At 39.9% G+C, this 42781-nt stretch carries 42 protein-coding genes, 7 tRNA genes and 1 pseudogene (1 of these 50 only partly in view); 11 read left to right on the top strand and 39 right to left on the bottom strand.

Translation table 11 applies throughout. From position 1 onward, the window contains the following. On the bottom strand, positions 1-2561 hold the 5' portion of the coding sequence (locus ACTJJQ_RS02690; protein ID WP_440599927.1) for a 5'-nucleotidase C-terminal domain-containing protein. It extends 346 nt beyond the left edge of the window; 2561 of the gene's 2907 nt are visible here — the first part of the coding sequence; it begins with the start codon at positions 2559-2561; its stop codon lies off the left edge, out of view. An 82-nt stretch (positions 2562-2643) separates the two neighbouring features. Then, positions 2644-6006 carry a CheR family methyltransferase gene (locus ACTJJQ_RS02695; protein WP_440599928.1) on the bottom strand — a complete coding sequence of 1121 codons (3363 nt, stop codon included), beginning with the start codon at positions 6004-6006 and terminating at the stop codon, positions 2644-2646. A 143-nt stretch (positions 6007-6149) separates the two neighbouring features. Here ACTJJQ_RS02695 and ACTJJQ_RS02700 point away from each other — a divergent pair, with 143 nt between their 5' ends. After that, a complete protein-coding gene (locus ACTJJQ_RS02700) occupies positions 6150-6794 on the top strand; it encodes a spore coat protein (protein WP_017366909.1) in 645 nt (214 codons plus the stop codon). Positions 6795-6823: 29 nt separating this feature from the next. Here ACTJJQ_RS02700 and ACTJJQ_RS02705 read toward each other — a convergent pair whose 3' ends face one another. Together ACTJJQ_RS02705 and ACTJJQ_RS02710 are read right to left on the bottom strand one after the other, a co-directional pair. Continuing rightward, entirely contained in the window at positions 6824-7699 is an 876-nt protein-coding gene (locus tag ACTJJQ_RS02705) for a hypothetical protein (protein ID WP_017366908.1), read from the bottom strand. Positions 7700-7855: 156 nt separating this feature from the next. Continuing rightward, complete coding sequence (locus tag ACTJJQ_RS02710) at positions 7856-8362, bottom strand: YhcN/YlaJ family sporulation lipoprotein (RefSeq protein ID WP_008349054.1); 507 nt, start codon at positions 8360-8362, stop codon at positions 7856-7858. A gap of 153 nt (positions 8363-8515) precedes the next feature. Here ACTJJQ_RS02710 and ACTJJQ_RS02715 point away from each other — a divergent pair, with 153 nt between their 5' ends. Then, the gene (locus ACTJJQ_RS02715; protein WP_440599929.1) at positions 8516-8932 is read left to right on the top strand and encodes a spore coat protein; all 417 of its coding nucleotides are present in this window, start codon (positions 8516-8518) and stop codon (positions 8930-8932) included. Positions 8933-8966: 34 nt separating this feature from the next. Here ACTJJQ_RS02715 and ACTJJQ_RS02720 read toward each other — a convergent pair. Continuing rightward, a pseudogene (locus ACTJJQ_RS02720) lies at positions 8967-9346 on the bottom strand (hypothetical protein). A gap of 94 nt (positions 9347-9440) precedes the next feature. Between ACTJJQ_RS02720 and ACTJJQ_RS02725 the strand changes: the two are divergent. Next, the gene (locus tag ACTJJQ_RS02725) at positions 9441-10532 is read left to right on the top strand and encodes a GGDEF domain-containing protein (protein WP_050827089.1); all 1092 of its coding nucleotides are present in this window, start codon (positions 9441-9443) and stop codon (positions 10530-10532) included. A 211-nt stretch (positions 10533-10743) separates the two neighbouring features. Beyond that, positions 10744-10944 (top strand): cold shock-like protein CspB, encoded by a 201-nt coding sequence (gene cspB, locus ACTJJQ_RS02730; RefSeq protein ID WP_008349061.1) that lies wholly within the window; start codon positions 10744-10746, stop codon positions 10942-10944. 115 nt (positions 10945-11059) lie between these two features. Here cspB and ACTJJQ_RS02735 read toward each other — a convergent pair whose 3' ends face one another. From ACTJJQ_RS02735 to queG, 9 genes are all read right to left on the bottom strand, one after another. Continuing rightward, positions 11060-11419: a hypothetical protein gene (locus ACTJJQ_RS02735; protein WP_050827088.1), complete on the bottom strand. Its 360-nt coding sequence runs from the start codon at positions 11417-11419 to the stop codon at positions 11060-11062. 13 nt (positions 11420-11432) lie between these two features. Then, on the bottom strand, positions 11433-11957 hold the full coding sequence (locus tag ACTJJQ_RS02740; RefSeq protein WP_008358701.1) for an NAD(P)H-dependent oxidoreductase: 525 nt from the start codon (positions 11955-11957) through the stop codon (positions 11433-11435). A 17-nt stretch (positions 11958-11974) separates the two neighbouring features. Then, positions 11975-13594: a DHA2 family efflux MFS transporter permease subunit gene (locus tag ACTJJQ_RS02745; RefSeq protein WP_440599930.1), complete on the bottom strand. Its 1620-nt coding sequence runs from the start codon at positions 13592-13594 to the stop codon at positions 11975-11977. A 39-nt stretch (positions 13595-13633) separates the two neighbouring features. Further along, positions 13634-14266 carry an HlyD family efflux transporter periplasmic adaptor subunit gene (locus ACTJJQ_RS02750; RefSeq protein WP_007497037.1) on the bottom strand — a complete coding sequence of 211 codons (633 nt, stop codon included), beginning with the start codon at positions 14264-14266 and terminating at the stop codon, positions 13634-13636. A 362-nt stretch (positions 14267-14628) separates the two neighbouring features. Then, positions 14629-15792 carry a sporulation protein YhbH gene (gene yhbH, locus ACTJJQ_RS02755; RefSeq protein WP_007497035.1) on the bottom strand — a complete coding sequence of 388 codons (1164 nt, stop codon included), beginning with the start codon at positions 15790-15792 and terminating at the stop codon, positions 14629-14631. A 140-nt stretch (positions 15793-15932) separates the two neighbouring features. Beyond that, positions 15933-17828 carry a PrkA family serine protein kinase gene (locus ACTJJQ_RS02760; RefSeq protein WP_017360374.1) on the bottom strand — a complete coding sequence of 632 codons (1896 nt, stop codon included), beginning with the start codon at positions 17826-17828 and terminating at the stop codon, positions 15933-15935. A gap of 442 nt (positions 17829-18270) precedes the next feature. Further along, positions 18271-18744, bottom strand: coding sequence for a tRNA (uridine(34)/cytosine(34)/5-carboxymethylaminomethyluridine(34)-2'-O)-methyltransferase TrmL (gene trmL, locus ACTJJQ_RS02765; RefSeq protein WP_003211950.1), 474 nt, complete (start codon positions 18742-18744; stop codon positions 18271-18273). A 43-nt stretch (positions 18745-18787) separates the two neighbouring features. Continuing rightward, positions 18788-19690, bottom strand: coding sequence for an amidase domain-containing protein (locus ACTJJQ_RS02770; RefSeq protein WP_017360376.1), 903 nt, complete (start codon positions 19688-19690; stop codon positions 18788-18790). A 61-nt stretch (positions 19691-19751) separates the two neighbouring features. Then, entirely contained in the window at positions 19752-20900 is a 1149-nt protein-coding gene (gene queG / locus ACTJJQ_RS02775; protein WP_041093435.1) for a tRNA epoxyqueuosine(34) reductase QueG, read from the bottom strand. Between the two features lie 83 nt (positions 20901-20983). On the opposite strand from queG, the gene ACTJJQ_RS02780 reads away from it, so the two are divergent. Further along, the gene (locus tag ACTJJQ_RS02780; RefSeq protein WP_017360378.1) at positions 20984-21580 is read left to right on the top strand and encodes a hypothetical protein; all 597 of its coding nucleotides are present in this window, start codon (positions 20984-20986) and stop codon (positions 21578-21580) included. A gap of 96 nt (positions 21581-21676) precedes the next feature. Here ACTJJQ_RS02780 and ACTJJQ_RS02785 read toward each other — a convergent pair. The 13 genes from ACTJJQ_RS02785 to ACTJJQ_RS02845 all read right to left on the bottom strand — a co-directional run bounded on the left by ACTJJQ_RS02785 (position 21677) and on the right by ACTJJQ_RS02845 (position 30921). Further along, a tRNA-Gly gene (locus tag ACTJJQ_RS02785) sits at positions 21677-21750 on the bottom strand. Positions 21751-21877: 127 nt separating this feature from the next. Further along, positions 21878-22534, bottom strand: coding sequence for a hypothetical protein (locus ACTJJQ_RS02790; protein WP_098681062.1), 657 nt, complete (start codon positions 22532-22534; stop codon positions 21878-21880). 78 nt (positions 22535-22612) lie between these two features. Continuing rightward, on the bottom strand, positions 22613-22894 hold the full coding sequence (locus tag ACTJJQ_RS02795) for a hypothetical protein (protein ID WP_008349089.1): 282 nt from the start codon (positions 22892-22894) through the stop codon (positions 22613-22615). Then, positions 22891-23796: a PqqD family protein gene (locus ACTJJQ_RS02800; protein WP_017366900.1), complete on the bottom strand. Its 906-nt coding sequence runs from the start codon at positions 23794-23796 to the stop codon at positions 22891-22893. The genes ACTJJQ_RS02795 and ACTJJQ_RS02800 overlap by 4 nt, the downstream gene beginning before the upstream one ends. Continuing rightward, positions 23780-25246 (bottom strand): hypothetical protein, encoded by a 1467-nt coding sequence (locus ACTJJQ_RS02805; protein ID WP_061418478.1) that lies wholly within the window; start codon positions 25244-25246, stop codon positions 23780-23782. Before ACTJJQ_RS02805 ends, ACTJJQ_RS02800 begins: the two co-directional genes overlap by 17 nt. After that, positions 25224-25970, bottom strand: coding sequence for an ABC transporter ATP-binding protein (locus ACTJJQ_RS02810; protein WP_008349096.1), 747 nt, complete (start codon positions 25968-25970; stop codon positions 25224-25226). Before ACTJJQ_RS02810 ends, ACTJJQ_RS02805 begins: the two co-directional genes overlap by 23 nt. Positions 25971-26085: 115 nt before the next feature. Next, positions 26086-26298 carry a hypothetical protein gene (locus ACTJJQ_RS02815; protein WP_003211695.1) on the bottom strand — a complete coding sequence of 71 codons (213 nt, stop codon included), beginning with the start codon at positions 26296-26298 and terminating at the stop codon, positions 26086-26088. A 17-nt stretch (positions 26299-26315) separates the two neighbouring features. Beyond that, the gene (locus tag ACTJJQ_RS02820; protein ID WP_046343034.1) at positions 26316-26537 is read right to left on the bottom strand and encodes a hypothetical protein; all 222 of its coding nucleotides are present in this window, start codon (positions 26535-26537) and stop codon (positions 26316-26318) included. A 304-nt stretch (positions 26538-26841) separates the two neighbouring features. Then, positions 26842-27984 carry an FMNH2-dependent alkanesulfonate monooxygenase gene (gene ssuD / locus ACTJJQ_RS02825; protein WP_017360383.1) on the bottom strand — a complete coding sequence of 381 codons (1143 nt, stop codon included), beginning with the start codon at positions 27982-27984 and terminating at the stop codon, positions 26842-26844. A gap of 14 nt (positions 27985-27998) precedes the next feature. Continuing rightward, entirely contained in the window at positions 27999-28787 is a 789-nt protein-coding gene (locus tag ACTJJQ_RS02830; RefSeq protein ID WP_224559741.1) for an ABC transporter permease, read from the bottom strand. 44 nt (positions 28788-28831) lie between these two features. Further along, positions 28832-29821: an aliphatic sulfonate ABC transporter substrate-binding protein gene (locus ACTJJQ_RS02835; protein WP_035392610.1), complete on the bottom strand. Its 990-nt coding sequence runs from the start codon at positions 29819-29821 to the stop codon at positions 28832-28834. Between the two features lie 14 nt (positions 29822-29835). Then, positions 29836-30603 carry an ABC transporter ATP-binding protein gene (locus ACTJJQ_RS02840; protein WP_224559676.1) on the bottom strand — a complete coding sequence of 256 codons (768 nt, stop codon included), beginning with the start codon at positions 30601-30603 and terminating at the stop codon, positions 29836-29838. 162 nt (positions 30604-30765) lie between these two features. Then, complete coding sequence (locus tag ACTJJQ_RS02845; protein WP_034647783.1) at positions 30766-30921, bottom strand: FbpB family small basic protein; 156 nt, start codon at positions 30919-30921, stop codon at positions 30766-30768. A gap of 265 nt (positions 30922-31186) precedes the next feature. Between ACTJJQ_RS02845 and ACTJJQ_RS02850 the strand changes: the two genes are divergently transcribed. Next, entirely contained in the window at positions 31187-32479 is a 1293-nt protein-coding gene (locus tag ACTJJQ_RS02850; RefSeq protein ID WP_019743963.1) for a homocysteine synthase, read from the top strand. A gap of 42 nt (positions 32480-32521) precedes the next feature. On the opposite strand, the gene lepB is transcribed toward ACTJJQ_RS02850, so the two are convergent. Continuing rightward, positions 32522-33088, bottom strand: coding sequence for a signal peptidase I (gene lepB, locus ACTJJQ_RS02855; protein ID WP_039170157.1), 567 nt, complete (start codon positions 33086-33088; stop codon positions 32522-32524). Positions 33089-33245: 157 nt separating this feature from the next. Continuing rightward, a complete protein-coding gene (locus tag ACTJJQ_RS02860) occupies positions 33246-35189 on the bottom strand; it encodes an LTA synthase family protein (RefSeq protein WP_007497007.1) in 1944 nt (647 codons plus the stop codon). Between the two features lie 534 nt (positions 35190-35723). On the opposite strand from ACTJJQ_RS02860, the gene ACTJJQ_RS02865 reads away from it, so the two are divergent. From ACTJJQ_RS02865 to ACTJJQ_RS02885, 5 genes are all read left to right on the top strand, one after another. After that, positions 35724-36527, top strand: a complete 804-nt coding sequence (locus tag ACTJJQ_RS02865) for a DUF2262 domain-containing protein (RefSeq protein ID WP_440599931.1) — start codon at positions 35724-35726, stop codon at positions 36525-36527. An 18-nt stretch (positions 36528-36545) separates the two neighbouring features. Next, entirely contained in the window at positions 36546-37235 is a 690-nt protein-coding gene (locus ACTJJQ_RS02870; RefSeq protein WP_440599932.1) for a DUF1963 domain-containing protein, read from the top strand. 63 nt (positions 37236-37298) lie between these two features. Further along, positions 37299-37568: a hypothetical protein gene (locus tag ACTJJQ_RS02875; protein WP_440599933.1), complete on the top strand. Its 270-nt coding sequence runs from the start codon at positions 37299-37301 to the stop codon at positions 37566-37568. Between the two features lie 141 nt (positions 37569-37709). Further along, complete coding sequence (locus ACTJJQ_RS02880) at positions 37710-37901, top strand: hypothetical protein (protein ID WP_008349128.1); 192 nt, start codon at positions 37710-37712, stop codon at positions 37899-37901. A gap of 71 nt (positions 37902-37972) precedes the next feature. Beyond that, positions 37973-38518, top strand: a complete 546-nt coding sequence (locus ACTJJQ_RS02885) for a histidine phosphatase family protein (RefSeq protein ID WP_039170147.1) — start codon at positions 37973-37975, stop codon at positions 38516-38518. A 42-nt stretch (positions 38519-38560) separates the two neighbouring features. Here ACTJJQ_RS02885 and ACTJJQ_RS02890 read toward each other — a convergent pair whose 3' ends face one another. The 10 genes from ACTJJQ_RS02890 to ACTJJQ_RS02935 form a co-directional block, all read right to left on the bottom strand. After that, on the bottom strand, positions 38561-39265 hold the full coding sequence (locus ACTJJQ_RS02890) for a hypothetical protein (protein WP_440599934.1): 705 nt from the start codon (positions 39263-39265) through the stop codon (positions 38561-38563). Between the two features lie 119 nt (positions 39266-39384). After that, entirely contained in the window at positions 39385-40179 is a 795-nt protein-coding gene (locus ACTJJQ_RS02895) for a phosphotransferase (RefSeq protein WP_440599935.1), read from the bottom strand. A 415-nt stretch (positions 40180-40594) separates the two neighbouring features. Next, the gene (locus ACTJJQ_RS02900) at positions 40595-41020 is read right to left on the bottom strand and encodes a hypothetical protein (RefSeq protein ID WP_440599936.1); all 426 of its coding nucleotides are present in this window, start codon (positions 41018-41020) and stop codon (positions 40595-40597) included. A 608-nt stretch (positions 41021-41628) separates the two neighbouring features. Continuing rightward, positions 41629-42099 (bottom strand): GNAT family N-acetyltransferase, encoded by a 471-nt coding sequence (locus tag ACTJJQ_RS02905; protein ID WP_108611608.1) that lies wholly within the window; start codon positions 42097-42099, stop codon positions 41629-41631. Positions 42100-42243: 144 nt separating this feature from the next. Beyond that, positions 42244-42325, bottom strand: a tRNA-Leu gene (locus ACTJJQ_RS02910). Positions 42326-42362: 37 nt separating this feature from the next. Continuing rightward, positions 42363-42451, bottom strand: a tRNA-Leu gene (locus ACTJJQ_RS02915). A gap of 14 nt (positions 42452-42465) precedes the next feature. Then, positions 42466-42536 (bottom strand) — tRNA-Cys (locus ACTJJQ_RS02920). Positions 42537-42541: 5 nt separating this feature from the next. Further along, positions 42542-42616, bottom strand: a tRNA-Gly gene (locus tag ACTJJQ_RS02925). 7 nt (positions 42617-42623) lie between these two features. Then, positions 42624-42695, bottom strand: a tRNA-Gln gene (locus tag ACTJJQ_RS02930). Positions 42696-42704: 9 nt separating this feature from the next. Continuing rightward, positions 42705-42780 (bottom strand) — tRNA-His (locus ACTJJQ_RS02935). Between the last annotated feature and the right edge of the window lies 1 nt (position 42781).

The following is a 42781-nucleotide window of genomic DNA, read 5'->3' on the forward strand; positions in this document are numbered from 1 at the left end:
ATATCAACTAAATCTTTCCCCTTGATGTCCAGCTTTACTAACACATTTCCAAATGGCTGAATATTAAAGAGGTCTCCCCAAGTAATGGGTCCTTTTTCGAGATTTTGTCTGATACCGCCGCCATTCATCATGGCAAAGTCACTTTTCATTGAATATCTCATGCCATCCGCAATGAGGTTGCCAAGTGGTGTATCACCATCATTGGAATAGCCACCTTCCATCTTGACGCCAGCTTCTCCAACCACCTCACTAATAATCGGCTCCACTTCTTTTCCGTAATGGGCTAAAATGTCCGCTGCTTCCTGATCCTTTTCAATACCAGCCTGGTCTACATACTGGATCTTTGCACTCTTTTTGACAATATCTTTTGTTTTCCGGTCAAGTGTGACATTGACTTCTCCAATTGCCTTTCCGTATTCAAAGGCTTGGACAATTAATTTTCCATTCACTTCTCCATTGACCACTTCGTGATTATGGCCAGCGAAAATGACATCAATTTCGTCATCGCCTTCTTTGGCAAGCCTTGCGCTTTCTCCAGTAATGGTATCACCATTTTGAGAGGCGGTCATATGAGCCAGAACTGCGATCGCTTTAATCCCTTTTTGCTTTAATTCCTTCGCTGCTTCATTGACAGCTTGGACTTCATCAGTAAATTGAATGTCTTTAATTCCTTCTGGCATGACCATACCTGCCGCTGATGTTGTCACAACCCCGATAAAAGCCACAGGAATTCCTTCGACATCCATAATTTCATAGGCCGGTAAAAGTAGTTTGCCAGTATCCTTGTATTCACAGTTTGCACAAACAAGCGGGAAGTTCTGCCCATCGTATCCTTTTGTGCCTTTCGGGTGATCTCCACCTTTTAAGATTCGTAATAGTTCGTCTACACCTTCATCAAACTCATGGTTGCCAACTGTCCCAACGTCAAAGCCGATGTTCTCCATTAGTTCAACCGTTGGTTCATCTTGTAAAAGAGACGATATTGGCGAGCTTCCGCCTATCATATCTCCTGCATGAACTGTCAGTGTATTTTTTTGCGCAGCTTGCTTTTGTTTTATATAAGCCGCCACATAATCCATCCGTCCATATGTTCCTTTACTGCCATCACCTTTTACATCCAGCTCATATTGCTGATCAATTTTCCCATGCAGATCATTCATGCTTAAAATGGTTAATGGGACTTCACCGGATGATGCTGACGCCTGATATCCAGCCTGCTCTGCTTCTTCTTTAGAAGCAAAAAAGACACGTTTATCTACATCGATCTCATTCCAGCTGTCAGGTGATACGTAGGTTTTTGCAGATGAATCCCCCACATAACGTGTGAGCCCTTTTTTCTGCTCGCGTGCTCTAAATTCAAACGGCTGTTCTAACAGAGGATCTTCTTCATTCCAAATACCCAGCCCTTTTTCCTTGGCATCTTTCACTGCTTGTTGGAACATCTGATACTCTTTTTCATCTCCAACAGGCCAGATGAAATAAGTAGGGGCATATCCTTTTTTCACAAGCTCTAGGTTCGTATTCAGCCCTTTTTTGGTTTTGACTTGAGCTAAAAGACGTCCATATCCATCCTTTGCTTCCGGGCCAATCTTTAATGTGACTCGATCACCACTTGAAAGAAGCGTTTTTAAATAATCCGTCGCTTTTTGTCCAAAGCGTAGCTGGTTTTGATCTAATTCATTTTTTGGCTTGTGGTAGGTTTCTGGTGTGTCCATATTCACGAAGCGTACCTTTGTTGTGCCGAGCACAGGCTTCTTCAAATGAATGGTATCTCCATCCACAACACGATCTACCGTTGCCTCATATTCTTTTTTGATTTTTGGCGGCTTTGGCTGGTGCTTCAGCAATTTGACATCGGTTTTGTGTCTTGGAAGTACTTGCAGCGTATCATATCTGCTTAAAACGCCAGTAAACTCATACCATTTTCCGGTCTTCACTTGATCAATGGCACCCGTATCAACCATGACTCTAAGGACTGTGCTATGATATTTTTTATCGATGATGACCACATTGTATCCACCGCCAGCTGGCTGATCTGGCGTCTGTTCTACATAGCCTTTTACCTTCACTAATCTTCCTTCATATTTGCTTGCCTGATCCGATTCCAATTGTTTAATGGAAACTTTCTTTGGCGAAGGCAATGGCTGATTCACAGCCTCTATCTTCAGACGATCTTGATCTGGCACAATTTCAACGAGCCCTTTATAAGTCGTCACCTTGCCAGTCACCGTGACCTTCATGCCTGCTTTCAGTTCTGGAAAATTCTTAGGCTGCGCAGAATAAATATTGAGACCAGCTGTTTTGTCTTGAATATATGTTGATAGTTTCCCATTCCCTATAGCGGATTGATCTGCTGTTACGATTCCGCTCACCGTTACCGTTTCTCCTATCAGTTTTCGGGCTTTTTTTATGTTCATCGGCTTTGTTTGTTTCCATAAAGTCTCCTTTTTCTCAGAAGAAGAAAACGCCTCAGCTGTCATCATACTAGGCAGTAAAGATTGCAGACTAAATATCACCAAAATCAAACAACAGACCATTCGAATAGATTGTATACGTTTCATTAGATTTCTCCCCTTTGAACTTCATCTCTTCTAGTGTACAAAGCAATTATTAAGACTGGATGGATTTCATGTAAAACTGATCTCAATTACTTGGAAACGTAATAATCACACGTGTCCCTTCAAAGCTTTTGCTCTCAAAACGAATGGTACCGCCATGGCTTTCAATAATCTTAATGGTCATCATTAATCCAAGACCCGTGCCTTTTTCTTTCGTTGTGTAAAAAGGTTCACCTAATTTCCCAATCTCCTCTTCTGGTATGCCCTTTCCTTGGTCTTCAAATATCAGCATCATTTGGTCGTTTTTCAATAATGAAGTCACTTGGATCACACCTATTACTCCATCCATCGCTTCAATTCCGTTTTTAAGAATGTTAAGGAACACTTGTTTTAGTTCATTTGGAATGCCTTGAATATGTGGCAGTGAGGGCGCCAGATTCTTTTGAATCGACACTCCTTTTAAGACCGCCTGAGATTCAACGACCATAATGACTTCTTCGAGCAGAAGATTCACATTCACCGGTTCAAATTTAACAGATTTACTTCTAGAGAGCACAAGGAATTCGTTAATAATAGACTCAAGCCGATTAAACTCTGACATCATCACATCGGCATAATCCTTCTGATACTTTTTACTTTGAATCATTAGCTGTAAAAAGCCTTTTAACGACGTAAGTGGGTTCCGTATCTCATGAGCAATACCAGCTGCAAGCTGTCCAACTGCTGACAGCATTTCAGACTTCATCAGCATTTTCTCAGACTGTTTTTGACTTGTAATATCCTCTGAAATCCGCATGACAGTAGACTGCATTTTGTCAGGGTCATCGATTCGGTGTAAAGAGACTCTTTCCCATCGCTCACGCCCTGATAAGTCCTGAAAATACAGCTCACCTGTCCAGCTGCCCTCTCTTAAACACACGTCCCATTGTTTCGCTAGATCATCACATTGACACAACGCATAATAGACAGAAAAAATATCTTTTCCGATCAAGTCATATTCATGCTGTTGTACAAACTGACAAAAGCGCTGGTTGACACACTGAATGACACCTTCTCCTGTTGCAACCACAATATGAATATGGCTGTTATCAAGTGCTGTCACCGCAAGATGAAGAGCCTGCTTCAATTTCGTCATTTCGGTCATTTTGATCCAGGTCATCACTGCTCCCTCGCGATCTTGATCATAGAAAGGCGTCAAATGAACTGTGAATTGTTCTCCTTCGTTCGTTTCAATTTCACGTTCGATCACGCGCCTATCTGAAATGACAGATTGAATATCATGATAGAGCATTTCCTTCGATAACTTCTTCACCATCGACTGAAACGTTTGCTGGTGCCGGGTTTGAGCTGAAGTGAATAAAGAGGTAGCTGTAGGAGTGTGATAGCGAATATTCATTTCCCGGTCCACAAACAACGTGGCAAGTTCTGGCTTCACAGACGGCCGGTACAGTTCTTCTCTTGTCACCTTTAAATTGTTTATAATATTAATAAAATGCTCGTTTGTTTTCTCGCGCACTTCTATTTGCTTGTTTTTTTCTTTTAATTGAGCCCTTGCTTCTTGCTCCTTTTGTTTGACCTCATTGAGCTCGTTTTCTAAATCGACAATTCGCTGTTGATAAACCGAATTCTGCTCTAACATCCCTTTGTCCCTGCCGTTCTTTTGATTTTTTCCTCTCTCACTCTTCCGAATGAGAATGACGTATACTCCTTTAAAACGGCGATCAAAATGTTTCACTGTAAAATCTGCATACTGCTTTCTTCCATTTTCCGAAATGAGGACATGTTGAAAAACAACCTCAGTCTCTTCAGTCCATACCTTTTGAAAGCTTTGACTTAGTATCTCTTTCATATAATCAGGGGTTACATATTCACATAATTCATCTGAGACTTCTGCATGCGCTAAGTAAGAATAGGCACCATTTGATATCGCGAGGATTTTCTCGCAATCGTCTATGATGAAACATGCATCATACTCCTGCTCTACTTCTTTCATATATTGGACAGCTCGTTCTTTTAACTCCGTATGACCTGCATTGTATTTAGGAACGTTTGAGTGGGTGTAAATGTTCCACTTTTCATTGAACAAATGAAATAAACGAGGGATATTGGGTACCTTTTCATTCGGTCCTAATATCAACATCCCTTGATCCTTTAGTGCATATTGGAATCGAGATAAGACTCGTTTTTGTACTTCTGGCTGGAAGTACATCAGAACATTTCGGCAACTGATAAAATCGAGGTGGATAAAAGGTGAATCGATCAATAAATTGTGAGGAGCAAAGACTATATGTTTTCTAAGCGACTGCTTCACAATAAAAGCGTCACCTTTTTTTTCGAAATATCGTGCCCTCCATTTTTCTGGCATTCGTGCCATAGACTCAAGCGAATAAACACCTTTGCTTGCACTTTGGATGGCTTTCCGGTTGATGTCTGTTGCAAACACTTGAAGTTCAATGGACACTTGTCTTCGTTTCATTTCTTCTAAAAATAACATCGCAAAAGAATAGGCTTCTTCACCTGTAGAACATCCTGCAATCCAAATGCGGCATCGAGATTTCCCATTTTTCAATGTATTATCAATGATTGACGGAATGATGTGATGTTCACATACTCGAAAGGCTTCCATATCTCTAAAAAAGGAAGTCGTGCCGCTTAAAAGCTGTACATGCAGACGATCAAGCTCATCTGGTTCTCTCTCTAATAAACGATCGTACTCGGACAATAAGGAGATCGATTGGTTCGCACTCCTCATTCTTTTTTGCATGACAGAGAGCAGTCTGCGCTTCTCATAGGTTGAAAATGCAATTCCTTTATGCATTTCAAGACGTTCAATGATTCTGATCAAAACAGGGTCTGCAACATCTGTATGCGGAACGTTGATGATGTTGGCTATATATGACGCAAGTGCAGAAGGGTCTTGAAATGTTTGATGATACATACGATCAAACCCACTATTTGTCTCACTGCACGATATGGCTGTACCGCCTTGCTCAACGATTTGAAGCAAACCACTTCCTACACAATAGCCTTTTTGAAAAAAGATCGCATAGGCCTCTTCCTTTTGCACATTGGCAAGTGACTGAAACAACGAATTTACAGCACACGCCTTGTTCGTAGGATGCTGCTCTGTTATGTGTAGCCGTTTGTCTTCTGTCAATGTCACAGCTGCATGCTGCGGACAAACATAAATCGTATTTTTCATGACTTTCTCACCATGCTTAATCGGCTTTGCCCGGTAGCCAATCGGTAAAACAAGTGCTTCCAAATCAGTTACACAATCGCCTGTCACATGATTTTGCACAACAATAAAAGAGGCATTTAATTCATGCGGAAATGATTGAAAAAAAGCCTCAAGATGATGCTGTTCAAACGGCGAAACACCGATGCCAATCACTGGTGCCTGCACATGTTCGTCTTCTATCAAACGATTAATGATTTTGTCCTGCATCTGGTACCCCCATGTTCATTCGTCTGATACATTTTTTCGACAAAAAGGAAGAAAACCCTCTAATTGTAAATAATGTTTTTGCATGAAAGGAGGAAAACTTCCTCACATTAAAACAGACTGTATAAACAGAAGGAGGATTCTTTATGCAAAACGATCAGCAACCAAACGTTCAAGGACATGTCCAGCAGCCCCAATTCAATCATGGCGGGCATGAGTTATTTGATTTACATGAGGTATTAGCAGGGACCATTAATATTTTGGATCAATACATGATCTTTCGGCAATTTATCCAAGATCCCGCATTATCCGACATGTTAGATCGACAATATCAATTTGTATTGTCCCAGTACAACGTCACGGTAGATTGCTTTTCTACTGGTCAAAAGCCTAGTGAAGAAACATCTACTTATATGATGAAAGAACAGACACAGGTGACATACGGAATAAAACCATCTCAGCCTAAGAAGCCTAATCAATCAATACAGGATGTAAAAGATGCGGGAATTACAGGGCATATGCTTGGTCTTATGAAATCTCATGCTGGATTACTCTCAATGACTGCATTAGAGGTCACAAACCCTGTGGTGCGACGTGTGCTTGCAGCGCAAATCCCGAACTTTATTGAAATGGCGTATGAAATTTTCTTATATCAAAACAAACATAGCTATTATCAAGTTCCGCAGCTTACAGCTCAAGATATGCAGGCGATGACGTCTACATTTGCCCCTATGCAGGGACAGGTGCAGATGCCGCCAAGCAAAGCCAATCAGCAAAAACCGCTTCATTAACCAAAAACAACGGCCGACCTATTTACAGGTCAGCCGTTGTTTCTTTGATAATTCAGTTTAAATTGCTCTTCAAAATCTGTGAGACGTTGTCCTGTCGCTTGTTCAAACCCTCTATCAAAACGACTAGTTTTCGCCGTTTCCTCCATGATCTCATGTATGACATCTCGTCCATAAAGCTGCACAAGCTCATAGATCATATAGTAGCTTTGTAAATAAACATCTGTCTCATACGTCGTGCGAGATTCTTGCCAGTCTTGATCAGAATAAAGAGATTTAAAAGGAATGACGTCAAACCGTTCAGACGTGGCGTTCAGCACATCATAGGCCGTCCATTCTGCTGTTCCTTCATGGAACCAAAGGGGAAAGACGACTGGAGATACATTGTATGCATGCACCTTTTCATAGAAAACAAAATGGGCATACTCATGAATGAATAACGTGTTGAAAAAGTATAAAGGCAGTGTCTCTTTCTTCAACAATTCTTCCCGTTTATCTGGGTATAATCCAATCATATGATCAACATCAGAATAAAAACCTGTAATATGCTTGATGCCGGCAAATTGCTCAATCGTTTCTTTATCATCAAAATAAATGATATCTAACGGTTTGTCAGCTTCATACTGAAACACTGACATCGTTCTCTTCTTTGCCTGTTCCAGCGCTTCTATGGTCAGATCGACAAAGGCGCCCTCATCCTTTGCATAGTAGATTCGAATATGTTCATAGACTTGCTTATTGAGTCCTTCCGTTAAGACCGTTTTAGGCGACGAATACTGCTCTAGATATTGCCCTGTCAGCTGGAACGCTACATAAATCAAGTACGCAGTGAACGCATAAAAAATCAAACCTGCTGCAATCATTCCGCTTACAAGTTTTTTATGAATTAATGACGGTTTTGCTTTCATTTACTCCCCACCTGAATTCATCCTGCAACCTCTTTCTCTTTCTATGAAAAAACAAAGATCAACAAGAGGTGATATATTTTTTACTTTATGCAGTCAGGTGCGCAAGGTGCGGTTCCAAACAAAAAAGCCGCATATGACATACGGCTTTTGTCGTAGCTATTTTGATTCAGGGAAAACACGTCGAACCGTTTCAGTAAACTCGTCGAAGAATCCTGAAATTGGCTCTCCACTTCTAATACGTTTTCCGTACCCTGCCATACGATCGACAAAGTCTGGATTAGCAGATACATACACATTATCAATTTGTTGATCCGTCGATTTGACTTTGTCAGAAATTTTCTTTTTCAAATCGTCTGTTACATCTCCGCTTTTATTGCCTTCAAGCACGACAGCAACAAATGCATTTTTCCCTGTGACAAGTACGTTCGCTGTTTTCACTTCAGACATGTTGGCAACAAGCTCTGATGCCTTATCTGCCACTTTCACCTTCTGAGGTGTTTGTACATTTGGTTGATCCTGTCTCATGTTGTCGTTCTTATATGTGACATTTTCGTACTGTCGTTTCATTGTTCCTCTTCGTTCATCGCCTTGATTGTTCATTCCACACCCAGCAGTGATCAATGTTGGAACGAGTAATAAAGATAGCATCCATTTCTTATTCATCAATTTATTCCCTCCTTTTGCTCATAGGTTTTTCATCCAGCAGACTTTTTATGCACACATCCTCTATTTCAGCAATGAATTCATAAATCAGCCTTGATTGGTCATCCTAAACATGATGAAGAAGTATCATCACGATCAAATGGAGGGATTCGTTTGTTTAAAAAGAGAAAAGGTATGAGTACTGGTGCAATGATCGCAGCATCAACAGCCATCATTGCATTATTTTCACCACTATTACGGAGAAGACTAAGCAGCATGACTCAAATGAATTTGTCCTCAATGATGAAAGGCAAAGATCAACACCATCATGAGTCATCTCGTCATGAGTCCCATTCACATTCACGTAAAGACTCAAAAGGCACAGCTGAAGTAGGACAATTGATCAAGCAGGCATTCACCGCTGTCCAGCCTAATGAAACAAGCCAGCATCAAACATCATCGAAAACATACCAAACCCATCAGCCGCCGAGAGAGTCTTACGCCCAGTCTCTTCACATTGATGAAAGTGTCATGAATGTAATGGATGATGAATCTATTCAGCAAGTACTCAATGACATCGAGCACAAATAACTAAAACAGGAGCCTTTTTTCAGAAGGCTCCTGTTTATTCTCCCGAAAAATGCTCTTTCACCATGATGCAGAAGGAAGGCAAGAAGGTAATTTCGATCGTGATAACAAACCGTTCCACACCATCTAATAGTATCAACAGCTCTTTTTCATGCTGCCGATCCTTTTTTATTTCTACATGTCGCACAGTTTTAAAGGCATATACTCCTAAAACGGATGCGTCCTTTTTTCGAACAGCCCTCAAAGAAAATTCTTGTACTCCAAGAGACATCGTCACCACAAATCGCTCTTCCTCATTCTCAAACCGAAACGTTAGATCTTGATATTCAATGGGCATATCTCGTTCAAATCCTTCATCAGGCCACGTCTCAAAAAAGAAAGCGAGTCCGTTCGATCTGGAAATTGTTTTCTCCTCATTTTAAACCCCTCATAAGTGAAATTTTTATTAATTATCTTGTTTCCCCTTTTCTTTTGCAACAAATTTTAGTAATTTTAAAAAGGTGATTTTATTTTGCTAAGAGACCTCTTTATTAATTTAACAATTCTTGTCACTTTCCATTATTTATTGATGCTTGTGTTTAAAGAGAATTTTTTAAAAAAGGAAGACACCCTGCTCAGACAAATTTATAAAGGAATGATTTCTGGGTTACTCGGTGTCCTCTTAATGTTTTTCTCTATTAAAGCAGGACCAGCCATCATCGATTTAAGACATATCCCCCTTATTTTAACGGCATTTTATGGAGGCATTGCACAAACGTTCATTGCAGCCTGTGTGATCATTATTGGCCGATTATTAATCGAAGCCAATGTCGCTTCTTTCATTAATATTTTTTCCATGATATTTATCGCCACAGCTTCCTTTTTAATTGCTGAGCGTCATATCAATCACGTCGTAAAAATGCTATTATCTATTACCATGAGCAACGTCATAGCGACGATTTTATTTATCATCATCGTCAATGAAAGGTCATTTGAACTGCATGCTGCCTATTGGATGTTCTCGTATATTGCCGGTTTATTTAACTTTTATGTCATTGAGCATCAAACAAAAGCGTATCAGATGTTAAATTTGTATAAATTCCAAGCTCATTATGACTTTTTAACTGGTGTTTTAAATAAACGGAAATTCGATGAGATATTAAATGATGCTTTTTCTCTGAACTTAAAGCAACCTATCCATCAAATGTCCTTGATTTATCTAGACATCGATTATTTCAAAACCATCAATGATCAGTATGGACATCATGAGGGAGATATCGTTTTAAAAGAAATCGGAACAAGGCTGATTAAGAACACAAGAAGCTCTGATTATATTGGGCGAATCGGCGGTGAAGAATTTGCTGTGCTTTTACCGAATTGTTCCGTTGAAAAAACATGGCAAATTGCGGAACGTTTACGAAAAAAAATGGCGGATCAGCCAATTTATTTACAAAACGGAACATCGATTTACATTACGGTGTCAATTGGATGTGCTTATGATGCAGGAACAAGTGAAAACATGAAACAATTACCGATTATTGCAGACCAGGAGCTCTATAAAGCGAAGCAGTCAGGCAGAAACCAAGTGAGCTTTTCTGGACGAAAAAGAGAACACTTAACATAGGCTTTTTCCTCAATTTGTTAGTGCTAATTATTTTTAAAAAAGTTTTCGCATAACAGTTGTTTTTTCCCGCAAACACTGGTAAAGTAAAGGTAATTATTTTTGTTCGTATCATCTTTAAGAAGAAAGTTTTGAAAGAGTTTTCGTCTTTGAAGTTTGTGTAAGAGCAAGAATAGTGAATTTAAGCGTTAAGATCGCTTTAGGAGGAAATTTCATGTTAGAAGGTAAAGTAAAATGGTTCAACTCTGAAAAAGGTTTCGGATTCATCGAAGTAGAAGGTCAAGACGATGTATTCGTTCACTTCTCTGCTATCCAAGGCGAAGGCTTCAAAACTTTAGAAGAAGGTCAATCAGTTTCTTTCGAAATCGTTGAAGGTAACCGTGGACCACAAGCTGCTAACGTTAACAAAGCGTAATTTAAGAGCATCTGCTCTTTTAGCACTTTATAGAGTGAAGGAAAACCGCTCGGCTTTTATGCCGGCGGTTTTTTTGTGCAATAAAAAAAAGAGAACCTGACGAGAGGTTCTCTTTTTATTTGTCCTTCTGCTTTAGTTTCTGTAAAGCAGAACGATACATATCATCATTCATTTTCGTCTCTGGTTCTTCTTCTTTGACAGGTGGTTCTGGCTGCTTAAACTTTTGAAGCGCCTGTCTATAGAAATCATCACCTGACGGAGCATCATCTGTCTGAGAAGGCTCTGACGCTTTTTCTTCCACTTCAGGCTCTACAGGTCTCGCCGCAACTTCTGGCTCGCTATGCGGCACGTCAGGATGATTCGATACATCTTCTTTGATCTCTTCCTTCTCGGCCGAAGCGTGTCTGACATTGAACGCTACTAATCCGATAATAACTAGAAAAGCAGCTACTAACGCTACAATAATCGTCGCCAAAAGAACCCTCTCCTTATCGCTTAAATGACGCAGTGACTGATGCTACACGTCTTCCTAATGCTTTCCCCAGCTCAATGCCTTCTGCAGAAATCACTTCATCAGAATCAATCGGGCACGTCACACCTGCTCCATAATAAGAGCCGTATAACGCATTTTCTGGAACATTTCCAGGAAGGCCGACCACAAGCATCCCTTGATGGAACATTGGCGTAATCAAATTATGCATCGTCATTTCTAATCCGCCGTGTGTTGTTGCAGTGGTACAGAAAACGGCACCGACTTTATCGATGAGTTTTCCTTCTGCCCATAAATACCCAAGACGGTCAATCCATGTCTTTAATCCAGAACTAATGGTACCAAAGTGACCAGGGCAGCCCCAAATGATTGCATCCATTTGATCAAGCTTGCGGATATCCGCATCTTTCACATGATCAATGAACACTTCAGCTTGCTCTGTTTCACCTGCGCCAGCTGCAATCGCTTCTGCAAGTGCTTTTGTATGGTCACCTTCACTATCGTATACGACATAAATTTTCATGTACGGTCCCTCCACACTTATCTTGCATCTTGGTTTGCTTCCTTAGGTGCTGGAAGCAATGTCATTTCTTGTTTCTTATCCTGCTTTTCTTTTCGCTTTTTATCCTTACGTACATCTCGCAGGAACAAGCTGAGAATCACACCAGCTGCACAGAATAATGTCACCCACATGTAAGCATCATTGATGCCCATCACATTGGAATCGACTTGTGCTTTCGTAAAGAGCTGGGTCGACACATATTTTTGAGCAGCTTCTGCTGTCATGCCCATATGGTGCATCACATGAGAGACAGCCGCCTGGAATGAATTCATAAAGAACGGGTCAGCTGTATTCGTTTGATCTGCCATATTGGAATAATGGAATGTCGTGCGATTTGTATAAATCGTCGTGATCAAACTCGTACCGATCGAACCACTGATTTGTCTCAGTGTGTTTGACATCGCTGTACCATGACTGTTTAAATGCTGCGGTAATTGGTTCATCCCAGCAGTCATGACTGGCATCATCAAGAGTGACATACCAAAGGCACGTACTGCATACATGAGCACAATGTGACTATAAGATGTATCAATCGTCAGCCTTGTAAACTCGTATGTGGTAACAACCGTAATCAGCATCCCCACAATGGCAAGTGGACGAGGTCCAAATTTATCAAACAAGATCCCTGAAATTGGAGACATAATCAGCATCGCAAGTGCCCCTGGAAGCATTAATAACCCCGATTGCAGTGCAGTAAACCCAACGAGGTTCTGCAAATAGATCGGAAGTAAGAACATCCCAGTGTATAAGGCAACGGTAATAATAATGTTAATAACACTTGATAATGAGAAAATGCTGTATTTAAACACGCGGAAATCAAGCATCGGATTATCCGCTTTTAGCTGTTGGAAAATAAAGAGAATGATCGCAATCGCACCAACAATAATCGTAGATAGAACAATTGGATCTGTCCAGCCATCACTTCCCGCTTCACTCACTCCGTATAGAAGCGAAGCAAAACCAACGATCGACAGAATCGCACCAAGAGTGTCCAGCTTGATTTTTTTAGGCTCTACAATATTTTTAAACATAAAGAAAGCCGCGATAATGACAATCGCACCGATTGGTACAAGTCCATAAAACATAATACGCCATGAATAGTGTTCAATAATATAACCAGATAACGTTGGTCCGACAGCTGGCGCAAACATCATCGCAAGACCAAAAATCCCCATTCCTTTCCCTCTGTTTTCTGGAGGGAAAATAAAAAGGATTGTTGTCATGACGAGCGGCTGTAAGATACCGCCACCGACTGCCTGAATCAAACGACCAATCAGCATCGTAGAAAAGTTTGGCGCAATACCGCAAATAAAAGTCCCTAGTGTAAATGAAATCATCGCCACGAGGAATAAGCTGCGCTGGCCAAAACGTGTGATTAAAAACGCAGATAACGGAATGAGCACACCGTTGACAAGCATGTAACCTGTTGTAAGCCACTGAATTGTCGTCGCACTCACATTAAATTCAGTCATTAAATGGGGCATGGCTACGTTCAAAAGCGTTTGGTTTAAAATCGCTACGAACAAACCGGCCATTAAAATGATCAGTAAAGACAAGGAGCCTGCTCCCTGTTTTGTCGCTGCAGGTTGATTTGCCATCTCAGACAACCTCCTTTCATTTTTTGATATCAGTCATCATTAAGATGAAATTTTGACAGAAGCATTCATACCTGGAAGTACTTTGTCAGATGGATTTTTAATTGAAATTTTCACTGCTACTTTTTGTGTCACTTTCGTGTAGTTACCACTTGAGTTTGTTGCTGGCAGCATATTGAATGTTGAGTTTGTTGCATAACCAATTTGTTCAACTGTTCCTTCAAATGTTGTATCAGGATCGCCGTCTACAACGATGTCCACTTTGTCACCTTTTTCAATGTTCTTAATGTCTGTTTCTTTAATATTCGCTGTAATGTAAAGCTTGCTTAGGTCAATCGTTTCACCAAGAACTGTCCCAGGCTGCACTTGTTGGTTGTTTTGTACTTCTTTTTTGACTAATGTGCCATCAGCCACTGCTTTAATGTTTGTTTTTGCTTCTCCTTCAACTTTTGCAACTGTGCTGTCTTTTTGCACTTCGTCACCTTCATTGATGTCCCAGCCTTTGATTTGTCCAGCTGCTGGCGCTGTAATTTGGTACATGTCACCTGTCACTTTTGCTTCATCTGTTTTTACGAAGTTTGTGCTTTCGTAGTAGTAATAAGCACCTCCGGCAATAATGGCAAGAATCACAATAAGGCCAATAATATTCGTTAGCAATAAACGCCCTCTGTTCATGTTTTGTTTCTCCTTTCATGTATAAAAATATAGTGTCATCTGCTTTAGCAAACTTAGAATGCCCATCATCTGACAGATTATGAAACAAGCTCATAGAGCTGCCTGTTTCCCCTTTTTCTACTCCGCTGAAAATGGTGTGCAGCCCATTTATACTTATTGTTCACTTATGAGCAAAAAGCAGAAAAAGAAGAAAAGACAATCGGCATCTTTTTTGAAAAACTTATATTTAACAAGATTAAATATTAATAAATGAAAATTGAAATGTCAAAGAGAAAGTTTTACTTTTTTTCTGGTGATCCCTTCCTTCTCCACACAAAAAACCTTTCAGCCCTTATGCTGAAAGGTTTTTTTGAATGTTCTCTTTAAGAAAGAACTTCTTCCTGCTGAAAAAATTTTTTTAATGCGAGAAAAACGTCTGATTTTTGCTTCAAAATATAATGCTTAAATTTCTCATCCTGAATATGTTTATATGCTGACATTAACGTAGAATGCCGATTATATTGATTCACTTCACCATAACAAAATAAATTGGCTTTTTTCATAATTTCAGAAACGAGCTTCACGCACCGTGCATTATCTGAGGTCAAATTGTCACCATCAGAAAAATGGAAAGGATAAATATTATATCGTGACGGCGGATATCGTTCGTCTATGAGCTCTAGCGCCTTTCGATAGACAGAAGAACAAATGGTTCCCCCGCTCTCTCCCCGAGAAAAGAAGTGCTCCTCATCTACGACCTTCGCCTCTGTATGGTGGGCAATGAATTCGATCTCGACTGTCTCATACTTTGTCCGCAAGAAACGTGTCATCCAAAAGAAAAAGCTTCTCGCCATATATTTTTCCCAAAGCCCCATACTTCCGCTCGTATCCATCATCGCTAGGACAACCGCTTTTGATTCTGGTTTGGTGACTTCATTCCACGTCTTATACTTAATATCCTCTGGATAAATGGGATAAAAGGAAGGGCTTCCTGTCATGGCATTTCGTTTAAATGCTGACAGCATTGTTCGTTTTTTATGGATATTACCGGTTAACCCCGTTTTGCGAATATCATTAAACTCGATTTCCTCGACAACGATATCATCAAGTTCCTTTTGTTTTAGATTTGGTAGCTCCAGCTCACGAAATAGCGCTTCCTCTAAATCCATTAATGAGACTTCTGCTTCGTAATAATCATCACCGGCTTGATCTCCAGCACCTTGACCTTTTCCCTGCCCTTGCTTACTGTCAGATCCATCCCGAGCGACCACATCGCCAACTTGGCTGTCTCCATCCCCTTGACCTACATGCTTATTTTTATCATAGTTGTACCGAATTTTATATTCATCTAAAGAACGGATCGGAATTTTGACCACATCTTTGCCATTAGACATGATGATGCTTTCCTCTGTGACAAGATCCGGCAAATTGTTTTTAATCGCCTCTTTGACTTTTTTCTGATGACGCTGCTGGTCATCAAAGCCTTTTCGATGGAGGGACCAGTCTTCCTGAGACACAATAAACTGACTTTTTTCTTGCCGGGACATCCATCCCCCTCCTCACCTTTTTGGACAATTCTTGTACCCATCGATTCCATTATCGTATGCTGGCCGTCGTCGAAATGACGATGATTTTTAAAAAAGACATTACCGGTGCTGGTTTGCGCCAATAATGCCTCCTTCATTTATTAACGATTCAGAAGACTGCCTACATATTTTAAGAGTTCGTTTGCACTTGTGGAATTATAGCCATGCTCATCAATCAATCGCGCCACTACTTCATTGACCTTCTTCAACTGCTGCTCATCCGGCGTTTTCGTCGATGTCGTAATTTTCACGACATCTTTCAAATCGGCAAATAGTTTCTTCTGAATGGCTTCTCGTAATCTCTCGTGAGAATTATAATCAAAGCGTTTGCCCTTTCTCGCATAAGCTGAAATACGAATAAGGATTTCTTCTCTGAATGCCTTTTTGGCGTTTTCAGAAATGCCGATCTGTTCCTCAATTGAACGCATGAGCTTTTCATCAGGATTCATTTCTTCACCTGTTAACGGATCACGCAGTTTGTTTTTATTGCAGTACGCCTCGACATTATCTAAGTAATTATCCATGAGAGTTTTCGCAGACTCCTCATAGGAATACACAAATGCCTTTTGAACTTCCTTCTTCGCCATATCGTCATACTCTTTTCGTGCGACAGAAATAAAATTCAAATAACGTTCCCGATCTTCACTTGAGATCGATGGATGCTGATCGAGTCCTTCTTTTAAGGAACGGAGGACATCCAGTGCATTGATGGATTCCATGTTCTTTCGAATAATAGTGGATGAAATGCGGTTAATGACATATCTCGGGTCAATTCCGCTCATTCCTTCGTCATGAAATTCCTTTTTCATCTCATCAATATCAACAGATTGGAAACCTTCGACACTTTCGCCATCATACAGTCGCATTTTTTTCACCAAATCGATATCAGACCGCTTCGGCTCTTTCAGCCTTGTCAAAATAGAGAACATCGCAGCTACCTTTAGCGTGTGCGGTGCAATATGAACATCTGAGACATCACTTTCTGAAATCATCTTATGATAAATGCGTTCTTCCTCTGTCACCTTTAAATTATAAGGGATCGGCATCACAATAATTCTTGAGTGTAAAGCCTCGTTCTTTTTATTTGAAATAAATGACCGATACTCCGTTTCATTCGTATGTGCAACAATCAATTCATCCGCACTAATCAACGCAAAACGCCCCGCCTTAAAATTTCCCTCCTGCGTTAATGAAAGAAGATGCCATAGAAATTTCTCATCACACTTTAACATCTCCTGAAATTCCATCATTCCACGGTTCGCTTTATTGAGCTCTCCATCAAACCGGTACGCACGCGGGTCTGACTCTGAACCAAATTCAGCAATCGTTGAAAAATCAATACTTCCTGTTAAGTCAGCAATGTCCTGAGATTTAGGATCCGACGGACTGAAAGTACCAATGCCGGTCCGTTTGTCCTCTGAGAAAAAGATTCGTTCCACTCTCACATCCTCAATGCGGCCACCATATTCCTCTTCCAGCCTCATCAAGTTCAAAGGTGATAAATTCCCCTGCACACGTATGCCGTATTCTCTATAGAAATCCTCCCGCAGATTTTGCGGAATGAGATGAAGCGGATCTTCATGCATTGGGCAGCCTTTAATCGCATAGACTGCGCCATGATCTGTTAGTGAATACTCTTCCAGCCCTCTTTTCAGCCTTGTGACAAGCGTCGATTTCCCGCCGCTGACTGGCCCCATTAACAATAAAATACGCTTTCTGACATCTAAACGTTTAGCCGCAGGGTGAAAATACTCTTCCACTAGCCTTTCCAATGATTCCTCTAATCCAAAAAGCTCCTGATCAAAAAATTTGTAGGTTCTGACCCCATTCTCCTCTTCAATCCCGCTGTCCTTAATCATATGATAAACGCGAGAATGAGCAGATTGAGCGACAAGTGGATTTTCTTTAATAATATCTAAATATTCGCTGAAGGTGCCTTCCCATTTCAGTCGCTGCTCTTCTTCTCTGTGCTGTTCAATTTTCTTTAAAATATCCATATGAACCTCCTCTTTCAAGATTGAAGCTAGAAATCAGATACTGTTTTACAATCTATGCGGAGGCGTCCTATTACATGCTTTCGTTCTTCAAAATGACGAATTGGCAAACTGAATTGACAACCATCCGCAAGACCCTTCATAATAAAGGAAAAACAGGAGAAAAATGATCTTCATCTCCTGCTTTTCAAGGCGAACTTCACAACATATGAAACCGGCAGCAAAGGAACAAAGGGATAAGGGGGAGCTTATATGAGAACGGTCATTATGATGGGCGTCATCATTACGTTTTTAGTATCCATTTTCACAGCTGGCTACGAAGGCAAGCCTGGTAAATGAAAAAAAGGATGTTCCATCAGCGGAACATCCTTTTTCATTTCGTTCATATTTTCAGCACTTATATATTCACTGAAAGCGAGATGGGATCTCGGCTTTTATCTTGTTCTTATATCAAATCTCGGTATTGCTGCTGGCGAAGCGCCTCATACACAAGAATCGCTGCCGTATTCGATAGATTCAGTGAACGAACATGCTCTGTCATCGGTAAACGTAGACAGCGATCCATATTCCGTTCAATCAAATCTTTTGGCAAGCCACTCGTTTCTCTGCCAAATACGAAGAAGTAGTCTTCATCTAGCTGCGAGTAATCGAACGTTGTATGCGGCTTTTGCCCAAACTTTGTGATATAGAAAAATTGCCCCTTCGGATGAGCCTCAAACAATTCATCTAATGAATCATGATAGACGACATTGGCATATTTCCAATAATCGAGTCCTGCACGCTTCAGCATTTTATCATCTGTCGAAAAACCAAGCGGACGAATCAGATGAAGTGTTGTATTTGTTGCTGCACATGTACGCGCAATATTTCCAGTATTAGCTGGAATTTCTGGTTGATATAAAACGACATGAAGTCCCAAAAAAGTTCACCTCTAATTTTCTTTTCCGCTCAACATTATACCATTAACTACCCTTCGGAGCATCGTCCAAAATGTGAAAAAACGTATAACGAATATTAGGTGTATAAGCCGTTGAATCTTCATACGACCAGTAACGCATACGGCTGTCATACGTTTGTGCATTCACAAGAGGCATTCCGCCTTTATCATGATCAACGACAATGGTTGTATGATTATACCTACCGTCACCCTCAAAATCGTAACAAATAACATCACCTATTTGAAGCTCCTGCGGCTCCTTGAGCTTCTTCGCTCTCAACCCCGCTTTGGAATTCGCTAAGTAATTTTTCATCGAATGTGCCACCGTCCAGCTGTAGCTCCACGTATGTGGACGAACCCACCAGCCAGATCCACGGTTCGGATATCCTCTCGTTGGCGCATTCCCTGCTTTTAGACATTGTGAAATAAAATTCGTACAGTTATCTTCGAAGTTTTTATAGGCTGGATTTCGTTTATTCCAATACGTCTCAGCATATTGAACAGCTGCACGCCGGTCATAGTGAAAAGCTCTTCCAAATTGGTCTTCATTTTGGAAACGCTCATCCACCTGATCTTCCTTTTGTCGTTCTTCTAACATCATCCGATCTTTCACAAGCATGTCGTTATAAAGAAACGCTTCTCTTTTCTCAACCTGTTCCTCTAAATAAAAAGAATCGTCTATATCCTTACAGACATAAGTGAGGTGCGCGAGATATTGTACTTGCTGAGCTCCATCATCTTGAATAGCTGAATCGAGAAGTTTTGCTTTTGCTTTCGCCTTGACAATCTCAACTTGTCTTCTTGCAAACAACTCTTTCTTTCGCTCCACAGCGTCCACATCAGACATCAGCTGCGGCTGTTTGATCGTACTGCCATTTAATAAATATGCCAGTCTGTCTTCTAACGTTTGTTCTAATAATTGTTTCACACAGACACCACCAAACTTTTTTTAACATCTCTGTTTGGTTCATTCTATGTTCAATGGGAGGTTATTTAGTATTTAAAGGTGTTTGTAACAATTCAATCCCTTTGATGATCTCTTGTTTTGCTTCTTCATCACTTTCCCGTTCAAGGGCTTTTTCGAGTTCTGAAAGCTGCTGACCATCGCCAATTTTACCGATTGCCCAAGCAGCCGTGCCTCGAATGACCGGTCTTGGATCTTTATGCATCAGGTCAACCAAATCTGGCAAAGCAGATGCATCTTTAAAGTGAGCAAGTGCCAAAATGGCATTCCGCTGAATAGGCTTTTTCCCTCGCCATGATCCAGAAACATGACCATACTTCTCTTTAAATTCACGATTGCTGATTGTCAGCAGTGGCTTTAAGAGCGGCTTTGCAATTTCAGGGTCCGGCTCCATTTCAGGATGTAGATGAAAGTCTTTCCCTTTATTAATTGGGCAAACCGTTTGGCACGTATCACATCCATACAACCGATTCCCTATTTTCGAGCGAAATTCGTCAGGTAAAAACCCTTTTGTCTGTGTTAAAAACGAAATACACCTTTGAGAATTGAGCTGGCCTGGATTCACAAGAGCACCCGTTGGGCATGAATCCACACATTTATTACAAGTTCCGCACTGGTCTTCTATTTTCTCATCCGGTTCAAATGGAACATTTGTAATCATCTCAGCCAAATAGACATAAGATCCGAACTCTGGGGTGATAATCATACAGTTCTTTGCACTAAAGCCAATGCCAGCACGTTCGGCTACAGCACGGTCAGACAATTCACCTGTGTCCACCATTGATTTTGTCCGTATATCTTCGTGTTTACTACGCAAAAACTCTTCAAGCATGTCGAGCTTTTTTTTCAGCACAACATGATAATCAGTTCCCCATGAAGCCCTGCAAAAAATCCCTCTTCTTGCATCCTTTGTACTTCGGGGAGCATCTTTCATTTTGGAAGGGTATGCGAGCGCAATGGCGACAATTGATTTTGCTTTTGGAAGCAGCAAAGCAGGATTTGTTCGTTTTTCGATATCAGGCTCTTCAAAACCGGACAAATACCCTAACGATTCATGTAAGATGAGGCGGTCCTTTAATGAATCAAATGTATCAGCACTTGCAAATCGAATTTTATCGACACCAATTTCGTTCGCATATTGAATTAACTCTTCTTTTAATTGTCCAACATGAATCACCTTGCAAACCTCCTTTCTTTGTTTCTTCAGTTGTTTTCAGTATAATACGAGTGTATCATGACCGATTGGAGTGAGTCACTGTGAAGATACAAATGGAAATTTCCCAACCTCAAAGCCCGTCTATCCATGTTGGACAGATTGAATATTCACATATTGAGATAGGTAAATCCCCTCAAATGTTAAAAGGTCGACTACGCCTGTTTCAAGAATCTTTGTTTTTTGAATATGAAGATCAAACTTTGGAAGAAGTACCAGCGATCAAAGAATGGACGAATCTTCTAGAAGGTGTTCCCTTTCTTCCGCTTCTTGCTGATATTCAAAAAGAACAATTTATTGACTCGACCAATTCCGTACAGGATTTGTCGATATTTTTTTCATTAAAATATTTCTTGCCTATCCTTACATTAGATGCCGATCAATTGAAAGGGCCTCTTTCATTATCCAAAAATGAAACTGGTCATATTGAATGGCAGGATGGCGCAGAGCTTAAAGGGTTATTTTCTCAAGCAAGTAAAGCTCAAATTTCTCAAGACACAAAAAGCATTCTTCAAATCATTCTCTTCCCACCATCTATTTCCCGGGAAAAGAGTGAGGCACTTATACAATCCTTGACGAAGATGTTTATACAAATACATGGTGGAGAAAGTAAATATGAACTCATTGAAAAAGCACTGTAGGTGACAGTGCTTTTTACATTATACTGACATAATAAAAAACGCAACACTTCGTTTATCTATGAAACGAAATACTGCGTTATAAACAAAATTATGTATTGGAGCGGGTGATGAGAATCGAACTCACGACATCAGCTTGGAAGGCTGAGGTTTTACCACTAAACTACACCCGCATCAATCTTTTAAAGACAACATCATTGCGTTGACTTTTATTATGTTACAACTTTCTTAACAATTCGTCAAGAGAATATGAAGATTTTTCGTCAAAAAAATTCATATTCTCCATATATATCACGATAGTTATTTGTCTAGCTGGATATAAAATAAATACGCATGTGAAATATGTTTCAGCGCTTGCTTTGGATTTTTTTCAATTTTATCAAGCATAGGAACATCGCCATTTTTCCCCATTGCCGCTGTGTACGCAATGAGTGCCTTATCTCCTGAAGCGACTTTAACAGATTCAGATTGTGCAGAGAAGACATAATCACTTACTTTGAATGGAAAGCTTGACGTCGCTTTCGTTATTCCGCCATTCTTCTTATCTGACCAAATGCTAAATTGTGAGTTGAATATATCTTTCTCATGACTTAGTTGAAAGAGTACATTCATCGTTTGGTCAGTTCCTTCCTGATGTAACGTAAAAGTCGAAGAAGATGCTTCCTTATCAACTAGCTGGCCATTTTTGTAGTGGCTCCCGATAAAAGTAATACTCTTATCATTCTTCGTTAATCCTTTAAGTGTAAGAGCTACTATTTCATTCGTCGTTGATGCCTCTAGTAAGTTTTTTTCTTTCTTTGTCAATTTCATTTTTTCAATCGTTACTTGGTTTTTAGAGTCAGACTCTGTTTCTATTTTAGAGACCGTTTTCTCTGTCGTTGTTGTTTCTGCAGCCTTCTCGCCGCATCCTGCTAATAGAAAAACAGTCAATAAAAGAATGCTCCATTTCTTAATCATTGATATCCCCTTTTATACTTTTATTTTTTATTATACTAAAATTTGGTTGATTATACAAAAAAGATTAGGAGAATTCTCCTAATCTTTCGCTTTTTTCTGTTTCATGGCTGATAGGAATGCCACAATGAGAAAACTGACAGCAAAAATGACAACCATATAAATAAAAAAGTTTGGTTTGATTTGGAACGTAAATGCAGACGAACCTTCCATCTCAAAAGCAAGACTGTTAAATAATAATTCATTATTTGTTTTTGATTGAAATAAGTGATAGAACAGAACACCAATGGTCAACATCGGAAAACCTAAGAAACCTAGGAAACTACCAACAATTGCACCTTGTTTCATTGCCTGAACGTTCATGATCGTTGTCCTCCCATTCCACCAAGCAATAACTGCTTCATAATAGACTTACCATCCCCCATAAACGGAAGAAGGTAGAGCAATTGAATAAAATACGTGATTGAAAAAATGAAAAACCCTGTCGAAATCGGATTTTCTTTTAGAAATAAAACAGTCACAATGATTCCGGCTGCGCCAATGAGCCCCGGCAAAAGCGGACCAAGCAGTGTAATCCACACCTGTTTTTTCTGAAACGGATCTAAAACAGGCCTCACAAATTTCACAGACATCATATCGCTCGCAAAAAAGCCTTGAGGACCATCCCGGCCGGCGAACTTCCGATGTGCATACCCATGTGCCGCCTCATGCAAGGCAGTTCCAGTAATTAACCCGAAATAAATAATCGTAAAATAAATGGCAATGGCTACAATCGATGGATCAGGAATAAATAAAAAGGCGATTCCCGCCATGATCATAAAGAGCACCCAGAAAAAGATGATTTTGCGCGTCACCATCAGCAGAGCCGTACCCAATATGTGAAGAAATGAATGACCCGTGCAGTCAAACCGCTCTTTCATCTTTACTTGATACTGCTTAAAAAATTGACAGAAGGCTGTGACAGTCCGATATGGCGATTGATAATGAATCGACAGCAAGTGATGCTGATTCAGCCCCATCATCAATTGATAAAAATCGCGGGCAATCACAGACTCATCGACCTGAAACAAATCGGCGAGTTCTGCCGTAATACTCGCCTCTGTCCTTTGACCATCCACTTTCGTTAACATATGATATGCACTTTCGTTAATTGGAAGTGAGCTTCCGTACTGCGTATCAGTCAAATGCCTTTTTTGTAAAGTCACATATGGCGCAAGTGCCGGCACCCGCTCAATCTTTAGCTTATTGTTAAGAAGTTGAATCATGTGAATACCTCCATGAAAAACCTTTATATATGGCAAAGATGAGCAGACATTCAAATCCTGCCACAAGCAGCCACTGAAGCATTTGACTCGATTCCCCTATCACATAGTTTCCAATAAATACAATCGGAATCATGATTAAAATAAGCGCTCCAAACGAGAAAATACCTGTGTAAGGATTATTTCGATCAAGGGGTAATAAAATACCTACCACATAAAAGAGAGCCGTTGCATTACACAAGACAGCAGCGCCAATCAACACGATCCATATCTGATCCGGGAGCGTCAGTGTTGTGATCATAAATAAAACAATTTGGATCACACCAACGAGCAAAAGTCCGAGAAACTTATAAAGAGCCACTTCCCACGGCCTTAGACCAAACGTTTTATACATCCCAAGCATACGTTTGTCATTGCCAAATGAATTAAAAGCTGTTAACCCAGCTAGCGCACATAAGACAAAAAAAGCTTCTCCTTCAAAGCGGAAGGCAAACTGATAACGGACAAATAAAATGACAATAAGGAGGATGAGAAAGTTTAAAATATTTTCTTCATTTCTCACTTGTGACTTTATTTCCTTTACAATGAGTGACCACTTTTTCGAAGATGAAAATGGTAGCTTGTGCAGAAAGGTTAACGCTTTTTTCTCAGCCATAATTGGCATTAAAGCAAGAGAAATAAATGCGCCTCCCGCAGATAATAAGATGAAGAGGACCAAAATCGCATAATTCACCCCGTCAGGAGACATCCCTTGTGCCGCTAAGAAAAACGGCGCTGTAAAATACATCAAATGATAATCAAACTGTACATATGATTGCTGTATTTGATTGATGTCGAAATGTGTCATTCCATACGCTACAACTAGCGCTAATAAAACAAATATCGCTGCAAACTTTTGCAACGGTAATTTTAATTTTAGTACGAGTAAATAAGTCACGTTGTAAATGAGCTGAAGCAGTGTTAAGACAAAGAGCGATTGCAACAGCACCATCAAAAAGAACGTAAGAATAAAGAAAATACCGATCCCTTGTGCAATAAAATTAGGTAAAAGCAAGATCCCGATGAAAAATAAAACAAGCCCTGTCACGACTGTCACCATCGGAATGAAGTAACCAAGACTTTTTTGAAAGGTAGACAGCGGAAACCAGCTGAGCTGCATAGAAAAACGATCTTGTTCAGGTGTTCTGACTTTGATCAGCACAAATAACAAGCTTGTAAAAATGGATGCATTGATTGCCATCGACACAACCAACAACCCAAGTGAACGTTCATCTCCATTTAAGAAAGCCTTCATAAAGACACCCGTAAAACTGTATCCGATGATGGCTCCCATTGTGACTGCAAACAAAAAGAATAAGACCACAATGATTCGCTTCGTTTGAGTATCAAAGAGCTTATACATCTCCTGCTGCCACATTTTAAGCATCATTTTAGAAATGATTAATGATTTCATCAAAATGTGCACCCCTATCACTTAACATTGAAGCTTTCAGAAACACCTGTTCCAATGTGCTTGATTGATACTTTTCTTTTAAGGCTGAAACCGTCCCTTCATCCATTTTATTTCCTTTAGAAATAATGGCGATCTTGTGGCACAGCTCTTCCGCTGAAAGCATATCATGCGTTGAAAGCAAGATTGCACCATGGTGCTCGGCATAACGTTTCATCAGTTTCTTTGTGTTTATAACCGCTTCAATATCAAGTCCTCTAAAGGGCTCATCCATGATCACTAATTGACTCTCAAGCATAAAGGCAGCAATCAGCTGTGTCTTTTTTTTCATTCCATGGGAATAGGTTTCAATCGGTCTTGATAAAGCTGATTCCATATCAAACAATTCAATTAGTTGATTTCTTCTTTGAATTGTTTTACATTCATACATAGAAGAAACAAAATCTAAATATTCAGCACCAGTCAATGCTTCAGGGAGCAGCAGATCATCTGGAACATAGGCGACTTGTTTTTTAAAGGATGGATCATCATTTGTGACATCCTTGATATGAATGGTTCCTTCTGTATGCTTAATGATGCCGAGTACACAGTTAATCATCGTTGTTTTACCGGATCCATTTGGTCCAGCCACAGCAACGATTTGATGAGGGGCAATTTTTAAATGAAAATCATTGACAGCAGTCACGTTATTTTTATACGTCTTGGTTAAATTCTCGATCGTAAACATATAACCTCCAAGTGTCTGCATATTCTTTAAAAACAGATCAGGCTAAACCGCCCGCCACAGACGGTTTAGCCCCGGTGTCTTATCTAAGAAGTAAAAAGATGAATCCTAAGTATAGCTACTTACATTCAATTTGGACTTTTAAGCCACTTTCCCACTGAACGGCTCCTGTAAAGCTACCCTTGCCGTTTGCTAAACACCAAACTGCTGCTCCTAGAACAACTGTTGCTCCCAATCCAAGAAGGACAGCAACAAATACTAAGAACCAAGCTTGGTCCATAATAGCAGGTTCCATAGTGGAATAGTCAACTTGCGGCGCTGCATAAGTCATACTTTTCACCTCCCAGCTTATGATGATCGTATCATAGGCGTCACACTCCAAACATCAACAGAAGATCCCATTTTTGACCGAACATATTTTCGTGTAAAATGTGACTTTTTATTCAATTGTTCATGTTCAACTGTATAAATTCTCCCTTTTTTACTATTTTTCACCACAACATAAGAACCACCAAACCCATATATTGGCAATAAATCCATCTTTTTTCTGCCTTTTTTCAAATAGTTCATTTTCATCATCTCTTCTATTTAATCTTTCATTTTTTTGAGATAGAAAGAATTCCCCCGATATATCAGATATAAAAGTCCTAATTATATGTCGTTAACACATCAAATACGACATATTAACTGATAATTCCGACAAAAGAGTGAGCATATTTTCCTTCTTCTCTTGTCTCTTAAAATATGTATATACAAGAAATCCTGTTGGGAAAAAAGCCCTTGCCTTCTTCCACAGCACATATCATTTTACTTGCACCTCTTTCTATAAAAAAAGCAAAGCAGCCCGACACAAGTATGACTGCTTTGCTTTCATTTATGAGGAACTTGCAGCAGAGGCTGTATCAGGAAAGTAATTGTTCCCAATAATTTCACCAGCAGGAACGTGTGGTCCTGCATCACCATTTCTTTTAAATGGGAGAAGCGGGAAAACAAGTTCTGCTAAATAATAAGATTCTTCTAAGTGCGGATAACCAGAAAAGATAAATGTATCAATACCTAGAGACTGATATTCTATTATACGTTCTGCTACTGTATGCGGGTCCCCGACGAGCGCTGTTCCTGCCCCGCCTCTAACTAAGCCAATGCCTGCCCAAAGATTAGGGCTAATTTCAAGCTTCTCTTTATTCCCTTGATGTAATTCAACCATTCGTTTTTGCCCTACTGAGTCCATCCCTTGTAAAGTCTTTTGCGCCTCATCAATAGTCTCTTGATCTAAATGACGAATCAGATGTTCCGCTGCCTGCCAAGCTTCATCTTCCGTTTCTCTCACGATCACATGAAGTCGAATACCAAACCTCACCGTTCTTCCTTCTTTTTCAGCCTGCTTTTTCACTTGTGCGATTTTCTCTTTTACTTGTGCAGGAGGCTCGCCCCAAGTTAAATAAACATCTGTATGTTTTGCAGCGGCTTGAATGCCTGCTTCTGATGATCCTCCAAAAAAAACGGGTGGATGTGGTGTTTGAGCTGGTGGAAATAGCAGACGTCCATTTTGTGCTTGCAGATGCTTCCCTTGAAACTGAACATTCTCTCCTTTCAATAACCGCTTCCAGATGGTCAAAAATTCTTCTGTTGCCTCATAGCGTTCATCATGAGAAATGAATAGCCCGTCTCCTTCAAGTTCTTCTTTACTTCCTCCCGCTACAACATTGATCAGCAGTCTCCCGCCTGAAAGCCGATCAAATGTGGAGGTCATTCTAGCAGCAACAGACGGCTGCATCAACCCTGGCCGAAGAGCCACAAGAAACTTTAAATGAGTTGTCTCTGCAGCTAAAGCGGCCGCTGTCAGCCATGGATCTTCACAAGATCTACCTGTAGGCAGCAAGACCCCTGTGTACCCAAGCTGATCGGCAGCTTGAGCAATTTGTTTAAAATACGGATAGTCTGCCTGTCTTGCCCCTTTCGATGATCCTAAATAACGCCCATCCCCATGCGTTGGAATAAACCATAGAATATTCATCATATCGCCTCCTATTATTTTTCACCTTGATAACTTGTGCGCCATTTGAGCAGTCGCTTTTCTAACAGCCGTACAAATGAATCAGTCATCTTACCAACTACCGCAAAGATGATAATCCCTACAAACACTTTATCCGTTTGCGAGAATTGTCTTGCATCCATAATCATGTAGCCGACTCCACTACTCGACCCCATCAATTCAGCCACCACTAAACCAAGCCAGGCAATGCCTAATGAAAGCCTCACGCCCAGAAGAATATGAGGAAGGGCAGCAGGTAAAATGAGCTTTGTGATATTTTGATACAGATTAAACTCTAAAGCGCGAGCCACATCGAACAGCTTGTTATCTACACTGCGAATTCCTAGAAAGGTATTGATATAGATCGGAAAAAAAGCCCCAAGTGCAATCAATAAAATTTTCGCTGATTCATCAAAACCAAACCAAAGAATAAATAAAGGAGTCACCGCTAAATGAGGAACTGTTCTCAGCATTTGCAAGGTCGGATCTACATACTGCTCGGTTTTCCTAGAAAAACCGACACACAGACCCATCACAAGTCCTAAACCTCCCCCAAGTAAAAACCCGCATATTGCTCTGTAGAGACTGATGTAAAGATGGCCAAACAGCTCACCGGAACGAATCAACTCACGAAAAGATTCCGCAATGACAGTGGGTGCAGGTAGTACAGTAGAAGAAACGATTTGGGAAGCAGCAGCTCCCTGCCAAATCGCAATGAGTAAAGCAGGTAATACAAGTCCTTTTAACATGATGAAGGATGAAGCTTTTCTCCTTTTTTTCTTCATTCGCTCGGTTTTAGTCACAAGGGCTGGGTTAGATGCAGCTTTCATCAACTCTTCTCCTCTTTCAGCATTTTTTCAATAAACGAATTATCTACCACCTGATTGACATCAATCTTCCGCTGAATCGCCTTTGTTTGATATTGAAAATCAGCTGTATGCTGCTGGGCGTTTATGATTTTCTTAGAAATGGGCTCATTGAGCGGCTCTGTATTGTTTAATACTTGTGTCACCACCTTCTGATCTAATTGTTTCAAACGAGCATAAAGTGTAATGGCTTCCTGTTGATGATCTTTCTGCCATTTCACCGCTTTGTCATATACTTTTAAAAATTGCACCACTAGTTCAGGGTACTCATCGGCAAACTTGGTTCTGACAAGTGTGAATCCAGGTGAATATAAATCGGTCGCTTCTCCATTAACCAGTAGCTTTGCTCCCTTTTCTATCGTTTCAAGTGATAAGAACGGCTCCCAGATCGACCAAGCATCAACTGACCCATTTTCAAACGCAGATATTGCCTCATCCGGCTGAAGCTGAATGATCTGGACATCCTTTGCAGATAAACCTGCCTGATCTAATACTTTGTATAAAAAGTCAAAACCACTGCTTCCTTTGGCAACGGCGATTTTTTTCCCTTTTAAATCTTCTACTTTTTGAATCTCACTGTTCTTATTCACTAAAATCCCATTCGCCTTTAACCCATCCTGAGATAAACCAATTTCCTTAAAATCAATACCTGCTGCCTGACCAGCTATAACAGGTGAATTACCAACCTGTGAAAAATCTAATTGATTGGCGGCGAGCCCTTCGAATTGGGGAGGACCACTTTGGAACTCCACCCACTTGACTTTCATACCTTCTTTTTCAAATGATTGCTCAAACCACCCTTTTTCCTTTGCTAAAAGAAGTGGGCTTAGACTTTGCTGAATCCCAATCCGAACCTCTTTCGGCTTGTCTTCTGATCCATTCGCTGCTTGACCACACCCAGCTAATACAAGGAGGATACCCAGAAAGAGAACGATCCTTTTTTGCCTTTTCATTCGATTTGACCTCCTTAAATTCCTGAGCCATTCGTCAGTAACAGCTCATCTGTTTTCTCAAATTCTGAAAGCACCTTTTGTCTTAAGCTCTGAAAAGCTGTTGACGTTCTATTCCTCGGGAATGGTAAGTTCACGGGAAGGATTTTATGAATTCGGCCGGGTCTTGCTTGTAACAGCACAATTTCATTGGCTAAATAAATGGATTCGTCAATATCATGAGTGACAAGCACCATCGTTGTTCTTTTCTCCTGCCAAATATCCAGCAGCACATCCTGTAAGTGTTTCCGTGTAAATGCATCTAGCGCACCAAAAGGTTCATCAAGCAATAAAATCTCCGGATCACGCAGGAGTGCTCTTGCAATAGCAACACGTTGTGACATCCCGCCTGAAAGCTCATGTGGATAGGCGTGTTCAAAACCTTTTAACCGAACAATTTCAATTAATTCATCCACTTTGCGGCGAACAGCCGCCTGTTTTAAATTGAAATTGGCAGCGATATTTTCTTCGACCGTCAGCCATGGAAACAAGCGATGCTCTTGAAAGATAAAGCCCTGTTTCATTCCTGGTTCTACCACACGCCTTTCTCCTATCACGATCTCCCCATCATAATCTGTATCAAGGCCTCCAATCATCTTCAGCAATGTACTTTTCCCGCAACCGCTCGGACCAATCACCGTCACGAATTCACCAGGAACGATGGTGAACCTTACGTTTTCAAGCACTTGAATGGTTTGTTTGTCTTTCCAAAAAGACTTATCCACAATATCAACGGAAATAGTCAATGCAAGTTCACTCCTCTTGTCATCAGATAGATACACAGAAAGACCCTTATCCCAAAAGAGAGATAAGAGCCTTCGTGTTGTCCGATCAGCTATTCATATTGAGTTGTTAGCACCATCCTAAATCATATTATTCCTATGAATCAACTATATTTTATAAAATAGTTATTTCGACCTTGTATGCTTTTCATCAATACGATCGTAAATCTCTTCTATTCGTTCTTGATTGCTGTAAATTTCATATTTGTTCCGCTCAATCAAAATGTCTAATGTGATATCCAAATGTTTTCTGTATTTTTTTCGTTTTTTCTTTTTCTCCATCTTCATCTTCCCTTCAGATTAAAATAAAAAAAGGCCCTTCACTCATGCCTGAGTGAACGAGCCTTCGGTTGACCGATCAGCAATTCTTGTTGGTATTTTCAGTATGCTTATGTTAATACATACTATTCCGACATGTCAACTATATTTATTGTTTTTTCAGATTTATCTAAAAAATGATTGACCGGGCAGTAAACAAGATTTATAGTCTTATTAAATATTTCTTATTAAAGTAGTTGGTTTTATCTAACAAAAGGAGGATACACACATGTCAGAAGAACTTCAATTTCGTTTAGAAACAAAAGCAATACACGCAGGTCAAGAACTGGACTCAGCCACCTATTCAAGAGCTGTACCTATTTACCAAACAAGCTCTTTCGGTTTTAGAGATAGTGAGCATGCGGCGAATTTATTTGGACTTCAGGAACCCGGTAATATTTATTCACGTATTATGAACCCGACAAATGATGTGTTTGAAAAACGGATCGCTGAGCTTGAAGGCGGAATTGGTGCACTTGCTGTCTCCTCAGGACAAGCAGCGACCACTTACTCCATTTTAAACATTGCAGGAGCTGGTGACGAAATCGTATCCTCCAGCAGTCTGTATGGCGGCACATATAATTTATTTGCTCATACCTTGAAAAAGCTTGGAATAACAGTAAAGTTTGTGGATTCCTCAAACCTTGAAGAACTTGAAGCAGCCATTACAGATAAAACAAAAGCAGTGTATGCAGAGAGCATCGGAAATCCAAAAGGCGACATTTTACATATTGAAGCCGTATCAGCCATTGCACACAAGCACCACATCCCTCTAATTGTGGATAACACACTTGCAAGCCCTTATTTGTTAAGACCGATTGAATTTGGCGCAGACATTGTCGTCCATTCAGCGACGAAATTCATCGGCGGCCACGGCACATCCATTGGCGGAGTCATCGTCGACAGCGGCAAGTTTCCTTGGGGTGATAGCGATAAGTTCAAAGGCCTGACTGAACCAGACCCAAGCTATCATGGCCTGACGTATACGGAAGCGATTGGTGAAGCGGCTTATATTACAAAAGCACGTGTACAGCTCTTACGTGATCTAGGGGCGGCTTTATCACCATTCAACTCATTTTTACTCTTGCAAGGCTTAGAAACCTTGCATCTTCGCCTTGAACGCCACAGTGAAAATGCATTGAAGACAGCACAATTTTTACAAGATCATCCTCTTGTAGAATGGGTCAGCTATCCAGGTCTTGAAGGCCATGAATCCTTTGAGCTGGCTCAAACTTATTTACCAAAAGGACAAGGTGCCATCCTCACATTCGGCATTAAAGGTGGCAAAGACGCAGGAAAAAAACTCATTGATTCGGTTCAGCTTTTCTCACATCTTGCAAACGTAGGCGACTCTAAGTCACTCATCATCCACCCTGCCAGCACAACGCATCAGCAATTAAGTGAAGCAGAGCAAAAAGCCACAGGGGTGACACCAGAACTTATTCGTTTATCTGTTGGAACAGAAGCGATTGAAGATATTCTGGCAGATCTAGAACAGGCGATTTCAAAAAGTCAGTCTTAACCAAACAAAAAAAGCACACGCCTGTGTGCTTTTTCTTATTGATTAGTGATTGATTAAGCGAATATCTTGGAAGGGATAAAACACGAATGATGTTGTCCCTTGAATGTCACTCTTTGTAAAAAGACCTAAACCATTGCGACTGTCCATTGAGTTTTGGCGATTGTCACCCATGACAAAGTACTTTCCTTTAGGGACTGTAAGAGGACCAAAATCAGGTGTCAACAAGGTGCCATCTGCGGCAGCTTTCTTTTTGTTTGATGCTAAATAAGGCTCCGCCACTTTTTGACCGTTCACATATAGCTGGTCATTTTTCATTTCGATTTTATCACCAGGTAAACCAATCAATCGTTTCACATAGTGAGTACTGCGGTCTTCCCCATCAAGAACAATGATCTGTCCGCGTTTATAATCGCCGAAGTAATCGACTGTTTTATTCACAAACACCCGCTCTGTATCATGCAGTGTCGGTTCCATAGAAGTCCCCTTCACAATATACGGTGCGAATAAAAAGTTACGAATGATAAAAACAGCAATAAATGCGATTAAGATGGCTTTGATCCAGCCCCATAATTCTGATTTCTTTTTTTGTGTTTTTGTATTTGTTGTCATAAGCTCCTCCTGAAATCCCCTAGGACAAAATGAGTTTATCGCCAGCTGACCGCTGACGCCACGCTTGTTTCTCCCTAAATATAAACATATTTTGCCAACAAATCAAGCTGTAAGAGAGAAAAAGGCAAGCACCTTTCTGTGCTTGCCCAAAACTCAGTTAGTTAGCAGAAGAATCCGCTTCTGTCTCTTTGTTTGTTTTACCATAGAAATAATCAGATGGATTCACTGGTTTAAAATCAGATAGCTTATGGAATCGAAGAAGATCCCTGTACAGTACTTTATCTGACAGGCTTAACTGATTATCAACACGGGCTTTAATCGCTTCTGTCTTTTTGTTTTGTTTCACCACTTTACCCGTTTTTGTATCGTAGACCGTATTATCTACAAGGGTATATTTTGGTGTCACATAGTTTCCGTTACGGAATGCAACAGTTTGATCGTGCTTCTTAGAGAATAAATCTGTTCCAAAATTCACGTACTCATTTGAATCAATACCTTGTAAGTGAAGAAGCGTTGGCATCACGTCTACTTCACCGCCATACGTATGATTCACACCGCCTTGTTTCCCAGGGATACGAATCATGAGCGGTACACGCTGATTTTGTGCATTTTGATATGGCGTAATTTCTTTCCCTTGAATCTCACTCATTGCACGGTTATGGTTCTCAGAAATACCGTTATGGTCACCATATAATAGAATCACTGAGTCTTTATACAGACCCGATTTTTTCAAGTCCTTAAAGAATTGTTCTAATGACTCATCCAAGTATCTCGCTGTTTGGAAATAATTATCCACTGTTTTATCGCCAGTTGTTGCCTTAGCGATTGTCGCATCTTTCTCATCTAAATTAAATGGATAATGGTTGGTCAATGTCATTAAGTGTGCATAAAATGGCTTTTTCATTGATTCTAACATTGGGATTGATTCTTTAAAGAATGGTTTATCCTTCAGACCCATGTTTACAAGGTTTTCTTCATCCATGTTGTAATAAGATGCATCGAAGAATTGATCAATTCCCATATGTTTATAAATCGTGTCACGGTTCCAGAAAGATTTATAATCCCCGTGAAGCACTGCACTCGTATAACCTGCTTTTTGATCTAAGATGGCAGGAAGTGATTGGAAGGTATTTTCACCTTTTGTCACAAACGCTGCACCCTCTGGTAAGCCAAACATACTATTATCCATCATGAGCTCAGCATCAGAAGTCTTCCCTTGACCAGTCTGGTGGAAGAAGTTATCAAAATACGTAAAATCTTCTTTTCCATGAGCTAGTTTGTTTAAAAACGGCGTCACTTCTTCTCCATTTAACTTGTAGTCAATTAAAAATGACTGGAAGCTTTCTAAATGGATTTTGATGATGTTTTTTCCTTTTGCTTGACCAAAGTATTCTGCATTTGGTTTCGCATAGTGAGAGGTCGTATAGTTCACGACATCCGTTAAATCATCACTGCTCGCATTTGCTACCTGCGTTGCATTTTGTGCGGTTTGCACGCCGTCATAAATCGCATAGTTATAAACACCTAAATATTTCACAATATACTTATGATCAAATGTTCTCGTCAATAATTCTGGACGATCTTTTTCAGCTAAGTGTAGGTTAACGAAGAACAGTCCAACACCTGCAGCCACAATCAGCAGTGCGAAAGTTTTTTTCATTTGGAACTTCTTCACTTCTGGTCTCCAAATGACAATGGCAATTAAAATGATGATATCAAGGAAGTACAAAAGGTCATGCGGCTTAATACTTGCTAACACACCGCCGGTCATACCTCCCCCAAGATTACCGGCTTGTTTCATTGTCGGGAATGTTAAAAAATCATCAAAGAAACGATAGTACGCTACATTCGCATATAAAAGTGCGGTCATAATAAAATCAATGACAATTAAAACAATGGCCGATTTACGCCCCTTCAAAAAGAGAGCAAGTCCTAAAAACACGATGGCTGAACTAAATGGATTTAATAAGAGAAGACCCTCTTGAAAAGATCCCTTCACTCCTAAATTAAAGTCCATTTTGTAGGCTGTGTACGATTTTGCCCAAAATAAAAGGACAGCCAAAACAAAAAAGCTATATTTGTTCGCAAATATTTTTTTCATAAAACCTCTTCTTTCTTATTTTCGATCTGATATAAATGAAATCATAAAAAATTTACATTGATTTTGCAAATGTAAATCTTCTGCACCAAGCATTCCGATGCTCTTTTCTCCGCAGGTTACATGTGCTCCTTTAATATAACGAATAAGAAGCATCATAAGTTTCAAAAAAAATACGAGTAAATAAAAGGAAAAATATCCATTTACATTAAATTTACTGCCTCTACATGTTTCAGAGAATGATGAAGGTTTTGTAAATCACTCAGTACTACTTTACTTTTTTCATCTAATCGTGTCAAAGTAATTATAAAGAAAAGGAAGAATCACCTAGGCTTTTCGACTCACTTAGCCAAATTTATACAAAATCCGAACCGATTTGCTTTTTTATTGTGACTCAACCTCCTACAATCCATGTATCCTCTCTGCTGCCACATACCTAAAAAACAGTTTTAAGCAAAAAAAGCTTGATTTCCCCTGCCAATGTACGGTGTGATAAAGGTATAGCTCCATCAAATAAATCAAGCTGGGGGACATCCTATGAAATCAAACAAACAAATCAACATATTTGAACAAAGATTCTCAGAAGAAGTGATAGACATCATGGCTGTTACAGGACCTTCTGGAGTCGGCGCAGGAAAAGCAGGAAAAGAGACTCTTTGGACTGCTTCAATCCCGCTCATTGCATGGAAGGAAAAAGACCGCATCATAAACGAAAAAGTGAGACTGTGCTGGTTAACAGATGAAAAGGGATTACGAGAAAAACAAGCGCAATTACATAAAGAATCTATCGTCACACTTCAAGTACGTAAAGGTGAAGGTGAATTTATGCTCGTTTCACTTGTTGATACAGATACTGAAGATAAGGAACTTCAAGAAATATTAGAAGAAGCTCAACAACCTATCTTTTACCACGATGACAAGCTGGGTACCTTTGAATTAGTGAAAGGACTAGACTTATTTGAAACAACCATCCAGTGGGGCAATGAGGAGTGCCTTCTTTACTTAAATCTTGAAGAAGAGGAAGAAATGAATGACTCTCTGAAAACGGCTAGACAACTCGTAGAAGAGCAGACAACATGGGATGCCTCCATGAAGTCATATGCAGCAAATCAGCTGATTGAACTAGCAAAAGATTGGCAGGAACAAGACGACTCCGCTGAAAATTCAGAAGAGATCACACCGGATCAATTTATCAGCCGCATCTCTCTTGAAAGCCTCCATGCTTATCCAAATGGAGAATTCGAAGCCTACTATCATGACGGAGATTTATTTTGGGGACATGTCATCATTGTCTCTGGCAATATGAATGGAACGTTTCAAGATGCACACATTGCTGGCTAAAAAATGGGAGATGGATAAATGAAGATCAAAGCTTTTGACGAATTAAATCAACTAGGAAAAACACCTATTGTAGCCAAAATAGGCGGGTTTCGCCCTGATCCTTCTAAGTACAGCTGGTTTGCTGGTCATTTTTTCATCCAACGTGATAAAGGGTGGCCGGCAGATCAAGATGGAGCTATGATTCCCATTTTACAAATGTATTTACCCGAAGTACCAGGGGGAATGAACGGCTTTGATGAATGTAAGATGATTCAAATTTTCATCAACAAGAAAACCCTTCCGATCGATATCGCCAAAAACGGTGAGGGCTGGAAACTCATTGAATATTCATCAATGGAAGGATTAGAAATCGCTGAGACCCCTGAAGACGTGAAAGAAATTAAACCTTTTCAGATAGAGTGGCTCGAAGGGGAACAACCGGATTATCCATGCTGGGAGGAAGCTTGGTCATACGTTGACTTATCAGAGGTTAATGAAAGTGAAGAAGCGACAGATCATTTCTTCGAGCATTACTCAAACTACTCGTTCACAAAAATCGGTGGATACGGAGCTTACATCCAATCTCCTCCCCACCAGATGTCAGGAGAATTCATGCTGCAAATCGCCTCAGAAGAAAAACCTCGGTTCATGATTGGTGATAACGGCACGATGTATTTCTATTACGACAAAAACAATAAAGAATGGTTCATGCACTGGGATTGTTTTTAAACTGATTGAATGGAACCTTTCCCCTTTCTAAACGTAATAAACGATATGAAGGGGGCCAGAGGTATGGGATTCATTTTAGACATCTTCAATCTTGCTCTGTATATCCCTTTTTTACAGGTAGATGAAGATGATATATCAAAAAATGCAGCACAGCTAAAAAAATACAGCTGGTTTCAAGCGTTATTAAGTGATCAAACGAGTAGAGAACTGATCATTTATAATCAACGAGTCCGCCGTGTAATTGGTCAATTCAAGACGAATAAACTCCATAAGAAGCCATACAACATCAGATGCGAACGAAAGGTACAACAAGCCATACACCGTGCCATGTAAAAACACGGAAAGAGCCGCACTTAGCTGTGGCTCTTTTCGTACAAATGTAATAAATCCTTTTGAAGAAAACAATTGACGCTCGGACAACTCTCCCCGTATATTATGTATAAATCCATCTTTTTTTAGAAAAGGGGGCCTCACATGCGCTTGTTTAAGAACTGGAGAAAAAAGCAGCACAAACAGCCGATTACTTCAGATACGCAAGAAGACAGCATCCCAATTAACTTTTCCACTCTTCCCTTTGGCACAGACACCGTAGATGATTTTTTGTTCAACTTAGACCTAACCTCAAAACTGATAGATCCATACAAAGAAGCAGACACGAACAAATAGAACCTAAACTTTCGTGAACCCTCATCCAATATTGGATGATTTTTTTATACTTAGAGGAAGGTGTACCCCCTATGAAGACATATTATTTCGTCAGGCACTGTCAAGCAGATGGACAATCCGAGGATGCGTCTTTAACGCCTCAAGGCATCACACAATCGCATGAACTCGCACAGTTTTTTTCCGGCATTCAGCTCAACCACATCATCTCAAGTCCTTATAAACGAGCGATTCAAACCGTTGAGCCCCTTGCTCATGCCAAACAGATCAAGGTACAAATGGATAAGCGTCTCTCTGAACGTAGGTTAAGCAGTCAACCAATGAAGGATTGGTATGAAAAACTAAAGCTCAGTTTTTCGGACTTGCATATGACCTGTGAAGGCGGAGAATCGAGCCAAGAAGCGATGAATCGTATTGTAGAGGCACTCTATGAACAAATAAAATTAGGAAGAGATCATACTTTATTCGCCACTCATGGCAATATTATGAGCCTGCTTCTAAAACACGCCGATCCTGCAATTGGATTCAAGGAGTGGGAACAACTAAGCAATCCAGATGTCTACATCCTGAAATATTTTAAACCAGACCATGTAGAAATAGAAAGAATATGGCATAAATAAAAAAGGCAGGGTTGATCCCTGCCTTTTTCTTATGAAAAACAACTATTGGTGATAGTAAAATGTCTGTACCCACTCATAGGGCTTCTTACGATCCGCACACCATTTCACAAAGCCTCTTGTCTGCGTCTGCTGAAATTCCTTCCAGTCCGATAAAAGCTGGTTATAGTAGACTGCTAGTTTTTCAACATTGGTTTGAACCTTTTTATCTTCGATCAGTTTCATGACATCTTGAATCCCTTGAATTCGCTCATGATCTTTCTCATAGGTGCTTAAATAAAGATCTTCATGTATATGATGAAACGAATACCACAAAGCCGAGAAATAGGTTTCGCAAATTTGAACAATCACTCGCTGCTCTTTGCTGCCTCCCAGCTCTAGTGCCTTCAATAAATAGGGCAGCCCTTCCCCCTGATGCACAAACAAGCCTTGCCAGCGATACGGTCTCACATCCATTGGATCAATATTTTCCCACTCTTGAAGAACAGGGCGGATCACCCCATTTACCAATGGATACACAAGCAAATGATGACCATCCTCAAAACGTTCAATGTAATCAAACAGCCAAGCAACAAATGAACGCCGTGCTGTAAATTCGTTCTTATTCATCTCTTCAACAAAAGACTGAAGAACCTTTAACGCATCTTTACGCAGACCCTGTTCTTTCCTGACACAGTACTGTCTAAAAAGCGGATAATCATGTGATCGCTCATCTTCAATAATAGTCTGTAGTATCGTCTTCGTTTGCAAGATAACAACTCCGCCTCTTTACATTCATTCTATTGAACTATTATAACCAATTGTAACATCCACATGAAACTAGTAAAAAGATGAGTTGTCCTTTTTCTTTTATAAAACCCTTGGCATCCTCAAATCCATTCTTTTCTGTGTTCATGAATGAATTGTATGTCTTTTTGATAATGTTCAAGGTGCCCCTCATGAATCATTTTTTGAAAGGCTCTATCCCCTTCACTCGCTTTTCGCTTCATGTATTGACATAAACCTTCTAAACGCAGCAGCACCATATCCACATAATCTTCTGCTATGTCCTCACCATAAGCTTCAAAAAACAGTTTGACTCTATACTTTATATGGCCTGCATGTTCTAATGAATGATAATTTACGACCTCCCCTGTTTCAGTACGAAAAAGTCTACTGAGGGGCACACATGTATAAAGGGTATATGCAATATCCCAAAGCCTTGGGCCAGGAGCAGCTACATCAAAATCAATGATTCCCACTGGCTTTTTATTGTTGAAAATGATGTTGTACATCGCAAAATCATTATGGCACACAACCTCTATGTTATTAGGCGTATTGTCCATTCGTTCCCAATCGTCTGAAATGGGAAAATCATAAACAGCATCATGGTACAGTCTAAGCATTTTCGCTATTTCTTTTAAAGCATTGTGAGAGCACATGTATTCTTTTAAGGGATCATGACCGGCCACACCTTCAATGAAGGACAAGATCTCTCTACCTTTTTCATCAACCCCTAAAAATGTTGGAGCATAGGAGAAATTCTTTTTTTCTAAATGCTTTAGCAGCTTTTGTATATTCATATTGTCTGACTTTACCTCTCTGCGAACCGTATCTCCCGAACGATATACGTTCGAGACATTTCCACCTGTCAATAACTCTTCATGATCATTTTGTTTTTTCATAACTTCTCCTCCAAACTGGGTCACAATGATGATGCCAGCTAAAGATGCGTATATACCCACAAATATTCATTTAGTTACACAAAGGTAATTCACTGTTTTATGTGAATGCGCTAATCAATTTTGTTTCCTTATATGGTTAAATGTATCGTATCAAATGTTGCAAATCATCTAAAGTTTATTCTGTTAAAAGTAGTACATGCTCATTCTCTTCTAATAGGATTCTATTTTCATCTAAATAACTCATTTAAACCACAAAAAAACGTTTCACCACGAGGGTGAAACGTTAGGTTCACGGTAAAAATCAAACTTTTAATAGATACCGGTGGCCGGAGTCGAACCGGCACTCCGTGATAAATTTTTCCAAAAAGGCAAGGTATACCCTCTTAAGGTAAAGCAGCCGTTAATGAAATAAGAATTAAAGTTCTTCTTGATATATTGCTGATTTTATCGGCTTTAAAGTCAAAGGAATTTTAAACTCATGAATACTTTCAATATGATTAAAAAAATGATCTATATCGTCATAATCCATTGACCATTCTTCTACCACCTTTAACTTTTTTAACTCGCTTGTTGGTTTAAATAAAAATTCACAGTGCAGTTGTTCCATGTGAGAATAATCATCTTCTTCATAAATTGTAAACTGACGTACAAAATCAAAATGAAATAGTTCCTCTCCTGTAAAATCATAGACACCACACTGAAATAAAATTTCTTTATCTTCTTCGCCCTCAACGGTCTCCTTTGAAAAAGCCTTAAATGTTTCCCAAACCTTTTTTATCTCATCGGTCTCTTCACCGATGCTATCTTTAAGATAACTTTCAGCATTTTTAACCGTAATCATTACAACACCTCCTATGTACAATTGATCCAATCCATCTTCAATTGTCCTGCCTCTTTAGTTTAATCATAAGGTAACCATCAATAAAGTAAAAGTTAATCTCCTTTGAACACAATTTGTAGAAAGACGTTTTAAACGTTAATATTCCTTAATTCTTCTGTAATTGACGATAATAAAGAATATCTTAAACTAGATGCCGGTGGCAGGGGTCGAACCGACACTCCAGAGGAACACGATTTTGAGTCGTACTTGAACGTCTGAACCCTTGAACCATTGGTATTATGCCATTTATTCAACATTTCTTAAAATAAAGATGCTAACAAATTAGATTTTGCATAGCATATTTCTTCTTTATACACTAATACATCCGATGCATTACATGTTACTCGTTTCCCTTGTATATCCCAAGAATGAGATATTTCATCACGAACATACTCATAAGCAAGTTTTGTCTTTTCAATTTCAGTTTGAGCCGGAATAAAAAGTTCATCTGCTTTCGACCTAATAATAGGATTAGTATATTTGACTTGGTTTAATTCAAGCAAATAATCTTATGTTTTTTCACTTTCACATATCAAATGCATGAAATTCACCCTCCAATCGATAATTTTTTAACCAAGTTTTTTCATCATTGAAACAATTTTTATACTTAAACCATTTTGCTTATGTACAACTTCCTCATCGTAGATGCTATACCCCATTGAACTATACAATTTTATGTTTCTAGTCACAGTCATACGAACTTTGCAGAATATACTAGTTAATTCTTCTTGTACTGCAAAATATTCTAAAAAACTTAATAATTTTTTTGCAATACCATAACCCTGCATTTCTGGAATTACTGATAGTCTATAAAAATATAAACTATCTTCTTTTATTTTAAATCGAACCATTCCAACTGGCTGATTATCAATATAACAAATTAAACTCCTCTCTCCTTCTTTTAAGGCAATTAAAACGGATTGCACAGTTTCCTCCAAAGCACTTGAAGGTGGCACTTCGTCCTTATACTCCATAAATGCCTTTATCATTAAATCATGTATTACCGATGTATCTGATAAATTAGCAAACCTTATCTCCAAATATGTCCCTCCTTTAACATTCTTGTTTAATGACAGGTATGTACACGATATATTTATAAGAATCGTAATGAAGATAAATAAAAAACGTTCCTTACAAAGTGTAAGAAACGTTGATTTCATCGTATTTACTACCGATGATATAGATACCGGTGGCCGGGGTCGAACCGGCACTCCGTGAGGAACACGATTTTGAGTCGTGCGCGTCTGCCAATTCCGCCACACCGGCATGATCATTAAAGAGCGCAACATATAATAATAAAAAATGGTGCCGAGGGCCGGACTTGAACCGGCACGGTAGTCACCTACCGCAGGATTTTAAGTCCTGTGTGTCTGCCAATTCCACCACCCCGGCAGTTTTTTCAAAAAAGGCGACACCCGGATTTGAACCGGGGATAAAGGTTTTGCAGACCTCTGCCTTACCACTTGGCTATGCCGCCATAATTGGAGCGGAAGACGGGATTCGAACCCGCGACCCCCACCTTGGCAAGGTGGTGTTCTACCACTGAACTACTTCCGCATATCAACTGGGCTAGCTGGATTCGAACCAACGCATGACGGAGTCAAAGTCCGTTGCCTTACCGCTTGGCTATAGCCCAATAATAAAATGGGGCGATTGATGGGAATCGAACCCACGAGTGCCAGAGCCACAATCTGGTGCGTTAACCACTTCGCCACAACCGCC

The organism is Bacillus sp. 22483 (assembly GCF_052044605.1).
Lineage (GTDB): Bacteria > Bacillota > Bacilli > Bacillales > Bacillaceae > Bacillus > Bacillus altitudinis.

What these genes read in the sequence shown, in the direction of transcription:
- ACTJJQ_RS02695 (WP_440599928.1), bottom strand. Translation starts at nt 6,006, where the DNA reads ATGCAGGACAAAATCATTAATCGTTTGATAGAAGACGAACATGTGCAG.
- ACTJJQ_RS02700 (WP_017366909.1), top strand. Translation starts at nt 6,150, where the DNA reads ATGCAAAACGATCAGCAACCAAACGTTCAAGGACATGTCCAGCAGCCC.
- ACTJJQ_RS02705 (WP_017366908.1), bottom strand. Translation starts at nt 7,699, where the DNA reads ATGAAAGCAAAACCGTCATTAATTCATAAAAAACTTGTAAGCGGAATG.
- ACTJJQ_RS02710 (WP_008349054.1), bottom strand. Translation starts at nt 8,362, where the DNA reads ATGAATAAGAAATGGATGCTATCTTTATTACTCGTTCCAACATTGATC.
- cspB (WP_008349061.1), top strand. Translation starts at nt 10,744, where the DNA reads ATGTTAGAAGGTAAAGTAAAATGGTTCAACTCTGAAAAAGGTTTCGGA.
- ACTJJQ_RS02740 (WP_008358701.1), bottom strand. Translation starts at nt 11,957, where the DNA reads ATGAAAATTTATGTCGTATACGATAGTGAAGGTGACCATACAAAAGCA.
- ACTJJQ_RS02745 (WP_440599930.1), bottom strand. Translation starts at nt 13,594, where the DNA reads ATGGCAAATCAACCTGCAGCGACAAAACAGGGAGCAGGCTCCTTGTCT.
- ACTJJQ_RS02750 (WP_007497037.1), bottom strand. Translation starts at nt 14,266, where the DNA reads ATGAACAGAGGGCGTTTATTGCTAACGAATATTATTGGCCTTATTGTG.
- yhbH (WP_007497035.1), bottom strand. Translation starts at nt 15,792, where the DNA reads ATGTCCCGGCAAGAAAAAAGTCAGTTTATTGTGTCTCAGGAAGACTGG.
- ACTJJQ_RS02760 (WP_017360374.1), bottom strand. Translation starts at nt 17,828, where the DNA reads ATGGATATTTTAAAGAAAATTGAACAGCACAGAGAAGAAGAGCAGCGA.
- ACTJJQ_RS02790 (WP_098681062.1), bottom strand. Translation starts at nt 22,534, where the DNA reads ATGATTAAGAAATGGAGCATTCTTTTATTGACTGTTTTTCTATTAGCA.
- ACTJJQ_RS02795 (WP_008349089.1), bottom strand. Translation starts at nt 22,894, where the DNA reads ATGAACGTTCAGGCAATGAAACAAGGTGCAATTGTTGGTAGTTTCCTA.
- ACTJJQ_RS02800 (WP_017366900.1), bottom strand. Translation starts at nt 23,796, where the DNA reads ATGATTCAACTTCTTAACAATAAGCTAAAGATTGAGCGGGTGCCGGCA.
- ACTJJQ_RS02805 (WP_061418478.1), bottom strand. Translation starts at nt 25,246, where the DNA reads ATGAAATCATTAATCATTTCTAAAATGATGCTTAAAATGTGGCAGCAG.
- ACTJJQ_RS02810 (WP_008349096.1), bottom strand. Translation starts at nt 25,970, where the DNA reads ATGTTTACGATCGAGAATTTAACCAAGACGTATAAAAATAACGTGACT.
- ACTJJQ_RS02815 (WP_003211695.1), bottom strand. Translation starts at nt 26,298, where the DNA reads ATGACTTATGCAGCGCCGCAAGTTGACTATTCCACTATGGAACCTGCT.
- ACTJJQ_RS02820 (WP_046343034.1), bottom strand. Translation starts at nt 26,537, where the DNA reads ATGAACTATTTGAAAAAAGGCAGAAAAAAGATGGATTTATTGCCAATA.
- ssuD (WP_017360383.1), bottom strand. Translation starts at nt 27,984, where the DNA reads ATGAATATTCTATGGTTTATTCCAACGCATGGGGATGGGCGTTATTTA.
- ACTJJQ_RS02830 (WP_224559741.1), bottom strand. Translation starts at nt 28,787, where the DNA reads ATGAAGAAAAAAAGGAGAAAAGCTTCATCCTTCATCATGTTAAAAGGA.
- ACTJJQ_RS02835 (WP_035392610.1), bottom strand. Translation starts at nt 29,821, where the DNA reads ATGAAAAGGCAAAAAAGGATCGTTCTCTTTCTGGGTATCCTCCTTGTA.
- ACTJJQ_RS02845 (WP_034647783.1), bottom strand. Translation starts at nt 30,921, where the DNA reads ATGGAGAAAAAGAAAAAACGAAAAAAATACAGAAAACATTTGGATATC.
- ACTJJQ_RS02850 (WP_019743963.1), top strand. Translation starts at nt 31,187, where the DNA reads ATGTCAGAAGAACTTCAATTTCGTTTAGAAACAAAAGCAATACACGCA.
- lepB (WP_039170157.1), bottom strand. Translation starts at nt 33,088, where the DNA reads ATGACAACAAATACAAAAACACAAAAAAAGAAATCAGAATTATGGGGC.
- ACTJJQ_RS02860 (WP_007497007.1), bottom strand. Translation starts at nt 35,189, where the DNA reads ATGAAAAAAATATTTGCGAACAAATATAGCTTTTTTGTTTTGGCTGTC.
- ACTJJQ_RS02865 (WP_440599931.1), top strand. Translation starts at nt 35,724, where the DNA reads ATGAAATCAAACAAACAAATCAACATATTTGAACAAAGATTCTCAGAA.
- ACTJJQ_RS02870 (WP_440599932.1), top strand. Translation starts at nt 36,546, where the DNA reads ATGAAGATCAAAGCTTTTGACGAATTAAATCAACTAGGAAAAACACCT.
- ACTJJQ_RS02875 (WP_440599933.1), top strand. Translation starts at nt 37,299, where the DNA reads ATGGGATTCATTTTAGACATCTTCAATCTTGCTCTGTATATCCCTTTT.
- ACTJJQ_RS02880 (WP_008349128.1), top strand. Translation starts at nt 37,710, where the DNA reads ATGCGCTTGTTTAAGAACTGGAGAAAAAAGCAGCACAAACAGCCGATT.
- ACTJJQ_RS02885 (WP_039170147.1), top strand. Translation starts at nt 37,973, where the DNA reads ATGAAGACATATTATTTCGTCAGGCACTGTCAAGCAGATGGACAATCC.
- ACTJJQ_RS02895 (WP_440599935.1), bottom strand. Translation starts at nt 40,179, where the DNA reads ATGAAAAAACAAAATGATCATGAAGAGTTATTGACAGGTGGAAATGTC.
- ACTJJQ_RS02900 (WP_440599936.1), bottom strand. Translation starts at nt 41,020, where the DNA reads ATGATTACGGTTAAAAATGCTGAAAGTTATCTTAAAGATAGCATCGGT.